This is a genomic window from Streptomyces sp. NPDC041970, from assembly GCF_055588985.1.
Window position 1 is genome coordinate 55,981 of record NZ_JBVJCD010000008.1, and the last position, 54,957, is coordinate 110,937.

Below are 54,957 nucleotides of genomic sequence, written 5' to 3' on the forward strand. Positions count from 1 at the left end.
GGGGCGATCCGGCCCCGCCGCAGCAGCGAGCGGACCGCCCCGAGCGCCGCGTACACCTTCATCGTCTCGAAGCGGGCGAGGACGACGTCGCCGCTCAGCCGGATCAGGTCCGGGGTCTTCACGGCGTCCGTGATGTGCTCGTGGACCGTCGCGGCGGCGCGGCGCGCCCCGGCGTCCGCCCCGGCCCTCACGCGCGCCGCCCTCGGACGATGAGCCGGTCCGAGTGCTGGTCGTAGCCGGACCCGTCGAACCCGCCGAAGCACTCCACGTCGGTGAAGCCCGCGCTCTCGAACAGCGCGTGCAGCTCGGCCGCCGAGTAGAGCCAGGAGGTGATGGACGCCGTACGGGCCGACGTGCCGCGCACCAGGGTCCAGTCCGTGCGCAGCCGCCGCCAACTGTCGAGGACGGTGTCGCGCTGGAGGACGTACGAGCCGTCCGGCAGGTCCACCGCCTTGGGCCGTCCGATCCACCCCGCCAGCACCTCCTTGCCCATCACGTCCACCAGCAGGCGGCCGCCCGGCGCGAGGCTGTCGTGGGCGTTGCGGAGCACCTGGAGGTTGTCCTGCGCGTCGTCGAAGTAGCCGAACGACGTGAACACGTTCAGCACCGCGTCGTACGCCTTCGGCTCGGTGTACGTGAGCATGTCCGCCCGCTCCAGCCGCACGTCCGCGCCCGCCGCCGCGCAGGCGGCACGGGCCGCGTCGAGCATGGTGGGTGACAGGTCGACGCCCGTCACCTCGTACCCCCGCGCGGCCAGCGGCACCAGGAACAGGCCCGGCCCGCAGCACAGGTCGAGCACCCGTGACCCCGGTGGGAAGTCCAGCAGGGGCGATGAGGCGACCAGGGCGGCGGCGGACTCGACCCGTGCCTGCGGGAACATCGTCGGGGCGAAATCGGACCAGAGCGCGTCGTCCTCGTACCAGTTCATGCCTCGCGGCCTCCTCCCGGCCCGGCGGTACCGGGGCCTCGCGTGCGGATCGGCCGGGACGTGCCTGTCGACCCGGCGCCGCTCCAGTAGTCGGCCGGCCGAGCCGGGAAGTTCCCGCGCGCCTCACCGGCTCCGGCGGGACGCTGTGCAGCCGACGTAACCGGCCCCGTCCGCCCGGTGACATCGCCGGGTAACCGGGCCTTCCTACATTCGGGAGCGCCGGCCCCGCCCCCGCCTTCCGCGAGGGGCGCGGACGACCGCCCCGGGCGGCTTCCCGGCGCCGCCCGCCCCGCGAAAGGCCCCGCCCATGACCGTGCCGACACCGCCGCCGGACGCTCCCGCCGCCGACCGGGTGCGCACCGTCTGCTCGTACTGCGGCGTCGGCTGCGGGATCGTCCTGGACGTCGCCACCGACCGCACCGGCCGCCGCAGCGTGGTGAAGGCATCCGGCGACAAGCGGCACCCGGCCAACGCCGGCCGGCTGTGCACCAAGGGCGCGACCGGCGCGGACCTCCTCGCCGCGCCGGGACGGCTGGAGACCGCCCTGGTCCGGGCGGCGCGCGGCGAGCGGCCCGCCCCGACCGGCAGGGACGCGGCCATCGCCGAGACCGCCCGCCGGCTGCGGGCCGTGATCGACGCCCACGGGCCGGACGCGGTGGCGTTCTACGTCTCCGGGCAGATGACGCTGGAGGCCCAGTACCTCGCCAACAAGCTGGCCAAGGGATTCATCCGCACCACCGCCGTCGAGTCCAACTCCCGCCTCTGCATGGCGAGCGCGGCCGACGGCTACAAGCTGTCCCTCGGCGCGGACGGCCCGCCCGGCTCCTACGAGGACTTCGCCCACGCCGACGTCTTCCTCGTCACCGGCGCCAACATGGCCGACTGCCACCCGATCCTCTTCCTGCGCATGATGGAGCGGGTGAAGGCCGGCGCCAAGCTGATCGTCGTCGACCCCCGCCGCAACGCCACCGCCGCCAAGGCCGACCTCCACCTCCGCATCCGGCCCGGCACCGACCTCGCCCTCCTCAACGGGCTGCTCCACCTCCTCGTCGAGAACGGGCACACCGACCCGGAGTTCATCGCCGAGCACACCGAGGGGTGGGAGCGGATGCCCGCCTTCCTCCGCGACTACCCGCCCGCCGCCGTCGCGGAGACCACCGGCATCCCCGAGGACGACATCCGGCGGGCGGCCCGCTGGATCGGCGAGGCCGGCGCGTGGATGAGCTGCTGGACGATGGGCCTCAACCAGAGCACCCACGGCACCTGGAACACCAACGCCGTCGTCAACCTGCACCTGGCGACCGGCGCCCTGTGCCGACCCGGCGCCGGACCGTTCTCGCTCACCGGCCAGCCCAACGCCATGGGCGGGCGCGAGATGGGCTACATGGGACCGGGCCTGCCCGGCCAGCGGTCGGCGCTAGTCGAGGAGGACCGCGCCTTCGTCGAGGACCTGTGGGGGCTGCCGCGCGGGACGCTGCGCGCGGACGCGGCGGGCGGCGGCACCGTCGACATGTTCCGGCGGATGGCACGGGGGGAGATCAAGGCCTGCTGGATCATCTGCACCAACCCGGTCGCCTCCGTCGCCAACCGCGACACCGTCGTCGAGGCCCTGGAGACCGCCGAACTCGTCATCACCCAGGACGTGTTCGCGCGGACCGAGACCAACGCCCACGCCGACATCGTGCTGCCCGCGGCGCTCTGGGCCGAGTCCGAGGGCGTGATGGTCAACTCGGAGCGCACCCTCACCCTCTCCCGCCGCGCCATCGACCCGCCGGGCGAGGCGTGGCCGGACTGGCGGATCATCGCCGCCGTCGCCCGCGCTCTGGGGTACGAGGACGCCTTCGCCTACACGAGCGCCGAGGAGGTCTTCGAGGAGATCACCCGCGCGTGGAACCCCCGCACCGGCTACGACCTGCGCGGCGTGACGTACGAGCGGCTGCGCGGGACGCCCGTGCAGTGGCCCAGCGCCGCCGCCGACGGCCCCGCCCGCAACCCCGTGCGCTACGTCAACGACGGCGTCAGCCAGCACCTGGCCGTACGGCCCGACGGCACCGTGCCCAAGCTCGCCTTCCCCACGCCCGGCGGCCGCGCCGTCTTCCACGCCCGCCCGCACCTGCCGCCCGCCGAGATGCCCGACGCCGACCACCCGTTCGTCCTCAACACCGGGCGGCTCCAGCACCAGTGGCACACCCTGACCAAGACCGCCAAGGTCGACCGGTTGAACCGCCTGGACCCCGGCCCGTTCGTCGAGATCCACCCGGAGGACGCCGCCGCCCTGGCGCTCGCGGAGGGGGACGGCGTGGAGATCGCCTCCCGGCGCGGCCGCGCCGTGCTCCCGGCCCGGATCACCGACCGGGTGCGCCAGGGGGAGTGCTTCGCCCCGTTCCACTGGAACGACCTCTTCGGCGCAGACCTGAGCGTGAACGCCGTCACCAACGACGCGGTCGACCCGATCTCCTTCCAGCCGGAGCTGAAGGTGTGCGCGGTGCGGCTGACGAAGACGGCCGCACCGGTGCTCGCCCCCGCCCTCCCGGCGGCCGGTGGCCAGGAGGCGAGGCGGTCCGCGCTCAGCGCCGCCTTCGGGCTCGCGGACGCCGCCGCGCCCGTCGGTGGAGGCCAGGAGGCGAGGCGGTCCGCGCTCAGCGCCGCCTTCGGGCTCGGGGACACCGCCGCGCCCGTCGGTGGAGGCCAGGAGGCGAGGCGGTCCGCGCTCAGCGCCGCCTTCGGGCTCGGGGACACCGCCGCGCCCGTCCTCACCGGACCGGAACGCCGCTACCTGGCCGGATTCCTCGCCGCCCTCGACGCCCGCCCGGTCGGCACGCCGGTCCTGCCGGACCACGCCCCCTTCGCCCCGGACCACGCCCTGTGGGTCAACGGGGTGCTCGCGGGCGCCTACTCCCGGCTCCCCGCAGACCGGACCCCGCCACCGCCGGCCCCCGCACCCTCGCCCGGCCAGGGGGCGGACGCGCCGGACCGCCCGGTCGTGGTGCTGTGGGCCTCGCAGACCGGCAACGCCGAGGAGGCCGCCGCCTCGGCCGCGCGCACGCTGACCGCCGAGGGCCACCGCGCCACCCTCCTCGCCATGGACGAGACGTCACCGGAGGCGCTGCCGCGCCCGGCCGACCTGCTCGTGGTCACCAGCACGTTCGGCGACGGCGACGCCCCCGACAACGGCGCCGCCTTCTGGGAGGCGCTGAACGCCCCCGAAGCCCCCCGCCTGGACGGCGTCCGCCACGCCGTCCTCGCGCTCGGCGACTCCTCGTACGACGACTTCTGCGGCCACGGCCGCCGCCTGGACGAGCGCCTCGCCGAACTGGGCGCGCGGCGGCTCGTCCCGCGTACCGACTGCGAACCGGAGTACGAGCAGAGCGCCGAACAGTGGCTCAAGGAGGTCCGCGCCGCACGCGAGACGCCGACGGACCAGGAGCGGGGCGACGGGGCGCGAGCCCTCGCCACCCCCTTCCGCACCAACGCCCCCACGCCCCCCGCTCCCCCCACCGCCCCGGCCCCCGTCACCGCGCTGCTCACCGGGAACCGGCTGCTGAGCCTGGGCGGCGCGACGAAGGAGGTCCGCGCGCTCACCCTCGACACCCGGCACGCGGAGAGGCCCCTCGTGTACGCGGCGGGCGACGCCCTCGCGGTGCAGCCGCGCAACTGCCCCGACCTGGTGGCCGAATGGCTCGCCGTCACCGGTCTCGACCCCGCCGAGGAGGTGGACGTCCCCGGCCACGGCCCGGTCGCGCTCGGCGAGGCCCTGCACCGCCACCTCGACATCGCCCGCATCACCCCGGACCTGATGCGGCTGGTCGCCGAGCGCACGGGGGACCGGACCCTGAGGAAGCTGCTGCGCCCGGACAACCGGGGCGAGCGGGACCGGTGGGCCTGGGGCAGGCAGGCCGTCGACCTCCTCGCCGAACACCCTGTCCGCGCCGCCGCCACGACCTGGGCGGACGCCCTCGCGCCCCTGCGCCCCCGGCTGTACTCCCTGTCCTCCAGCCCCCTCGTGGACCCGCACCGGTTGCGCCTGACCGTCTCCGTGATCCGCTACGAGAGCCGCCGCGGCCGGGCCCGCAAGGGCGTCGCCTCCGCGTTCCTCGCCGACGCCGCGCCGGACAGCCCGGTGCCGGTCTCCGTCCGGCGCAACGACCGCTTCCGCCCGCCCGCCGACCCCGCCACCGCGATGGTCATGGTCGGGCCCGGCACCGGCGTCGCCCCGTTCCTGGGCTTCCTGGAGGAGCGCCGGGCGCGGGGCGACTCGGGCGGCAACTGGCTCTTCTTCGGCGAGCAGCACCGCGCCACCGACTTCTACTACCGCGACGAACTCGACGCCCTGCGCCGCTCGGGCACGCTCACCCGGCTGGACACCGCGTTCTCCCGCGACCAACGGGCCAAGGTCTACGTCCAGGACCGGATGCGCGAACACGGCGCCCAACTCTGGTCCTGGCTGAACGAGGGCGCCCACCTCTACGTGTGCGGCGACGCCTCCCGCATGGCCAAGGACGTCGACCGCGCCCTGCGCGAGATCGCCATGGCGCACGGGAACCTGGACGCCGAGACCGCCGCCGCCCGCGTCAAACAGCTCGCGTCGGAGGGCAGATACGCGCGCGACGTGTACTGACCGGCGAGGGCGGCCGCACAGGCGTCCGGCCCGGCCCCACCGCACGGGGCGGTGGGGCCGGGCCGGACGGGACGCTCCACCGGGCGGACGCGCGTGGCCCCGGACGACGAGCGGCCGGGGCGAGCCCGCGACCGCCCCTTTTCCCCGAGGCCGTCGTCAGCCCGCCGACTCGCCCGCGTGAGGACTCAGCACACCCGCGCTGATCAGCACGAACAGGACGATGCCGAGAATGATCCGGTAGATGACGAACGGCATGAAGCTCTTGGTGGTGATGAACTTCATGAACCACGCGATCACGGCGTAACCGACGACGAACGCCACCACCGTCGCGAAGATCGTCGGCCCCCAGGACACGTGCCCCTCGTTCGCGTCCTTGAGCTCGTACGCGCCCGAGGCGAGCACGGCGGGGATCGCGAGCAGGAAGGAGTAGCGCGCGGCCGCCTCGCGGGTGTAGCCCATCAGCAGGCCGCCGCTGATCGTCGCGCCCGACCGGGAGACGCCGGGGACCAGCGCCATCGCCTGGCAGAAGCCGAAGATCAGGCCGTCCCGGACCCCCAGGTCCCGCAGCGTCTTGCGCTCCTTGACCACGCGGTGCCGGCCGCCCGCCTCGTCGCGCGCGGCCAGCCGGTCGGCGATGCCCAGCACGATGCCCATGACGATCAGCGTCGTCGCGATCAGCCGCAGGTCGCGGAAGGGTCCCTCGATCTGGTCCTTGAGCGTGATGCCCAGCACCCCGATCGGGATCGAGCCCACGATGACCAGCCAGCCCATCTGGGCGTCGTGGTCCCCGCGCATCGAGCGGTCCTTCAACGAGCGGAACCAGGCCGACAGAATCCGCGCGATGTCCTTGCGGAAGTAGATGAGCACCGCCGCCTCCGTGCCGATCTGGGAGATCGCGGTGAACGCCGCCCCCGGATCGTGCCAGCCGGCGAACGCGGCCGTCAGCCGCAGATGGGCGCTGGAGGAGATCGGCAGGAACTCGGTCAGTCCCTGAACGAGTCCCAGGACGAATGATTCGAACCAGCTCATGGGGCTTTGGCCATCCCGAAAGGTGATCGTGCGTCAGCCGCGGACCCGTGGGTCCGCCGGCGGCGTGCGTGCGGTCAGGGACATCGGAAGGAGGGGCCGCGCCCCGAGATCCGCTGTCGGTCGCGGGCAGCGTATCGCCTGGAAGTGAACGCCCGGCAGTCCGCCCCCCGGCGCCGCCCGCTCAGGCGGCCGACGCGTCGCGGCCCAGCCGGTGGCGCTTGCGCCAGGCGACCAGCGCGCCGCCGAGGGCGGAGACCACGATGAAGCCCGCGGCCGCCAGGAACACCGGCGAGGTCGGCGACGCGGCCTGGCTGCCCGCGATCACGTACGCCGCCGTGTTGGGGATCGAACCGAGCCCGGTGGCCAGGAGGAAGGGCGGACAGCCCATGCGGGAGGTCGCCGCGCAGTAGTTGGCCGCGGCGAAGGGCACGCCGGGGAAGAGCCGCAGCGCCAGCACGGACCGGAAGCCGTGCCGGCTCAGCACCCCGTCCGCGGCGGTGAGCAGCCGGCCGCGCAGCAGCGTGCGCAGCGCGTCCTGGCCCAGCACCCGCCCCAGCATGAACGAGACGCCCGCGCCCAGCACCGTGCCCGCCAGCGCCGCCGCCAGACCCGCCTGGGCCCCGAACAGCGCGCCCGCGGCGATGTTGAGCAGCGGGCGCGGTACGAACGCCACCGTCAGCGCCCCGTACGCGAGCCCGAAGAGCGCCGCCGCCGCGCCGCCCGTCAGATGGGGCGGCCATCCCGACGCCAGCAGGCGCTGCGGTTCGAACAAGAGCATCGTCGACGCGGCCCCCAGCAGGACCGCCACGAGCAGCGAGAACCGGGACCACGGCGAGAGGAGCGCCCGAGAACAGCGCAGGGCCGGACCGCCGGTGGGCCGGGCCGCGGGGGCGGGGTCGAACATGCGGGGAGCGTAACCGAATCGGCGGGGGAGCGCCGTGACGCGCGTCGCGCACCCCGTCCCCGCGCCCGGCGCGAGGACGGCGCGGGGAGAAAAACCGCTCGACGCGGAGGGCCGCGGCGGGACAGGATCACCGGCATGTTCCGGTACGCCTTCCTCGCAGCGCACTCCGCGGTCGCGGACGCGCCGAAGGCTGCCGTGAACGCCGTCCTCCCCGCGGAAGCCGGCTGCGCGGCCGCCCCGGCGGCGGCCCTCGCCGCGCCCGCGGCGCTCCTCGGCGGCGCCCGAAGCTGACCCTCCCCCGACAGTCCGGCGGACCCCGCAGGGGGAGGGTCGGCAGGGCCCTGGGGTCTTCTCCCTCAGCTTCGATCCCCGAAGGAACGAGCCATGTCCAAGACGGCCTACGTCCGTACCAAGCCGCACCTCAACATCGGCACCATGGGCCACGTCGACCACGGCAAGACCACCCTCACCGCCGCCATCACCAAGGTGCTCAGCGAGCGCGGCGGAAGCGGCACCTCCTACGTGGCGTTCGACCGGATCGACCGGACCCCCGAGGAGGCCCGGCGCGGCATCACCATCGACCTCGCGCACGTCGAGTACGAGACCGACACCCGCCACTACGCGCACGTCGACATGCCCGGCCACGCCGACTACGTCAAGAACATGGTCACCGGAGCGGCGCAGCTCGACGGGGCGATCCTCGTCGTCTCCGCGCTCGACGGGATCATGCCGCAGACCGCGGAGCACGTCCTGCTCGCCCGTCAGGTCGGCGTCGACCACATCGTCGTCGCCCTCAACAAGGCCGACGCGGGCGACCCGGAGCTGACCGACCTGGTCGAGCTGGAGGTCCGCGACCTGCTGTCCTCGCACGGCTACGGCGGCGACACCCTGCCCGTGGTCCGCGTCTCCGGGCTCAGGGCGCTGGAGGGCGACCCGCGCTGGACGGCCGCGATCGAGGGGTTGCTGGACGCCGTCGACACGTACGTGCCGACGCCGGTGCGCTACACCGACGCGCCGTTCCTGCTGTCCGTCGAGAACGTCCTGACCATCACGGGCCGGGGCACCGTCGCCACCGGCGCGGTGGAGCGCGGCACGGTCCGCGTCGGCGACCGGGTCGCGGTGCTGGGCGCGGACGTCGAGACCGTCGTCACCGGCCTGGAGACCTTCGGCAAGCCGATGGAGTCCGCCGAGGCCGGGGACAACGTGGCGCTGCTGCTGCGCGGGGTGGAGCGCGACCGGGTCCGCCGCGGCCACGTGGTGGCGGCCCCCGGCAGCATCGCGCCCAGCCGCCGGTTCACCGCGCGGGTGTACGTGCTGTCCGCGAAGGAGGGCGGCCGGACCACCCCGGTCGCCACCGGCTACCGGCCTCAGTTCTACATCCGCACGGCGGACGTCGTCGGGGACGTCGACCTCGGCGGGGCGGCCGTCGCGCGCCCCGGCGAGACGGTCGAGATGACCGTGGAGCTGGGCCGCGACGTCCCGCTGGAGGCCGGACTCGGCTTCGCGATCCGCGAGGGCGGCCGCACCGTCGGCGCGGGCACCGTCACCGCCCTGCTCTGACGGGCCCCTCCCGCCGCCCGCCGCCCCCGGCCTCGGGGGCGGCGGGCGGCACCGGCGACAATGGAGGGGTGAACGAGCCGATACCCGTCATCCGCGACGTCGACGGCGGCGCCGCCCGGCTGCTGCCCGACGTGGACCGCGACCGGGCCTGGCTGCTCACGGTCGACGGCGCGCCCCAGTCCTACGTCGACCTCGACGACCCGCGCCACCTGGAGTTCGAGTACGTACGGCGGCTCGCCCACGTGCTGGACGGCGCGGCCGCGCCCGGCGCGCCGCTGGACGTCCTGCACCTGGGCGGCGGGGCGCTCACCCTGCCGCGCTACGTGGCCGCGACCCGGCCCGGTTCCCGCCAGGACGTCGTGGAGGCCGACCGGGGCCTGCTGCGGCTGGTCCACGAACACCTGCCGCTGCCCGAGGGCGGCGGCATCACCGTGCACGCGGCCGACGCCCGGAGCCGGCTGGAGGAGACGGGCCCCGCCTCCGCCGACGTCCTCGTGGCGGACGTCTTCGGCGGCTCCCGCGTGCCCGCCCACCTCACCTCGGTGGAGTACGCGCGCGCCGCCGGGCGGGTGCTGCGCACCGGCGGCATCTACGCCGCCAACCTCGCGGACGGTGCGCCGTTCGCCTTCCTCCGCTCCCAACTGGCCACCTTCGCGGCGGTCTTCGCCGAGGTCGCGCTGATCGGGGAGCCGTCGGTGCTGCGCGGCCGGCGCTTCGGCAACGTGGTGCTGCTCGCCTCGCACACCGCGATCGACCCGGCGCCCCTCACCCGCCGCTGCGCCGCCGACGCCTTCCCCGCCCGCGTCACCCACGGCGAGGCGCTGACCCGCTTCGTCGGCCGGGCCCGCCCGGTGCGGGACGCCGACGCCGTCGCCTCGCCCGAGCCGCCCGCCGGGGCCTTCAGCGTCGGCTGAGCCCCTGCGGGCGGCGGGGCGGACCTCAGCCGGTGGGCTGCCCCGCGAGCCGGACCGTGCTCAGAATCTGCTGGATCGTCGTCTCCGGCAGCTCGTCCTTCACGCCCGCGTTGGCGTAGAGCACCCAGGTCGAGAACTCGTTCTTGCCGTTCTTGAAGCTGAAGGCGATCGACTTCCCGTCCGTGTCGCACTTCTCCTTCTTGCTCAGCCCCAGGGCGGTGGCCTGCACGACGCTGCCGGAGAGGCCCGACTTCGTGGTGTAGGGCTTGGGTTGGCCGATCTTGACCTTCTCCTTGGGGTCCTTCTGGGCGTAGCCGGCCCACACCCAGTTGGCGGCCTCGCTCTTCGCGGCCTCGTCGGCGCTCCTCGCGCCGCGCGCGCCCTTGGTCCCGACGCCGGCGAGCCCGGTGCTCTCCTCGCTGCCGTCCCCGTCGGTGTCGTCGACGCACCACTTGCTCTTGTAGTAGGCCGGTGCGGAGAACCCGGCGGCCGGCGGGCCCGTGGGGTCCTTGGCGTCCTGGAAGCCGGAGATCATGCCCGAACTCGCCACCTCCCAGTCGCCGGGGACGTCGAACTGGGTGCCCCACTTGGGGTTGGTGACGACCTTCCAGCCCGGAATGAGCGGCTTCGGGTCACTGTCGGCGCCCCGCGGGTTCTCCGCCGGCGGCGCGGAGCCGGCGGCCCCTCCGCCGGGCTGCGCGCTGGGCGAGGCCGACTTCTTGCCGCCGGCGACGGCCCTGCCGCCGTCGTCGTCCTTCTGCAGCACGATGAAGCCGGTGACGGCGGCGGTCACGACGACCGCGGTCGCCGCGACGATCGCGACGACGGCCGTCTTCTTCTTGTCGTCGCCGGACCCCGGACCGCCGGGCGGGCCCGTGACCGCGTACTGCGGCACGGTCGCCTGCTGGTAGGGATGGGGCTGCGGGTACCCCGGCTGCGTGCCGGGCTGACCCTGCGGATATCCGTAGCCCGGCCCCGTGGGCGGGGTCTGCGGCGGATATCCCGGTTGCTGGTAGGGATTCGGCTGCTGGTACCCCGGCTGCTGGTACGGATTCTGGTCCTGCGGGTTCTGCTCGCCCCCGGGCGGCTGCTGTCCTGGCCACATGGCCAGTAACCATAGAGGGGCTGAGCGCCCGCTGCTACGGCCGCCCCGGTTCCGCCGGCGTCGCGGGGATGGCCAAAGGGGACTACCGGTGAGTAACCTTCGGTCCATGAGCGCTGACCAGATGTCCGTCGGAGAAATGCTCCTCGCGACGGTCCCGATGACCCGGACCCTCAAACTCGACTTCCTGGAGACGACCGCGGAGCGCGCGGTCGTCTCCCTCCCCGACCAGGCGGACTACCACAACCACGTCGGCGGCCCGCACGCCGGCGCGATGTTCACGCTCGCCGAGTCCGCCAGCGGCGCCATCGTCCTCGCCGCCTTCGGCGACCAACTGCACCGCGCCGTGCCGCTCGCCGTGAAGGCCGAGATCGGTTACAAGAAGCTCGCCAAGGGCGACGTCACCGCCACCGCGACCCTCGGCCGCCCCGTCGCCGACGTCGTCGCCGAGCTGGACGCGGGCGGCCGCCCCGAGTTCTCCGTCGCCGTCGAGATCACCCGCGCGGACGGCGCGGTCACCGGCGAGATGACCGTCGTGTGGACCCTGCGCCCCAACAGCTGACACCGGGGGAGCGGCCCCGGACCACGGGCCCCCGCCACCCCGCGTGGACGGGCCCGCGGTCCGGGGCCGCTCCCGTACGGCCTCAGCCCGCGTGCGCCGCGCGGTGGGCCCTGGCCAGCTCCACGTAACCGGCCGCGTTGAAGCGGATGCCCTCCGCCTCCTCCGCCGTCAGCGGCCGCTTGACCCGGGCGGGCACCCCCGCGACGAGCGACCCCGGCGGGACCCGCATCCCCTGCGGCACCAGGGCCTGCGCCGCGACCAGCGAACCCGCGCCGATGTGCGCGCCGTTGAGCACCGTCGCGCCCATCCCCACCAGCACGTCGTCCTCGATCACACAGCCGTGCAGCACCGCGTTGTGGCCGACCGAGACCCGCGCGCCCACCGTGAGCGGGAAGCCGGGGTCGGTGTGCACACTGCAGTTGTCCTGGATATTGCTGTCCGGGCCGATCGCTATCGGGCCGCAGTCCGCGCGCAGCACGGCCTGGTACCAGACGCTGGAGCCGGGCGCGAGCGCCACCTCGCCGATCACCACGGACGTGGGGGCCACGAACGCGTCCACGTCGATGTCCGGCTCCTTGCCGCCCATGCCCGTGATCAACGCCTGCTCCGCCATCGCCTGCTCCTTCGCGCCGGTGTGGTGCTCCGTGGGCCTGTCCACTGCGTCGGGCCGATCCACACGGTAGGCGACGGCCGCCCGCGCCCGGCGAGGGGTGGGGTGAACATCACAGGTCACCGCGCGGGCCGCCGCCCACCGCGCCGACTACCGTGAGCGCGTGCCGAAGAACCGCAACACGTTCTCCTTCTCCTCCCTCGCCGGCCTCCCGCGCCGAGCCGCCTCCCGCGCGGTCCACCGGGGCTGGGCGTGGATGCGGGAGGCGGGCGCGGTCACCGCCGAGCACCCCGGCCCGCTGCGGTTCGGCGCGATCGGCGCGGGCACCCGGCTCGCCTTCCCGCAGGGGACGGTGTTCGGGGAACCCTGGATCGAACTGGGCGCGCACTGCGTCATCGGCGAGCAGGTCACGCTGACGGCCGGGATGATGCCCGACCTCGACCTGGGCCCCCGCCCCATCCTCACGCTCGGCGACGGGGTGGTGCTGGGGCGCGGCAGCCACGTCATCGCGGACACGACCGTCTCGATCGGCTCGGACACGTACTGCGGCCCGTACGTCTACATCACCTCGACCAACCACAGCTACGACGACCCGGACGTGCCCGTGGGCAAGCAGTGGCCCCGGACCGAGCCCGTCGCGATCGGCCCCGGCTGCTGGATCGGCACCGGCGCGGTGGTCCTGCCCGGAGCCCGCCTCGGCCGGAACGTGGTCGTCGCGGCGGGGTCGGTGGTACGGGGGGAGGTCGCCGACCACGCGGTGGTCGCCGGGGCCCCGGCCCGCGTCGTACGCGCCTGGGACCCGGAGAAGGGCTGGCAGCCGCCCCTGCGCACGCCCGCGCCCGTGCCCATCCCGGAAGGCGTCACGCCCGAGCAGCTCCTGGCGCTCGACGGCCTGGAGGAGACCCCGGACGGGCCCGAGAGCACGCTCCGCCTGCCCTGACGCCGACGGCGTCCCGCCGTTCCGCTCGCTGAGACGTCGGGCCGCCGGGGCTGCGGCCGCTGCTAGCGTGATCGCCATGCGCGCACCCATCGGGACCTTCCAGGACGCCGCTCCCGCCGGGGAACGGCTCGACCTGCTCCCGCCCCCCGTCGCGGCGGCCGTGGCCGAGGGCTGGGGCGGGTTCACCGCCGACCAGCTCGTCCACGTCGACACCGACCCGGCCGTCGCCGACACCGCGGTCTTCGCCGAGCACCACGGCCGGGAACTGCTGGACGCCTCGGCCAACTGCGTCGTCGTGGCGGGCAAGCGCGGTCAGGAGGTCACGTACGCCGCCTGCGTGGTCCTCTCCCGCGCCAGGGTCGACGTCAACGGGGCGGTGCGCAGGCGCCTCGCTGCGCGCAAGGCGTCCTTCGCGCCGATGGAGACGGCGGTCGGGGCGAGCGGCATGGAGTACGGCGGGATCACCCCGATCGGCCTGCCCGCCGGCTGGCCCCTGCTGCTGGACCCCGCCGTCGTGGACCTGGACTGGGTGCTGATCGGCAGCGGCCGCCGGCGGGGCAAGCTCATCGTCCCCGGCAAGGCGCTCGCCGCGCTGCCGGGCGCGGACCTCGTCGCCGGGCTCGGGGTCTGAGGGAGGCCCGGCCCGCCGCTCAGACGCCGCCGCGCAGCTTCGGGATCTCGATCGCCGGGCACCGGTCCATCACCATGTCCAGCCCCGCCGCCCGCGTCCGCTCGTACGCGGCCCGGTCCACCACCCCGAGCTGGAACCACACCGCCTTCGCGCCCGCCGCCACCGCCTCGTCGGCGACCGGGCCCGCCAGCCCGCTGTTGACGAACACGTCCACCACGTCGACGGGGAAGGGGATCTCGGCGAGCGAGGCGTACCCCCGCTCCCCGTGCACGGTCTCCGCCCTCGGGTGCACCGGCACCACCCGCTTCCCGTATTGCTGAAGGACCCGCGCCACCCCGAAGGCCGCTCGGGACGGGTTGCCGGACAGGCCGACCACCGCCCAGGTGTCGCCCGTGTCCTGAAGAATCCGCCGGATCGTCTCCGCTTCTGCGTCCATGCCCGGACAACGGACGGCCCCCGCCCGCCATTCCCGCCCGCGCGCACCCGCATAGGGTGGACGGATGCAGGAGCAGTACCGCACCGTCGCCCGCGCGGGTGTGCACGAGAGCGAGATCAACCGATCGCGCTTCCTGTGCTCCCTCGCCCCCGCCGCCACCGAGCAGGAGGCGCGGGACTTCGTCGCCCGCGTCCGCGAGGAACACCCGACCGCCACCCACAACTGCTTCGCGTACGTGATCGGCGCCGACGCCTCCGTGCAGAAGGCCAGTGACGACGGCGAGCCCGGCGGCACCGCGGGCGTCCCGATGCTCCAGATGCTCCTGCGGCGCGAGGTGCGCTACGCCGCGGCGGTCGTCACCCGCTACTACGGCGGGGTCAAGCTCGGGGCGGGCGGGCTGATCCGGGCGTACGGGGGAGTGGTCGGCGAAGCGCTCGACGCGCTCGGCACCCTCACCCGGCAGCGCTTCCGCCTCGCCACCGTCCACGTCGACCACCACCGGGCGGGCAGGTTGGAGAACGACCTGCGGGCCACCGGGCGGGACGTCCGCGCGGTGCGGTACGGGGAGCGGGTCGCCATCGAGATCGGCCTGCCGGACGCCGACGTCGAGGCGTTCACCGCCTGGCTCGCCTCCGCGACGGCCGGCTCCGCCGCCCTGGAGCTGGGCGGCGAGGCGTACGGCGACGCCTGAGCACCCAGGCCCGGCACGTGCCGCGCGGACGATGAGGGCAATCCCACGCGCAGGACATGCATGATCGATGCGGTCCCGGCGGCCCGACGGCGATAGCGTGGGCGGCGCCGCCGGCGGATCACGGGCAGCCGGGGCGTGACCCACGGGGTGGAGGACGACGATGCGGGCCGCAACCGGTGGAGTGATGGCGTGAGGATCCTGCACACCTCGGACTGGCACCTGGGCCGGTCCTTCCACCGCGTCCCCCTGCTCGACGCGCAGGCCGCCTACCTGGACCACCTGGTGGCGACGGTCGGGGAGCGGGAGGTCGACGCGGTCCTCGTCGCCGGCGACGTCTACGACCGGGCCGTCCCGCCGCTCGGGGCCGTCGAGCTGTTCGACCGCGCGCTGCACCGGCTCGCCGCCGCCGGCGTCCCCACCGTCATGATCTCCGGCAACCACGACTCGGCCCGCCGGCTCGGCGTCGGCGCGGGGCTCCTGCAACGGGCCGGCATCCACCTGCGGACCGACCCCGCGGGCTGCGCCACCCCCGTCGTGCTCGCCGACGCCCACGGGGACGTCGCCTTCTACGGGCTGCCCTACCTGGAGCCCGCCCTGGTCAGGGAGGGCCTGCGGGCCTCCGGAGCCGGCCACGAGGCGGTCCTCACCGCCGCCATGCACCGGGTCCGCGCCGACCTCGCCACCCGCCCGCCGGGCACCCGCTCCGTCGTCCTCGCCCACGCCTTCGTCGCGGGCGGGCTGCCCAGCGACAGCGAGCGCGACATCACCGTCGGCGGGGTCGCCGCCGTCCCGGCCGGGGTCTTCGACGGCGTCGACTACGTGGCGCTGGGCCATCTCCACGGCTGCCAGCGGGTCACCGAGCGCGTCCGCTACTCCGGCTCCCCGCTCGCCTACTCCTTCTCCGAGGCCGACCACCGCAAGACCATGTGGCTCGTCGACCTCGACGGCGGCGGCCGCATCACCGCCGAGGAGCGGATCGACTGCCCCGTCCCACGCCCCCTCGCCCGGCTCCGGGGGCGCCTCGACGCCCTCCTGGCGGACCCGGCCCTGGTCCGCCACGAGCACGCCTGGGTGGAGGCCACCCTGACCGACCCGGTCCGCCCCGCCGAACCCATGGCCCGCCTCGCCGGCCGCTTCCCGCACACCCTCAGCCTCGTCTTCGACCCCGAGCGCCCCCCGGAGGACCCGCTGGCCTCCTACGCCCAGCGGCTCCGGGGCCGCGACGACCACCAGATCGCGGAGGACTTCGTCGCCCACGTCCGCGGCGGCAGCGGCCCCAGCGACCTCGAACGCACCGTCCTGCGCTCCGCGTTCGACGACGTACGGGTCGACGAGAGCGTGCGCGAGGTGTCCCGGTGAGACTGCACCGCCTCACGCTCACCGCCTTCGGCCCGTTCGGCGCCACCCAGGAAGTCGACTTCGACGCCCTCTCCTCCGGCGGGCTCTTCCTCCTCCACGGACCCACCGGCGCCGGGAAGACCTCGGTCCTGGACGCCGTCTGCTACGCCCTGTACGGGGCCGTCCCCGGCGCCCGGCAGAGCCCCGGCGCGTCCCTGCGCAGCGACCACGCCCCGGCCGGGCTGCCGACCGAGGTCCAGTTGGAGCTGACCGTCGGCGGCCGCCGCCTGGAGGTCACCCGCAACCCCGCCCAGCCCCGCCCCAAGAAGCGCGGCGACGGCTTCACCCTGGAGAAGGCCCAGAGCCGGCTGCGCGTCCACGACCCCGAGCACGGCTGGCGGGCCCTGAGCAAGTCCCACCAGGAGATCGGCGAGGAGCTGACCCAGCTCATCGGCATGAGCCGCGACCAGTTCTGCCAGGTCGTGCTGTTGCCGCAGGGCGACTTCGCCCGCTTCCTGCGCGCCGACGCGGAGGCCCGCGGCAAGCTGCTCGGCCGCCTCTTCGACACCCGCCGCTTCGCCGCCGTCGAGGAGCGGCTCGCCGAACTGCGGCGCGAGGCCGAGGCACGGGTGAAGTCCGGCGACGAGGCGATCCTCGCCCTCACCCAGCGCCTCGTCCAGGCGGCCGGGCCCGCCGGGGCCGAAACCGCGCCGCCGACCGCCCGGCCCGGCGAACCCGGACTCGCCGAAGCGGCCCTGCGGTGGGCCGCCGTCGCCCGCAGCACGGCCCGCGAACGGCTCGCCGTCGCCGGATGCGCCCTCGCCGGAGCCGAGGAGCGGCAGGCCGCCGCCCGCCGGGCGCTGGACGCCGAACGCGAACTGGCCCGCCTCCAGGAGCGGTACGAGGAGACCCGGCGGCGCTCCGCGGCGCTGGAGGAGCGCCGCCCCGAACACGACCGCTGCCAGGAGCGGTTGGAGCGCTCCCGCAAGGCGGAACGGGTCGCGCCCGCCCTGGACCTGCGCGAGGAGGCCGAGCGCGCGCACCGCACGGCGAGCGGCGCACTCGACCGGGTCCGGGCCCAACTGCCCCCCGATCTCGCCGAGGCGAGCGCCGACCGGCTCACCGAGCTGGAGCGCCGGTACCGGCAGGAGTTGGGCGGCCTGGAGTCGGCGCGCCGCGCCGAGCAGCGCAGCGCCCGGATCGACGAGGAACGCGAGCGGCTGGAGCAGGAGTCCCGCTCCGACGACGCGGTCGTCCGCGACGCGCACGGCTGGCTGGCCGGCTGGGACGCCGTCCACGCGCGGCTCCGGCAGGACATCGCGACCGCGCAGGAGGCCGCCACCCGCGCCGAGCAGCTCGCCGGCCGCCTCGCCCCGGCCCGCCGCCGACTGGAGGCGGCCCGCCGCCGCGACGCGCTGGCCGACCGGGCGGAGGCGGCCCGGCGCACGCTGGACGAGGCCCGCGCCCGCGCCCTCGACGCCCACGAGACCTGGCTCGGGCTGCGGGAGCGGCGACTGCGGGACATCGCGGCGGAGCTGGCCGCGGGGCTCGTCGACGGCGAGCCCTGCACCGTCTGCGGGTCCGCCGAGCACCCGGCCCCCGCCGCGGCGGGCGACGGCCACGTGGACCGCGCCACGGAGGAGGCCGCCCTCGCCGCCCACCGGCGTGCCGAGGAGGCACGCGCCTGCGCCGAACAGGCCCTCGGGCTCGTCCTCGAGCGCCACGCGGCGGCGCACGCCGAGGCCCGCGACGGCATACCGGACGGGGAGGCGGCGGACCCGGCCGCCGGACCGAGCGTCGCCGAACTCCAGATCGCCGTCGACCGGTTGGCCCAGGAGCACGCCGAGGCGCACCGCCTCGCCGCCGGGACGCACGCCGCCCACGAAGCCCTCGCCGCGGCCGAGCGCGAACACCGCGAGCGCCTCGAACTCCGGCAGGAGGCCGAGCGCCGCGCCGCCGCCCGCACCTCCCGGAGGGAGGCGCTCGACCGCGAACAGGCCGAGCTGGAGGGCGCACTGGCCGCGTTCCGGGGGGAGTCCGACTCCGTCGCCGCGTACGCGGAACGGCTCTCCCGCCGCATCGCGCTGCTGGACACCGCCGCCGACGCCGTGCGCGCCGAGCAGGAGGCCGCCCAGCGCCGCAAGGAGGCCGACGGCCGGCTGTCGGACGCGGCGTTCCGGGCCGGCTTCGACACCCCGCAGGCCGCCGCGGCGGCCCTCCTCGACGCCTCGGCCCACCGCGAACTCCAGCACCGCGTCGACGTCTGGCAGGCCGAGGCCGCGGCGGTCGCCGACCGCCGCGCCGAGCAGGACGCCCGCGACGCCGCCGAGCGCCCTCCCGCCCGGCCGGCCGCCGCGCAGAGCGCGTACGAGGAGTCGGAACGGCGCCTGCGGGCCGCCGCCTCCGGGCTCGCCGCCGCCCGCGAACGCTGCGCCGAGCTGTCCCGCCTCTCCGGGCGGACCGCCGATGAGGTGCGGCGGCTGGGCCCGGTGCGCCAGGAGTACGAGCGCGTCGCCCGGCTCGCGGGCCTGGCGGCCGGCACCTCCGCCGACAACGAGCGCCGGATGCGCCTGGAGGCGTACGTCCTGGCCGCCCGGCTCGAACAGGTGGCGGCCGCGGCGACCGTGCGGCTCCAGCGGATGTCCTCGGGCCGCTACACGCTCGTCCACTCCGACGCCCGCACCGGCGGGCGCAGAGCCGGACTCGGGCTGCACGTGGTCGACGCCTGGACCGGGAGCGAGCGGGACACCGCGACCCTGTCGGGCGGGGAGACGTTCTTCGCCTCGCTGGCCCTGGCGCTGGGCCTCGCCGACGTCGTCACCGAGGAGGCGGGCGGCGTGCGCCTGGACACCCTTTTCATCGACGAGGGGTTCGGCAGCCTCGACGACCAGACCCTGGACGACGTGCTCGACGTGCTGGACTCCCTGCGGGAGCAGGACCGCAGCGTCGGCATCGTCAGCCACGTGCCGGACCTGCGCCGCCGCATCCCGGTCCGCCTCGAAGTGGTCAAGGAGCGGCAGGGCTCCTCGGTGCGCCACCGCCTGTGACCCGCCCGGCCGCCGGACGCCCCGCCGCTTCGGCGGGCGATCGCCCACCGCCCTGGTCCCCGAGCGGACGGCGCCACCGCTGGACCCGGCCGCCCCGGTGGTCGCGTGCTGCCGGGGGCCTGGCCGAACGGCTCGGCCCGCGCCGCCCGGCCCCCGCCCCACTGGGCCACCAGGTCGGGGAGATGGTCAGCGAGCGCGGGCGCGGGGCGTGAAGACGTGCCGACGAGGCCGGGGAGGGCCGTTCACCGCGCGCCACCGGCCCGCTCACCGCTCCGGCAGCCGTCCGCGACCGCCGGCACGGCGGCTCGGGAGCGGGTCAGCGGGGCGCGGCCGCGGCCAGCGCGGCGAACAGGGCCCCGGTCCGCGCCCCGGCGGGCGCCCCGCTGACCTGGCCGTCGCCGACCTCCACCACCCGCCACGCCCCGTCCTCGCGCAGCGCCAGGTCGGTGGTGACCCAGCGCTCTCCCAGGCGGCCCACCGCCTCCCGTACGGGGCCGAGTTCGGGGACGGGTGTGCGGTCCGGGGTGTCGGGGTGGGCGGTGACGAGGACCGCCTCCCCGTCCACCCACCACACCCGCGCCTCGCCGCCCGCGGCGAACGGCTCGAAGGCCCGCAGCACCAGGCCCCCGGCGAGGCAGGGGCCCTGCGACTCCACGAACCGGCCGACCACGGCGGCCAGATGCTCGCGGTCCGCCAGGTCCGGCACGTAACAGGCCTCGTGCCACTCGTGCTTGCGGGACTTCACGAAGTCCTTCACGATGCCCGGCCCCGCCCCCAGCGGCGCCGCGAGCGCGGCCAGCTCGCCGGGGCCGGGCGGGCCCGCCCCCGGAGCCGCGGCGCGCCAGACACTGCGCGGCGTGAGCGCGGCGAACGCCTCGTACCAGCCGGGGAGTTCATGGGCGCGGCGGTATCCGGCGGCGCGGGTGAGCAGGGCGCAGCCCCGTACGGCGAGCGCCGCCTCCAACTCGGCGTACCGGGCGGAGGGGATCATCCACCCCCGGTACCAGTACGGTCCCGAGCCCCGTTCCACCCGTGCGACCGCCCCGGCCGCGTCGCCGGCGAGCAGCGCGTCATGGTCGAGCAGCGCGACCCGTCCGCCCGCCGTCCGCGCGGCCGCGACCTCGCCGGCGAAGTGCGGATCGGGCCGGGCCGGGCGCAACGGATCGGCGCAGAACAGGAATCCGTTCCGCTCGCTCATGGCACGCTGCCTCACTTCCTCGGGCGGGACGCGGGGCGCCGGCGTCCCAGGGGGCGGTATCAGAGCCGGGACAACTCGTCCACCAGGTCGTCCAGGCCCAGCGACCCCTGGGAGAGCGCCGCCATGTGCCAGGCCTTCAGGTCGAACGCGTCGCCGTGCGCCGCGCGCGCCTTCTCCCGGCCGAGCAGCCAGGCGCGCTCGCCCAGCTTGTAGCCGATGGCCTGCCCCGGCATGGACAGGTAGCGGGTGATCTCGCTCTCCACGAAGTCGGCGGGCCTGCCGCTGTGGGAGCCGAAGAACTCCTGCGCCAGGGCGGGCGTCCACCGCTCGCCCGGATGGAAGGGGGAGTCCGCGGGGATCTCCAGCTCCAGGTGCATACCGATGTCCACGATCACCCGGCAGGCCCGCATCATCTGGGCGTCGAGATAGCCGAGCCGCCGCTCGGCGTCGGGCAGGAAGCCCAACTCGTCCATCAACCGCTCCGCGTACAGCGCCCATCCCTCGGCGTTGGCGCTGACCTGGCCGATCGAGGCCTGGTAGCGCGAGAGGCTGTCGGCGACGTGCGTCCACTGCGCGATCTGCAGATGGTGGCCGGGAACGCCCTCGTGGTACCAGGTGGAGACCAGGTCGTACACCGGGAAGCGCGTCTCGCCCATGGTGGGCAGCCAGGTGCGCCCCGGACGCGAGAAGTCCTCGGAGGGGCCGGTGTAGTAGGGGGCGGCGGCCCCGCCGGGCGGAGCGATGCGGGACTCCACCTTCCGCACCCGCTCGGCGAGGTCGAAGTGCGTGCCGTCCAGGGCCTCGATCGCCTCGTCCATCAGGCTCTGGAGCCAGTCGCGGACCTCGTCCACGCCCTCGATGTGCCGGCCGTGCACGTCGAGGTGGGCGAGCGCCTCCCAGGGGCCCGCGCCCGGCAGGATCTTCTCGGCCTCCACGCGCATCTCGGCGAGCAGCCGGTGGTATTCGGACCAGCCGTACGCGTACGCCTCGTCGAGGTCCAGGTCGGCGCCGTTGTACTGCCGCGACCAACGGGCGTAGCGCTCCCGGCCGACGGTGTCCGGGGCCCCCTCGATCGCCGGGGCGTACACATCGCGCACCCAGTCCCGCAGCGAGAGCACCGAGGCCGTCGCGAGCCGGGCGGCCTCCTCCAGCTCCGCCCGCAACGAGTCGGGCGCGCCGGCGACGAACTCCGTGAAGAACGCCGGGGTGCCGCTCTCGCCGCCCCGCTCCGCCAACTGCTCGATGAACGTGGCGGTCGCGCGGGGTCCGCCGTACAGCTTGCGCTCCAGGCCGAGCGCGAGCGAGGCGCGGTACCCCTCGTACGCGGCGGGCACGGCGCGCAGCCGGTCGGCGACCGCTGCCCACTCCTCCTCGGTGCCGGTCGGCGTGATCGTGAAGACCTCGATGACGCTGTGGGCGGGCGACTGGATGTTGGAGACGGTCCGCAGCCCCTCCTCGGCCTCGACGACGGCGAGTTCGGCCGTCAGGCGCTCCCGCAGCAGGCGTCCGCAGCGCCGTTCGGCATCGCTGTCCGCACCGGGGCGCCCCTCGGCGGCGTCCAGCTCGCGCAGCGTCGCGCGGATGAGGTCGGCGGTCGCGGCCTGGCCGGCCGGGGAGAAGTCGGGCAGTCGGCGCGAACTTTCGGGCACGCCCAGGTAGGTGCCCGTGATGGGGTCGAGTTCGATGAGTGCGTCGACGTAGGCGTCGGCGACCTGACGGGGGAGCGCGCTGCTCGCAGTGTCTGACATGCGGACATCCTCGTACGGCGGCGCACCTCCCGTCACCCCCGAAAATCTTCGACGGGCGCGGGCCGATCGCCCCCGGGGCCCCGCCGCGTCACCTCCCGGCGGGCGGCAGCAGCGGACCGCAGTCCCACTGCTGGAAGACCAGGCGCGTCTCCACGCGCGCCACCTCGCGGCGCGAGGTGAACTCGTCCAGGACCAGGCGCTGGAGATCGGCCGTGTCGGCCACCGCCACCTGCACGAGGTAGTCGTCGGGGCCGGTGAGGTGGAACAGCGCGCGGGACTCCGGCAGGGCCCTGACCCGCTCGACGAACGGTCCGATCAGCTCCCGGCGGTGCGGCCTGACCTGCACCAGGAGCAGCGCCTGGAGCCCCCGGCCGAGCTTCGCCGCGTCCAGCCGCAGTTGGTCGCCGAGGATCACCCCGCAGCGGCGCAGCCGGGCCACCCGGTCCAGGCACGTCGAAGCAGCCACCCCCACCTCGGCGGCGAGCTGACGGTACGTGGTCCGTGCGTCGTTCTGCAGCAGCCGCAGAATGTGCAGATCCACCGGGTCCAGTGCGACGGAATCAGCCATCTGCCGAACGTAGCACGGGTGTTCGCCACTATGAGGCGGCCACTGTTCAGAGTGGCCGCATGGACGACGATGTCTCGATGACGCCCCCTGCCGCCACCCCGCCCAGGGCGCTCGCCACCGAAGCCGTGCACGCCGGACGCGACGACCTCGCCCCCCTCGGCCTGCACGCCCCGCCGATCGACCTGTCCACCACCTACCCCTGTGCCGACTCGCGCGGCGAGGCCGAACGGATCGACGCCTTCGCCGCCACCGGCGCCCGCCCCGACGGACCGCCCGTCTACGCCCGGCTCGACAACCCGACCACCGCCCGGTTCGAGACGGCGCTCGCCCGTCTGGAGGGGACCGAGAGCGCGGTCGCCTTCGCCAGCGGCATGGCGGCGCTCACCGCGGTGCTGCTCGCCCGCGCGAGCGCGGGGCCGCGCCACGTCGTCGCGGTGCGCCCGCTCTACGGCTGCAGCGACCACCTGCTCGGCGCCGGGCTGCTGGGCACCGAGGTGACCTGGACCGATCCGGCGGGCATCGCCGACGCGATCCGCCCGGACACCGGGCTCGTGATGGTGGAGACGCCGGCCAACCCGACGCTGGCCGAGATCGACGTCCGGGCCGTCGCCCACTCCTGCGGTTCCGTGCCGCTGCTGGTCGACAACACCTTCGCCACCCCCGTCCTCCAGCGCCCCGTCGAACACGGCGCGCGGATCGTCCTGCACAGCGCCACCAAGTACCTGGGCGGACACGGCGACGTCATGGGCGGAGTGGTGGCCTGCGACGAGGAGTTCGCCGCCCGGCTGCGCCAGGTGCGGTTCGCCACCGGCGGCGTGCTGCACCCCCTCGCCGGCTACCTGCTGCTGCGCGGCCTGTCCACGCTTCCCGTACGTGTCCGGGCCGCCTCGGCGACCGCGTCCGACCTCGCCCGCAGGCTCTCCGCCGACCCGCGGATCGCCCGCGTGCACTACCCGCGGATCGGCGGCGCGATGATCGCCTTCGAGGTGTACGGGGACCCGCACCGGGTGATCTCGGCGGTGCGGCTGATCACGCCCGCGGTCAGCCTGGGCAGCGTGGACTCGCTGATCCAGCACCCGGCCTCCATCAGCCACCGCATCGTGGACGAGGGAGACCGGCGGGCGTCCGGCGTGGGCGACCGGCTGCTGCGGATGTCGGTCGGGCTGGAGGACGTCGAGGACCTGTGGGCGGACCTGTGCCAGGCGCTCAGCGGCGGGCCCGTTCCCCCGGCGCGGCGGGGCGGGCGGACCGCTTCGCCGTCGCCCCGCCCTCCGGCGCGCTCCACCCCGGTCCGTCCGTGAGGTGTGCCCGTGCCGGCTGCTCGCTCGCGGGCTGCGCCACCGGCCGCTCGGTCACCGGCCGTTCTGCCGTCAGGCGGGCGGTGATGACCAGCGTCCCCTCCTCTATCTGGTAGTCGAGGGGCAGGTTCAGCGCGCGCATCGCGGCCACCATGCCGGTGTTGCGGGACTGGGTCACGGCGTACACGCTGTCGCAGCCCGCCTCACCGGCCAGAGCCACCAGGCGCCGCAGCAGTTCGGAGCCGATGCCCCGACGCTGCCAGTCGTCCTCGACGAGGAGCGCGACCTCCGTCTCGTCGCCGTCCCACAGCAGGTGGCCGAGGGCCACCAGGTCGCCGGAGGCCGTCTGCGCGGCCAGGGTGCGGCCGAAGCGGGGGCTCAGCAGATGGTCGAGGTAGCGGTCCGCGTCCCCCACGGGACCGTGGTAGCGCAGGCCCAGGGTCCGCTGCGAGCACCGGTCGTGCAGGGCGCGGGCGGCGGCGGCGTCCCGCCGGTCGGCGCGGCGCACGGTGATCTCGCCGCCCTCGGGCAGCGACAGCACGTCCGTGCCGCGCGGCACCCGAGGTCCGAGGCGCGCGTCCAGCTCGACCAGGGCGCGCGCCCGCGCGAACTCCGTCGGCGTGAACGGCAGGTAGGGGCGTTCCACGGAGATGACCCCGCCGGACGGGTCGCGCAGCCGCATCACCGTCTCCTCCAGCACCCCTTCGACCGGGGCGCTCTCCCCGGTGGGGCGCCCGGTCACGGAGACGGCGGGCGTCGAGTGGATGGTGCACCGGCCGAGCAGTTGGCGCAGCGCGAGGGGCAGTTCGGCAGCGTCGAGCGCCGTCCGTGTGGCCAGGGACAGCATCCGGGTCGGGACGTCGACCAGGTCATGGGCGTCCGCCCGCTCGATCCAGGGGGAGCCGCCGCCCGCGGCCGCGATCTCACGGGTGAGTTCGCCCGCCTGGAGCGTGGCCGGCGACCGCAGCAGGAACTCGTCGACGGTCCCCCGAGCGAGCGGGTGGGTCTGCAGCGTGAGGATGTCGACCCGGAGCCGGGCGAGGGCCAGGCACAGTTCGGCCAGGCTCCCCGGCGCGTCGCGCACCGTCGTCCGCATCCGCCAGAGCACGGTCTCCTCCGCGGCCCCGTCCGCCGCCGGATCCGTCCCCGCGCGATCGGGCGGGTGCGCGTGGCTGTGCCGCCGGGCCCACCAGGTGTGGAACATCGCCGCGGCCCCGAGCGCCACGGCCGAGGCCATGAGCAGATGGGGACCGTCCGCTCCCCTTCCCAGCAGGTGGGCGACCGCGTCGGCCACGGCCACCGCGGTGCACAGGGCGGCCGACTCGATCAGTCCCCGCCGCCAGTGGTACGGGCGGCGGGCGCTCTTCGCGGATATCACATCAGTCATATCCTCACTGTGAACGACGGGTGTTGCCTGACCACGAACGCCCTGTGACCGATGGGTTAATCGGGGCGCTGGTCGCTCCTCGCCGCGTCCCGGCCGTACGAACCGCGGCTCCGACCGGGCGGCGGGGCCGTTGCGGCGGAGCCCCGCGCGCACGACGCCGGGCGCTCGACCACCGGGGGCCCGCGGGACCACGCGCCCCGTCCGACCGTGCGTACGGCCGACGCGTGCCGGCCGGGTCCGGACCGAGCCCCGACCGCTCGGCCGCTCCGACGAGGACCCCGATCGGCGGCCCCCGGACGGGAGGCACGGCCACCGGCCCCCGCGCCCGCCGCGCCGCCGCGCGGCTCGGCTCCCGACCGACGGGCCACCGCGGGGCTCAGCTCCCGACGGGCCCCGCACGGCGACCGTCAGGAGCCCGGTCGGCCGCGCGGGGCCCGTCCCGCGCTCACTGCCCGACGCGACCCGGCCGGAGCACCTTGCTGAACAGCACCGACCCGCCCTCCGCCCGCAGCCGGACGGTCAGATCGGCGCTGCCGCCGTCGATCTCGACCTCGCCGAAATACTGCGGGGACTCCATCGGCGACACGTTCGCCCGGTCCGGGGCCCGGACGAAGACCCGGTCGGGGCCGAAGGTGCCGTCCAGCGCGTTGGCCGGGAAACCGCCCGCCGCCAGCGGGCCCGAGACGAACTCCCAGAACGGGGCGAAGTCCTTGAACGCCGCCCGCTCCGGCGCGTAGTGCTGGGCCGAGGTGTAGTGCACGTCCGCCGTCAGCCAGACCGTGCCGGTGACCTTGCGGTGCTTGATGAACCGCAGCAGCTCGGCGACCTGGAGCTCCCGTCCGAGCGGAGCCCCCGGATCGCCCTGCGCCACCGCTTCGAAGTTCGTCGCCCCGTCGGGCACCACCAGGCCGAGCGGCATGTCGGCCGCGATGACCTTCCACACCGCCCGCGACGCGGCGAGCGAGCGCTTGAGCCAGCGCAGTTGCTCGGCGCCGAGGATGCCGGTCGTGTCGTCCGCCTGCCGGTTGGGGGAGTTGGCGTTGCGGTACGAGCGCATGTCGAGGACGAACACGTCCAGCAGCGGCCCGTGGTGGACGACGCGGTACATCCGGGACCGCCGCGCGGAGCCGTACGAGGGCGAGAGCGGGACGTACTCGTGGAAGGCCCGCGCGGAGCGCGCCGCGAGGATGTCGACGTTCTTCTCGGTGTACCGGGCGTCGTCGAGGATCTGCCCCGGATACCAGTTGTTGCGCACCTCGTGGTCGTCCCACTGCACGATGGAGGGCACCTGCGCGTTGAAGCGGCGGAAGTTCGCGTCGAGCAGGTTGTAGCGGAAGTTGCCCCGGTATTCCGCCAGCGTCTCGGCGACCTTCGCCTTCTCGTCGGTCATGATGTTGCGCCAGATCCGGCCGTCCGGCAGCGTCACGCTCGGCTGGAGCGGCCCGTCCGCGTAGATGCTGTCACCGCTGCACAGGAAGAAGTCGGGGTCCAGCCGGCGCATCTCCTCGTACGCCCGGTAGCCGCCGATGTCCGGGTTGATGCCCCACCCCTGCCCCGCGATGTCGCCGGACCACAGGAAGCGCACTCCGTCGCGTCGCCGGGCCGGGGCGGTGCGGAAGGTGCCGTACACCGGTCTGCCGGTGCGCCGGGGGTCGGCCGGGTCGGCGAGCGTGACGCGGTAGTGCACCTGCTCGCCCGCGGGCAGGCCGTACAGCGGCGTCGTGCCGGTGAAGTCCGTGCCCGGCCCGACCAGCGGCCCGTGCCACCTGCGGACCCGCCGGAACGTCTCGGTCGCCGAGGTCTCCACCAGCATCCGGGCCGGCCGGTCCGACCGCACCCACACCAGCGCCGAGGAGGCCGTCACGCTCCCCACCTGGACGCCCCAGGAGGCCTCGGGCCGACCCGCCAGCGTCAGCGCGGGCGCCGCGGAGGCGGCGGCGGGCGACAGGGCGACCGCCGCCGGGGCGATCAGGGACCCGCGCAGGACCGCTCGGCGGCCGGGCGAGGGGATACGAGGGCGGTACGGCATCGATGCGTCTCCAGGGTGCGGTGGCAGTGCGCCGGTCCGGGACGGACGCGGCCCGCCCCGGCCGACGCCGGTCTCCGCCCATGCCTAGTGCCCGGCGGCGGCCACCACCCCAACCGCGGGTGAACGGCGCCCGTCGGACGGGGTCGGACCGGGCCCCCTCAGCGGCTGGTGTCCAGGATGACGCGCGCCACCAGCGCCGGATCGTCGTTCATCGGCACGTGGCCGCAGCCGGGCAGCCGCACCAGCCGGGCCTCGGGGATGACCCGCTTGGCGCGCACTCCCTGCCTGCGCAGCAGTATGCGGTCGCGGGCGCCCCAGGCGACGGTGACGGGGATGCCCTTGACGTCGTCGCCGAAGAGGGTGCTCCGGCCCGACTCCAGCGTCTGGTGGAATCCCGTCGCCCCGCGCAGCGCGAGGGTCTCGGCGACGGCGGCCTCCGGCGAACGCCGCGCGGGCCGGGCGTAGATGGTGCTCGTCAGAGCCGTGCGGCCGGCCGCGCTGCGCGAGAGCCGCTCGATCATCGCGACGGGCATCGCCAGCGCGCCGCGGCGCATCGCCCGCAGCGTCGTGAAGGCGTAGCGCCGCTCCGCCTCGTTCCAGAACCCGGCCGGGGCCAGCGCCGTGACCGAGCGGACGAGTTCGGTGCGCCCCAGCTCCAGGGCGAGCAGGCCGCCCAGGGAGTTGCCGGCCACGTGCGGGCGGTCCAGGCCGAGTTCCTCGCAGAAGGCCGCGAGGACCCCGGCGACGGTGGGGAGGTCGTACCGGGTCCCGTCCGGCAGCGGGGCCGAGGCGCCGAAGCCGGGCAGGTCCACGGCGATCACCTCCCGCTCGGCGGCGAGGATCCGCGTCACCGGGTGCCAGGCCTGGAGGTGGTGGCCGATGCCGTGGAGCAGCAGCAACGGTTCGCCGGAGCCGGACCGTTCGTAGACGACCGACACCGGCCGGGGGCCGTCGGCCGTGGGGGCGGTGAAGGAGACCGTGGTGGTCATGCTGCTCCCTGCGGTGGCTGGACGTCTCGGGTGAGTAGACAACTCGTCAACAACAATTACCGTCGAGTAGCTTGCAGTTCAAGGGGTCCGGCGATTCCCGCTGGACACCGACCGGCGTGTCGGCTGGGATGGACGGGTGACAGTCGACACCGCGACCGACCTCTTCGAGGAACACCGACCCGTGCTGACGGGCGTCGCCTACCGGATGCTCGGCCGCGTCGCCGACGCCGAGGACGTCGTGCAGGAAGCCTGGCTGAGGTGGTCGGCCGCGGAGCGCGAGGACGTCCGCGAACCGCGGGCCTTCCTGGTGCGGATCACCACCCGGCTGGCCATCGACCGGCTCCGCCAAGTGCAGTCGCGCCGGGAGTCCTACGTGGGCCCCTGGCTGCCCGAGCCGGTGGTCACGGACTACGGCCCCGCCCTGCCCGACACGGCGGAGCGCGCCGTCCTCGCCGACTCCGTCTCGATCGCCGTGCTGGTCGTCCTGGAATCGCTCTCGCCGCTGGAGCGCGCGGTGTTCGTGCTCCGGGAGGCCTTCGGCTTCCCCTACGCCGAGATCGCCACCGCCCTGGACCGCACCGAGGCGGCCGTCCGGCAGCTCGCCGGCCGCGCCCGGCGGCATGTGGAGGAACGCAAGCCCCGCTACGAGGTCGATCCCGTCGAGCGCCGCGACCTGACCGAACGGTTCCTGGCCGCCGCCTCCGGGGGCGGCATCGAGCAACTGCTCGCCCTGCTGGCCCCGGACGTCCGGCTCGTCAGCGACAGCGGCGGCAAGGCCAAGGCGCCGCGGCGGGTCATCGAGACGGCCGACAAGGTCGGCCGGTTCCTCTTCGCGGTCATGGGGGAGCTGGGCCCGGACGGAGAGATCCGCATCGTGGAGCTCAACGGGGGGCCCGCCGTCGTGTACTACGTGGACGGACGACCGGACGCCGCGTTCCAGGTCGAAGTCGTCGAAGGCGCCATTCAATGCGCCTATATCATTCGTAATCCGGACAAGCTCTCCGGGCTGCCCGCCGTCTGACCGGCGCGACCGGCCCTCGCTGCCGCGGTACGAACGTCGCCAGGGGCTCGTTCCGGGCCTGGTCAGAGCCCCGCCATCGATCGGATGGCGGGGCTCTGTGTCCTGCGGGCGTCACAGTGCCGCGAACGTTTCGTGAACGCACGGCTGAGAAGTTCCGTTTCGTTCCGTTACGGGATAAGTATTGGTCTTGACCAAGGGGGTGCGCCGTCCTAGGGTCTCACTTAAGGTAAGAACCTTTAATAAATAACGTCGCGGAAAAGCCGCTGGGCGATTGCGGAGGACAGGGTGGGGACCACGCAGCTGGAATCGGTGCAGGAGCCGAAGTACTGGCACCTCAGGACCGTGCTCAGTGAGGCACTCGACTCGGACTTCGCGGTGGGGGAGATCCTGCCCAACGAGCGTGACCTCGCGGCCCGGTTCGGTGTCGCACGAGCCACGCTCCGGCAGGCGCTGGAGCAGCTCGAACTCGAAGGCAGGCTGCAGCGCCGCCGCGGCGTCGGGACGACCGTCGCCCCGCCGCGCGTGGGCGTCGCCGTCTCCACGGCCCAGCACGAATGGGCGGGCGGCGTCAGCGGCGAGGCCTGGCAGCCGGTCGACTGCACGTTGGACAAGGCCCCCTCGGCGGTGGCCGACATGCTCGGGACGGGCCGGTCCGAGCATGTCCACGTGGTGCGCCGCATCCGCGACACCCACGGCCAGGCGGTCGCGGCCGAGCTGCTCTACATCCCGTCCTCCTCCGTCCCCGACCTGTCCGCCATCGACGCCCCGTCCGGCACGGTCCGCGCCCGGAGCGTGCTGCGCGAGCTGCACCGCCTGGGCCTGGAGGGGCAGGACCGCTCCGTCGAGCTCGGATCGGCGCGGGCGGACGACGCCAAGGAGCTCGACCGGCTCCCCGGCGCGCCCGTCCTGGTGGTCACCACCCGCTACTTCGCCGCGGGCACGACGGCGGCCGTCTCCGTCGCCACCTACCGGGCCGACACCTGCCGCCTCACCTTCGGGGACTCGGGCGCGCTGGAGATCAGCCACGACGAGGGGCGCGAACGCCAGGCGTCCTGACGCCGCCGGCCTCGGCCGCCCACCGCTGCTCCCGGGGCACACCACCCCTCCGGGAGCAGCGGTTTTCCGTCTTTCCGCTCCTCCGCTTCCCTTCCTTCGCTCTTCGGGCCCGCGGACTCCCCCCGACGGGACCGCCCGCCCGGCTCCGCCCCGCTCGGGTCGCTCCTTGGGCGGCGCGAGCCGCCGGCCTGCCCGGCCCCGGCGGCCACTGGCCGGGGTGGCCGCAGGCCTTGGCTGCGGAGTCCGGGGTGACCACCGGGCGGAGCGGCCACCGCCATCGGCCACGGCGGCCGCCGCGTCCAGCCGTCCGCGCCTCGGCCGGGGTCAGCGGCGGGCCGTGACCGGCCCCTCCACGGTGAACAACTGCTCCTCGACATGGTCCAGCGCGATGCGGAGCGCCCCCGTGGCGACCGCGGCCTCACCGAGCAACGACAACGTCACCCGCGGCGGGCGCAGACAGTAGCGGGCCAGCTCCCGGCGCAGGGGGTCCAGCACCCCGTCCAGCCCGGCGGCCCAGCCCCCGACGACCACCAGCTCCGGATCGAGCGCCAGCACCAGGGCCGCCACGTCGTGCACGAGCCGCTGCAGGAACCGTTCGACCGCCGCCTGCGCGCCCGCGTCGCCCTGCCGGGCCTGGGCGAACACCGCGGCCACGGCGTGCTCGTCCAGTGGGTCCAGCGGCGTGTCCGTCGTGGACAGCAGACGCTCCGGGGTCACGCCCCGGCCCAGCAGATGCAGTGCGCCGATCTCCCCGGCGGCCCCGCCGAACCCTCGATGCAGACGCCCGCCGATCAGGGACCCCGCTCCCGGACTCAGCCCCGCCAGGACGAAGACGACGTCGTCGGACTGGGTGGCCGCCCCCTTCCAATGCTCGGCGACCGCGGCGGCGTTGGCGTCGTTCTCCACGAGGACGGGGCAGCGGAAGGAACGGCGCAGCCGCTCCCCGAGCGCGAGACCGGTCCACTCCGGCAACGCCGTCCCCAACCGCACCGTCCCGTCGGCCTCCACGATGCCGGGGCTGCCCACGCCGACCGCGCGCAGGCTGCTCCGGGCGACCCCGGTACTCCGCAGCACGTCGGCTATGACGCCCCGGACCTGGTCGAGCCGGTCGTCCGCGCCGGCAGTCTCCGACACCGCACGGGATCCCGCTCCCATGACCCGGCCGTCCAGCCCCGAGATCAGGGCGGAAACCCGGTGCGGTCCGATCTCGACGCCCAGCAGATGACCCGCCTCGGCCCGGAAGCGGAACCGCCGTGCGGGCCGCCCCTGACGACGGGCCTCGCTCTCGTCGGGCAGCGCCTCGACCACCAACCCGGCCTCGAAGAGCCCCTCGACGACCCCCTCCACCGTCGGTCGGGACAGACCCGTGATCCGCGTCAGGTCCGTCAGCGTCAGCGCACCGGCCCCTCTCAGGGCGTGCAACACCACCGCGGAATTGATCCGCCGCAGCAGCGACGGGTCCCCACCGGTCAGCCTGCCCACGGTGTGTCCTCCCAGCTCTTGCGCAATGTCTGCCGGATCGTACTCGCTGGTCGTATGCCCTGCGACCAGCGAAGGAAGCTGGTATCGAGCCGCAATACGGCTCAACCCGGAGCCACGAAACCGGACTCGTAGGCGGCGATCACCGCCTGCGTGCGGTCACGCGCGCCCAGTTTCGCCAGAATCGCACTGACATGGGACTTCACCGTCTCCGTGCCGACGACCAGACTGGCCGCGATCTCTGCGTTGGACAGTCCTCGGGCCATCAGCCGCAGCACCGCCGCCTCCCGCTCCGTCAGCGCCGCCCGCTCCAGGGCGGCGCGCGCCTTGTCCGTGCCGTACTCGGCGGCGAGCCGGCGCACAGCCGCCGGGAACAGCAGCGACTCGCCCTCCGCCACCAGGCGCACGGCGTGCACGATCTCCGCCGGCCTGGCGCGCTTGAGCAGGAAGCCGTCCGCCCCGGCCCGCAACGCCTCGTACACGTACTCATCGTTTTCGAACGTCGTCACCACCAGGATCTTCGGAGGCTCCGGCACCGTGCGCAGCACCAGGCGGGTCGCCTCGATGCCGTCCATCAATGGCATCCGCACGTCCATGGCGACCACGTCGGGGCGCAGCCGCCGCACCAGGGGGAGCACGGCGGCGCCGTCCGCCGCCTCACCCGCCACCTCGATGTCGGGCTGGGCTTCCAGCACGGCACGCAGACCGGCGCGCACGAGAGGCTCGTCGTCTACCAGGAGAACGCTGAAGGACATCGCAGCAGCCTACGGGCTGTCCCGCGGCCCCGACCGGGAGCCCGAGGGCAACCACGGCGCCTCGCAGCGCTGCCAGGGCGCCCCGCGCGCCCTCGGCGCGCGCGCCCCGAGGACGGTCACAGCACCCCGCGCTCCCGCCGGCGCGGAGCCGCGGCCCTCCCACGCCCGCCCCGGTACGCGCACGCCGTCCGCCAGGCATCTCCCCGTACCCGTCGGGCGCCGGCCCACAGGGCTCACGGGACTGCCTCCAGGCGGGCCGCCGCGTCCGTCGGAAGGCACACCCGCACCCTCCACCCTCCCTTGTACGGGCCGGTCGTGGCCGTCCCCCCAAGCAGCGTCGCCCGCTCCCGTATGCCGCGGAGCCCGCTGCCGCCGCCGGACAGCTTCACCGAGCCCGAGACCGGGTTGGTCACCTCCAACTCCAGGGCCCCCGCCACCACCGCGATGCTCACCCGTACGGGGACAGGCCCGGCGTGACGCAGCACGTTGGTGAGGCATTCCTGAAGGATGCGGTACCCCTCTCTGGAAACCGGGGCGGGCACCCGGTCGAGCGCCCCTGACACCTCCGCGACCACCTTCGCCCCGGAGACACGCGCGGAGTCGAGCAACCGGTCGGCCTCCGCCAGGGTGAGCCTCCGGCTGAGGTGGGTCCCCGACTCCCGCAGGACCCGCAGCACGCGCTCCAGGTCCTCCAACGCCTCCCGTCCCGTCTCCTCGATGATCGCGAGCGCCCGCTCCGTGAAAGCCGGGTCGTTCGCCGCACGCGCCGCCCCCGCCTGCACGACCGCGACGGTGAGCGCGTGTCCGATGGAGTCGTGGAGTTCGCGTGCGATCCGATTGCGCTCCAACAACTCCTCGGTCAGCTCCTCCAACGCCGAGAGGCGATCCGCGGGGGACCGGCCCAGCAGCCACCGGGCCGCCGCGGTGACCACGCGGCCCTCCACCACGATGAGGACCACCAGCAACGCGATGGGCAGGGGGACGAGCAGCGCGTGCCACACCTGCGGGTCCCCGTGCGCTGCCAACCCCTCGTCGCGCTCCCGGCCCATCACCGAGAAGGCCAGATCGAGCGCCGTCACGGGCAACCAGACCAGGGCGAGCGTCACCACCGAGAGCAGGAGCCTCACTTCGAGCCAGAGCACTGTCCGCCACCGCTCGGCCCAACTCGTGGAGGGCGCGGCGGAGATCGAGGCGTCGGGGCGACCGCGCTCGTCGGGGGTGAGTAGCAACTGCGCCTGTATTCCCTCCTGCAGGCGCATCGAGGGCACCAGACCCGCGGGGACGGCAAGCACGAGCGGCACCCACGGGGTGTCGAGCGAGACGAAAAGCCACAGGCTGACCACGGCAGCCGGCATACACAGGTGCAGGCAGCGGCTGTAGGTGACCGTGCTGGCCAACGGAGCGAGAAAGCGGCGCATGTGCTCATCGTGGCAGCGGCCGCGACGAGGCGGCTCCCCCGAGCGGGGGAGACCGTACCCACGGGCGGGGGAGGGCAGGCGCCCGGCGCCCGGCCAGGCTTGAGGACATGACCAGCATCGACGTCCACGAGCTCACCAAGCTGTACGGCGCCACCCGCGCGGTGGACCGCCTCACCTTCCGCGTGCAAGCCGGTCGGGTCACCGGTTTCCTCGGTCCCAACGGCGCGGGCAAGTCCACGACCATGCGGCTCGTCCTCGGCCTGGACCGCCCCACGAGCGGCACCGCCACGGTGGGAGGCCGCCCCTACACGGCGCTCCCCGACCCGCTGCGTCGAGTCGGCGCGCTGCTCGACGCCCAAGCGGCTCACGGGGCGCGTACGGCGCGCGACCATCTGCTGGCGCTCGCCGCGAGCAACGGCATATCCGCCGGCAGGGTGGACGCGGTGCTGGAAGAGGCCGGTCTCGCTACGGTGGGCGGGCGCAGGGTCAAGACGTTCTCCCTCGGAATGCGCCAGCGCCTGGGCATCGCCGCCGCACTGCTCGGCGACCCGGCCGTGGTGATGCTGGACGAACCCTCGAACGGGCTGGACCCCGAAGGGATCGTGTGGATACGGGAGTTGATGAAGCGGCTCGCCCGTGAAGGCCGGACGGTGCTGGTGTCCAGCCACCTCATGAACGAGACCGCCTCCTTCGCCGATCACTTGATCGTGCTGGGCCGGGGGCGGCTGCTCGTGGACATGCCGATGAGGCGGTTCCTCGACTCCCGCGGCCGCCCCCGCGTGCGCTTGCGCACCGCGGAACCGGCCCGGTTCCACGACATCCTGTCCGGCGAGGGTCTGACCGTCGCGCAGGACGACGGAGGCTGGACGGTCGAGGGCGCCTCCGCCGAGGAGATCGGCGCGGTGGCCGCACGCGAGGGCGTCACCCTCATGGAACTCGTGGACGAGCGTATGACGTTGGAACGGGCCTACCTCGACCTCACCGCGGCTGAGACCCCCTTCGCGGCCGCCCCGCCCGAATCCGCGGCTCACCCCGGCAGGCGAGCATGAATCCGACAGCAGTACTGCATTCCGAGTGGATCAAGATCAGGTCGGTGCGCTCGGTCATGGGGTCCTTGATAGCCGTCTTCGCCGCCACGCTCGCCGTGGCCGCGCTCGCCTCGGCGACCTTCGGCCGGGCCGAGGCGGGCAACGCCGGAGCCGAACCGGTCCATGACGCCTTCTACGCCCTGAACTTCGGCCAGCTCGCCGCCATCGCCTTCGGTGCGACAGCGCTCTCCTCGGAGTTCGTCGGCGGGGCGCTGCGTGTATCGCTCGTCGCTGTACCCCGTCGCTCCCTCTTCTTCGCGGTCAAGACGGCGCTGCTGGGAGCACTCGCGCTCGTCGTCGGGATACTGAGCAGCTTCACCGCGTTCCTGGTAAGCCAACTCTTCCTGGGGGAGCACGCGATCGGGTTCGGGCACCCCGGAGCGTTGCGAGCGGCCTTCGGCGGAGGGATCTACCTCGCGTTGACGGCACTCCTCGCGGCGGGGTTGACCGCGGTCCTGCGCAGCGCGGTGGCCGTGCTCAGCCTCCTCGTACCGTTCACTCTGATCGTCCCCTTCGTGCTGACCGGGATATCCAGCGGCGTCGCGCAGTACCTGCCGGACCGGGCGGGGCAGCTCGTGCTGCACCAGAACCCGGAGGGCGGGTTGGGGCCGTGGGCGGGGCTCGCGGTGATGGCAGCGTGGGCGGGTGCGGCTCTGCTGGCCGGGTGGTGGGCGGTGCGCACCAGGGACGCCTGACGCGTGACAACGCGCGTGAAGCCCAATGTGGATGCCGAGGGGGCCAGGGAGGTCATTGTCAGTGCGAAGCGGTTTACTGACGTCATGACGACCGCACACCATCTCCGCCTCATCGACGGGATGTGCACCCGGACGTTTCCTCCGGAGCGCGTCTCGTCGGGTTCGGGAGTCAGCGGACCCGGCTACCACAGGGCCTTTCTGCGCATCGACGCAGAACCTTCGGGCGACGACGAACCCGTGCGCGCTGAGCAGCGCCCGCAGTGCCTGGCCGAGCACGACGCCTTGCTCGCCCTGCTGACGTCGCGCTGGGGCGAACCGCAGTTGATGAGTGTGTGGAGTGCGCAGGAGAGGATGCTGGCCGGCGAGGTCGTGGGTGAGCCCTGGGCGGACCTGGTGACCGGTTGCGACTACCTGCGGCTGTGGAGGACCGGCGGCCGTTGGGTGGCTCTGGGGCTGCTTCTGGAGAAGGACGGCCCAGGGGGCGAGTTGGGAGTCCTGGTCACCGTGGTCGACCCGCCCTGATGCGATGAGGGGCGGTCACGCCGGTGGGCGCCGTAGCACGGGCGTGCACGGGGTCCGCACACGAGCGGTCGATGGCGGACACGCGATCGCCCGAGGGGAGCGCGAGCGGGAGCCGAAACGGACCGTGCCACGCGGGAAGCCGTCTCCCACCCACGGTCCGGGTTCGGCTCGCGAGCCGCGTTCGACCCAGGGGCCGGGGTTCGGCTCAGCGGGGTGGCTCCGACGCCGACACCGCTGAGCGCAGGCGGGCGTACTCCTCGGCCATGGTCTGCACCGTCCAGTGGGCGTTGAGACCACTGGGGTTGGGCAGGGCCCAGACCTGGGCACCCCCGACGGTGCGGGTCTGGGGGCCGATGCGGGCGCGGGGCTCTCGGAAGGCCGTGCGGTATGCGGTGATGCCGACCACGGCGAGCCACGCGGGTGCGAGCCGTTCGACCTTCGCCGCCAGGATTTCCCCGCCCTCGCGGAACTCGTCCGCATCGAGTTCGTCGGCCCGGGCGGTCGCCCGCGCCACCACGTTGGTGATCCCCAGCCCGAGATCGATCAGTTGGGACTGCTCCGACGGCAGGAGTCGCCGGGGGGTGAAGCCCGAACGGTGGAGGACGGGCCAGAACCGGTTGCCGGGGTGCGCGAAGTGGTGCCCCGTCACCGCCGTCGTCAGACTCGGGTTGATGCCGCAGAAGAGCACACGCAGTCCGCCCGCGACCACATCGGGGACGGTGCGGTCGCGGGCGGCGAGGAGTTCTTCGGGCGTCATGCCGTGAGGGCGGCGGCGGTCAGAGGATCGAGCCGGGGGTGTAGACCGCGGCCCGGGGGTGCTGCTCGACGATCTCCTCGATCCGGGCGACCAACGACGACACCTGGTCGCCGGCGGCCCCCGTGAACGACAGCTTGTCCGCCATCAGGGCGTCCAACCGCGCGCGGTCCAGGGGGATGCGGTCGTCGGCGGCGAGCTTGTCGAGCAGCTCGTTGCGTTCGGCTCCCTGCTCCCGCATGGCGAGGGCCGAGGCGACCGCGTTCTCCTTGATCGCCTCGTGCGCGACCTCGCGGCCCACCCCGGCCCGCACGGCGGCCATGAGGACCTTCGTGGTGGCCAGGAACGGGAGGTAGCGGTCCAGCTCGCGCGCCACGACGGCGGGGAAGGCGCCGAACTCGTCCAGCACCGTCAGGAAGGTCTCCAGGAGTCCGTCGAACGCGAAGAAGGCGTCGGGGAGCGCCACCCGGCGGACCACGGAACAGGATACGTCGCCCTCGTTCCACTGGTCGCCCGCCAGCTCCCCGGTCATGGAGGCGTAACCGCGCAGGATCACCATCAGGCCGTTCACCCGCTCACAGGAGCGCGTGTTCATCTTGTGCGGCATGGCGGACGAGCCGACCTGACCGGGCTTGAACCCCTCGGTCACCAGCTCGTGCCCGGCCATCAGCCGGATGGTCTTCGCCACCGAGGACGGCGCCGCGGCGAGCTGCACCAGCGCGGTCACCACGTCGTAGTCCAGCGAACGGGGGTAGACCTGGCCGACCGAGGTGAAGGCGTGGGCGAAACCGAGGTGCCCCGCGATGCGCTGCTCCAGGTCCGCGAGCTTGTCCGCGTCCCCGCCGAGCAGGTCCAGCATGTCCTGGGCGGTGCCGACGGGACCCTTGATCCCGCGCAGCGGGTAACGGGAGAGGAGGTCTTCCAGGCGGCCGTAGGCGACCAGCAGCTCGTCGGCGGCGGTCGCGAAGCGCTTGCCGAGCGTCGTCGCCTGGGCGGCGACATTGTGGGAGCGTCCGGCGACGACGAGCTCGCGGTACTCCGCCGCGAGCTTGCCCAGGCGGGCCAGCACGGCCACGGTCCGGTCGCGCATCAGCTCCAGCGACAGCCGGATCTGGAGCTGCTCGACGTTCTCCGTCAGGTCCCGCGAGGTCATGCCCTTGTGGACCTGCTCGTGGCCGGCGAGCGCGTTGAACTCCTCGATCCGGGCCTTCACGTCATGCCGGGTGACCTTCTCGCGTTCCGCGATGGAGGCGAGGTCCACCTCGTCCAGCACACGCTCGTAGTCGGCCAGCGCCGCGTCGGGGACCTCGATCCCGAGGTCCTTCTGAGCGCGCAGCACCGCCAGCCAGAGCTGGCGCTCCAGCTTCACCTTCTGCTCGGGGGACCAGAGGACGGCCAGCTCCGCGGAGGCGTAGCGGCCGGCCAGGACATTGGGGATGCGAGGCTTCGCAGACACAGCAGTCACGTGGACAGATTCTACTGGCGGTTCGTGCAGGCCAGCGCCGCGGTCCCGTTGGTGGCTTGCTACGAAGCGGTGGGAAGGCCGCACGCCGGCCAGGGCCTCCCGTTTGGATCATGCCGGGCTCGCGGGCCCCGGCACGCACGCCCGCGGCGCTGTCGTCGCTCATCAAGGCCCCGCAGTGACTTGCTCCTCCCGCCTCGCGCCCGCACCACCGGACCCCGCTCCCCGACCCGGCGGGACGCGAACGGCAGACCTCAGCGGCGCGGGCCGCCGCCGTGGTCCGCCGTACCGGGAGCGCCGGCAGGGGCGTCGCCCGGTGTGCGGGCGGCGGTGGCCGCGGCGTCGCGGGAGGGGGAGGGGGAGGGCACGCGCCGCCACCCGGTGACCGGGCCGGGGGCCCGCGGGTCCGTGGGCGTGATCCAGAAGGCGGTGCCCGTCGCGTCGTCGAACTGCGCCCCCGTGCGTCCGTCGCCAGAGGAGCGGCCGGTGAGCCGCCGCCCGACCCAGGGGGCCAGGTGGCGGCGGGCGAAGCGGAGGTCGTCCGACCGCCGGACCGTCCAGCGCGGAGGCGCCGTCGCGGGGACCGGAGCCCGCCAGTCGAACGCGGCCGGCAGCCCCAGCGTCTGCCAGACGGCCTCGGCGACGCGCCGGTGGCCCTCGGCGGTGAGATGCAGCCGGTCCACGTCCCACATCCGGGGATCACCGAGCGAGGGCGCGCCGTAGAGGTCGACGACCGAGGCGCCGTACCGGTCGGCCAGCTCGCCGATCACGGCGAACAGCTCCTCCATCCGCGGGCGGAACCGCTCCATCACCGGTCCGTTGCGACCCGGGCTGCGCATCAGCACGAGGCGGCCGCACGACGGGGCCAGCCGCTCCACGGCCTCCTCCAGCCGCCCCCTGACCCTGCCCATGTCGCACGTGGGCCGCAACGCGTCGTTGAGCCCGCCCACGAGCGTGACGACATCGGCCCGGAGCGCCGCCGCCGCACCCACCTGCTCGTCCACGATCTGGCCGATGAGCTTGCCGCGTACGGCGAGATTGGCGTACCGGAATCCGGGGGACCGGTCCGCCAGCCGGGACGCGAGCACATCGGCCCACCCCCGGTAGCTGCCGTCGGGCAGCAGATCCGACATGCCCTCGGTGAACGAGTCACCGACCGCGACGAGACTGGTGTAGGAGGCATGAGATTCCATGGCCACACGATTCTACGTGAGGCCCCGGAGCCGGGCACGGCGACCGCCGCGCCCGGCTCCGGGGTGTGCTCCCGCAGGTCAGCGTGATTGCGGGCGGCCGACCAGCTCCCGCAGCACGTCCTCCATCGTGACCATGCCCGCCAGCCGGCCGTCCTCGTCGAGCACGGCCGCCAGATGGGTCCGGCTGCGCCGCAGAGCGGTGAGCACGTCGTCGAGCGGAGTCTCCGCCCGGACGCGGGCGATCGGCCGCAGCGCCGCCGCCGGGAAGGGGACGTCGCGGGGCGTGGCGTCCAGGGCGTCCTTCACATGGAGGTAGCCGAGGATGCGCTGCTCGCCGTCCATCACCGGGAAGCGGGAGAACCCGGACTCCGACGAGAGCCGTTCCAGTTCCTCCGGGGTGGTGCCGACCCTGGCGTACAGCACCCGGTCGACCGGCATGACCACATCCCGTACCGGACGGCGGCCCAGCTCCAGGGCGTGGTGCAGGCGTTGCGCGGAGCGGTCGTCGACCAGGCCGGCGTCCCCCGCGTCCTGGACCATCCGCGCCAGTTCGTCGTCCGAGAACGTCGCGGAGACCTCGTCCTTCGTCTCGACCCGCAGCAGCTTGAGGAGGGCGTTGGCGAAGGCGTTGATCGTGAAGATCACCGGACGCAGGGCGCGGGCCATCGCGACCAGCGGCGGGCCCAGGAGCAGAGCGCTGCGGGCCGGTTCCGCCAGCGCGATGTTCTTCGGCACCATCTCGCCGAGCAGCATGTGCAGATAGGTCGCCACGCCCAGCGCGATGACGAAAGAGAGCGGGTGGACCAGGCCGTGCGGCACGCCGACCGCGTCGAAGGCCGGCTCCAGCAGATGGGCGATGGCCGGCTCGGCCACGATGCCCAGCACCAGGGTGCAGAGCGTGATGCCGAGCTGGGCGGCGGCCAGCAGGGCCGACACGTGCTCCAGGCCCCAGATGACGCTGCGGGCCCGGCGGTCCCCGGCCTCGGCCTCCGGTTCGACCTGGCTGCGGCGCACGGAGATCAGGGCGAACTCGGCGCCGACGAAGAAGGCGTTGGCCACGAGGGTCAGCAGGCCGATGAAGAGCTGGAGGAAGATCACTGGCCGTCCTCCGTCCCGCTGTCCGCTTCCGGCGCGGGCGCGTGCAGCAGGGCCCGCGCGGCGCGGCGGCCCGAGGCGTCCACCACGTCGATCCGCCATCCCGCCAGCTCCACGGTGTCGTCCACCGTCGGAATGCGGCCGATCTCGGACGCGATCAGCCCGGCGAGGGTCTCGTAGGGCCCGTCCGGCACCCGCAACCCGATCGTCCTGAGCTGGTCGGTGCGGGCCGCTCCGTCCGCCGACCACAGCGCGCGGCCGTCGGCGTCCTCACCGACGGCCGCGAGGTCGGGCGTCTCGTGCGGATCGTGTTCGTCACGGACCTCGCCGACGACTTCCTCCACGATGTCCTCCAGCGTCGCGACGCCGGCCGTCCCGCCGTACTCGTCGATCACCACGGCCATGGCGAGCTTTCCGGACAGCCGGTCCAGCAACCGGTCCACGGTGAGCGTCTCCGGGACGAGCAGGGGTTCGCGCAGCAGCTCCGACACGCGGGTGCGCGGCCGTCGGTCGGCGGGGATCGCCAGTACGTCCTTGATGTGGGCCACGCCGACCACGGTGTCGAGGCTGCCCCGGTAGACGGGGAAGCGCGACAGGCCGGTCGCCCGCGTGGCGTTGGCGACGTCCTCGGCCGTCGCGTGCAGGTCCAGCGCGGTCACCTGGACCCGCGGTGTCATCACGTTCTCCGCGGTCAGCTCCGACAGGTTGAGGGTGCGGACGAAGAGTTCGGCGGTGTCCGCCTCCAGCGCCCCCGCCTTCGCGGAGTGGCGGGCCAGCGCGACCAGTTCCTGCGGGCCGCGGGCCGAGGCCAGCTCCTCGGTCGGTTCCAGGCCGAAGCGGCGCACGATCCGGTTCGCCGTGTTGTTGAGGTGGCTGATGAAGGGCCGGAACACCGCGGTGAACATCCGCTGCGGCGTGGCCACGGCCTTCGCCACGGCCAGCGGCGAGGAGATGGCCCAGTTCTTCGGGACCAGCTCCCCGACCACCATCAGGACCACCGTGGACAGCGCCGTGCCGACGACGAGGGCCAGCGTGGACGCGGCGGCGGGCGGCAGCCCCGCCGCCTCGACCGGCCCGCGGATGAGCTTCGCGATCGACGGTTCGGAGAGCATACCGATCACCAGGTTGGTGACGGTGATGCCGAGCTGGGCGCCCGAAAGCTGGAAGGTGAGGCTGCGGACGGCCTTCATGGCGCCGGCCGCGCCGCGGTCGCCCCGCTCGACGGCGCGTTCGAGTTCGCTCCGCTCCACCGTGGTCAGGGAGAACTCCGCCGCGACGAACGCGCCGCAGGCGACGCAGAGCAGCAGGGCGGCGAGCAGCAGAAGCACTTCGGTCATCGGTTCACCTCCGTCCCATGGTCGGGCAGGCGCGGCAGGACCGCGCGGCGTCGGCTGAATCGGAGGGCTCGGCTACTGGGGGCTCGCCCATGGGCGGACGCTCACACCTTTCGGCAGTGGATCGTGGGGGACAGGTCATCGTAGGGCGTTCGGGGGCGGGGGCGCGGGGTGCGCTCATGCCCCGCGGGTCGCGTGCGCCGCGCGGCGGGTCCGTGCGCGTCCCGTCGCCGCTCCGGCGCCTCAGTCCGGCAAGGGCTTCACCCAGCGGCTCCACCGCGGATCGGGCCGGTACCCCGCCGCGCGCCAGGCGTGCCGGGCCGACTCGTTGCGGTCGAGCACCATGGCGTCGGCGCGCCGCCCGCCCAGAGCGGTGAACCGTTCCTCCGCCGCTGCCAGCAGGGCGGTGCCGACGCCCTGGCGGCGCCGGTCGGGGCGGACGGCGAGCCGGTAGAGATGGCAGCGCCAACCGTCGAAGCCGGCGATCACGGTGCCCACCAGCGCCCCTTCCCGTTCCGCGAGGATCAGGGCGTCCGGGTCCCGTGCCACCAGGCGCGCGACCCCGTCGTGGTCGTCGGTGACGCTGACGCCCGTGGCGGACGTCCTCCAGAACGCCAGGACGCCGTCCAGGTCGGCCGCGGTCGCGGTCCGTATCGAGAGATCGTTCATGGCCGCCATCCCACCACTCGCCCCGTGCGTGCGTCGATCGTCTTCCACGACTCCCCCCGCCCCAACCCTCCCGCGCGCCCTCGTCTCGGGCCGCTCCCGCTCCTCCCGGCCCGCGGCGACGGCCCCCGGCCGAGGGGCCTCGCGCGGCCGGACCCCCTCTTGCCGGTGCTAGCGCCACCGCGCTAGCGTGGGGAGGTGCCCAAGACTCAGCTCAATGTTCGAGTGGACGAGGCCACCGCCGAGGCCGCGCGACAGCGCGCGCTCCAGAGGGGGATGAGCGTGAACCGCTACATAGAAGAGCTCGTCAAGCAGGACGCCGGCGAAGTGGGACACACCTTCGTCGAGGCCGCCGCCGATTTCATGAAGCAGTACGAAGCGGTGTTCGCCGAGGAGTTCGGCCCGGAGGGCGAAGGCGCCCGTTGAACCTTCGGATCGACCTTTCCTGGCTGCTCATGGTCGCCGAGCACAGGACGCCCGGAGATCCCCAGGTCGTCGACTGGGGCGCGCTCGTCGCCGCCGTCGCACGGCACGACGCGGAGATCTTCGGCAGTCCCGTCTACAGCGATCCCCACTCGAGGGCGGCCGCTCTGCTGCAACTGCTGCTGCACGTGCCCGCGCTGGAACGCTCCAACGCCATGTTCGCCTCGGCCGTCGCGTACGGCTACCTCGTCGCCTCCGGGCTCGACGTCACCACCTCGCCCGAGCGGGTCCGTGATCTCGCGCTGCTGGTCAAGCAGGGCAAGGCCGACGTACGGGCCATCGCGGACGAGCTGCGGCAGTGGAGCGTATGAGGGGAGCCGCGGGCCGTCGTGCGCCCTCCGCCCGGCCGCTGTGGAGCCCGGCGGTTCCGGCCCGCCGCCGTGAGGACCGCGGGGGCCCGAGGCGCAGCCCGTCGTGAAGACCGCGCGGGCGGGCCGCACCCGGCGGAGAGGGACGTCCCCACCGCCCGCGGCCCGCGTCGGCGCGTCCCCCGCTCAGCGCGGGGACCAGGTCCCCCCCAGCTCCGGAGCCAGCCACCCCGCCGCCCGCGCCGCGAAGTCCGCGCCCGGCAGCGCCCCCGCCCCGGCCGGTACGGCGCCCAGCAGCGGGGCCCCCGCCACCACCGGCAGGTCCTCGACGTTGCACCGGGCGGCCAGGTCCGGTTCGGCCGGCATACTGCCCACCACCACGCCCCGGCACCGCAGCCCCCGGCTCCGCAGCGCCTCGGCGGTCAGCGCGGTGGCGTTCAGCGCGCCCAGGCCCGCGGGCGTCACCACCAGCACCGGCGCGGACAGCAGCCGGGCCGCGTCGGCGAGGGTGCCGCCGTCGTCGTCGAACCGTACGAGGAGCCCGCCCGCGCCCTCCACCAGCACCAGGTCGTGCTCGGTGGCCAGCTTCTCCGCCGCGTCGGCCACCTCGTACGGGCGCACCGGTGGGAGCCCCGCGCGCCGGGCGGCCGTGGCCGGGGCCAGCGGCTCGGGGAACCGGGCCAGCTCCACCGCGGTCACCTGCCCGCCCGCCAGGCGCGCCACCTCGGCGGCGTCGCCCGGTTCGCCGGGCGCGAGGCCGGTCTGCGCGGGCTTGAGCACCGCGACCCGAAGGCCCCGCGCGGCAGCCGCCACGGCGGCGGTCACCACGGTCTTGCCGATCTCCGTGCCCGTGCCGGACACCACCAGGATCGTCGTCATCCCGTTCACCCCTCCCGTGCCGCGGCGCACACGGCCCGGCAGACGCGTCGTACGTCGTCGTCGCCGGTGACGTACGGCGGCATCGTGTAGACGAGGTCGCGGAACGGCCGCAGCCACACGCCCTCGCGCACGGCGGCGCGGGTCGCCGCCGCCATGTCCACCTCGTGGTCGAGCTGCACGACCCCGATCGCGCCCAGCACCCGGACGTCGAGCACCCCGGCGATCTCCGCGGCGGGGGCCAGCCCCGTGCGCAGCCCCGCGCCGATCCGCGCCACCTCGCCCTCCCAGTCCTGCCCGAGCAGCAGGTCCACCGAGGCCGAGGCCACCGCCGCGGCCAGCGGGTTCCCCATGAACGTGGGACCGTGCGCCAGCACCGGCACCTCGCCCCGCGAGATGCCCTCGGCCACCCGAGAGGTGCACAGGGTCGCCGCCAGGGTGAGATATCCGCCGGTCAGCGCCTTGCCGAGGCACATCACATCCGGTGACACCCCGGCGTGCCCGGCGGCGAACAGCTTGCCCGTACGCCCGAAACCGGTCGCGATCTCGTCGAGGACCAGCAGGACGTCCGACGCGTCGCACGCCTCCCGCAGCACCCGGAGATAGGCGGGGGAGTGGAACCGCATCCCCCCGGCCCCCTGCACCACCGGCTCCACGATGACGGCCGCCAACTCGTCGGCGTGCCGAGCGATCAGCTCCCGCAGATGCCGTGCGTACGCGGGGTCCGGCTCCGCGTCGAAGCCGTCCGGCGGGGCGTCGGCGAAGATCTGCCGGGGCAGCGCGCCCGACCACAGCCCGTGCATCCCGCCCTCCGGGTCGCACACCGACATGGGCTGCCAGGTGTCCCCGTGGTAGCCCCCGCGCCAGGTCAGCAGCCGCCGCTTGGCCGGACGCCCGGCCGACCGCCAGAACTGCAGGCACATCTTGACCGCGACCTCGACGGAGACGGACCCCGAGTCGGCCAGGAAGACGTGCTGGAGCGGCGCGGGGGTGATCTCCACCAGCCGGGTCGCCAGCCGGACGGCGGGCTCATGGGTGAGCCCGCCGAACATCACATGGCTCATCCGGTCCAACTGGCCGCGCGCGGCCTCGTTGAGGACCGGGTGGTTGTAGCCGTGCACCGCCGACCACCAGGACGACATGCCGTCGACCAACTCGCGCCGTCCCTCGACGGGTTCGGCGAGCCGGAGGCGCACACCGGCGGCGGACTCCACGATCAGCGGTTCCTGGCGGCCCGGCATCGGACCGTAGGGGTGCCACACATGGGCGCGGTCCAGCGCCCGCAGCTCGTCGGGGGCGTACGGCTTGGCGTCGGCGAGCGCGGGGAGCGGGGGCAGCGCGTCGAGCGCGGGGGCGCGCTGCTCAGGCATTGGGCGCGAGGTCCGTCCCGGCGCCGCGCCGGCGCACGGACACCAGGTCGGTACGCGCCCCCGTACCGCCGTCCGTACGCACGCCGCCGGCGTCGGCCGGCTCCGCGCCGCGGACCGCCGCCGCCGTCCCCGTCGCGGAGGGTTCGGCTCCCTGGCCGCCGCACGGCCCGCAACCGCCCGCGTGCGCGCCGCACTCGGCGGACTCCTGCGTTCCACAGCCGCTCCGGGCGTCCGCGCGGTGCCGGGGCAGGGTCGTGGTCCCCGCGCCCTCCACCTCGAAACCGGCGTCCGCGATCATGTCCAGGTCGGCCTGGCCCGCCTGGCCCTCGCTGGTCAGGTAGTCGCCCAGGAAGATCGAGTTCACCAGGTGCAGGGCCAGCGGCTGCAGGGAGCGCAGGTGCACCTCGCGCCCGCCCGCGAGCCGCACCTCGACGTCCGGGCAGACGAAGCGGACCATCGCCAGGATGCGCAGGCACCGCTGCGGGGTGAGGTTCCACTCCTCGGCGAGCGGGGTCCCCTCGAACGGGATCAGGAAGTTGACCGGCACGGAGTCCGGGTCCAGCTCCCGCAGCGCGAACACCACGTCGACCAGATCGGCGTCGCTCTCGCCCATCCCGGCGATCAGCCCGGAGCACGCCGAGAGCCCGGCGGCCTGCGCCTGCCGCACGGTCTCCACCCGGTCCGCGTAGGTGTGCGTGGTGGTGATCGCCCCGTACGTCCCCTCGGACGTGTTGAGGTTGTGGTTGTACGCGTCGGCGCCCGCCGAACGCAGCCGCTCGGCCTGTCCGTCGGAGAGCAGACCGAGGCAGGCGCAGACCTCGACGTCCTCGTGGCGCTCCTTGATGGTCTCGATCGTCTTCGAGACCCGGTCGACGTCCCGGTCCGTCGGGCCGCGCCCGCTCGCCACCAGGCAGACGCGCTTGGCGCCGCCCGCCACCCCGGCGGCCGCGGCCTCGGACGCCTCGTCCGGCTTGAGCCAGGTGTACTTGAGGATCCCGGCCGTCGAACCGAGCCGCTGCGAGCAGTAGGAGCAGTCCTCGGGGCACAGGCCCGACTTCAGGTTGACCAGGTAGTTGAGCTTGACGCGTCGTCCGAACCACTGACGGCGCACCTTCCCGGCGGCGGCCACCACGTCGAGCAGCTCGTCGTCGGAGGTCGCCAGCACGGCGAGCGCTTCTTCGCGGGTCGGCAGTTCGCGCCGCGACCCCTTGTCCACCAGCGTGTTCAGCAGGTCCATGGAAGACGATCCTTGCGCACCGCACCACCTCCAGCCAAGGAGGAACCGGACAGGAGCACCGGGGGAGGGTGTGTGCATCACCACACCCTGACCCGATGCGCGCCCGGCTAGGGTCTGTTGGCTGCCTACAAAGAGACCGCCCGCCCCTGGGGCCTCGGACCGAGGACCCGCCCGTACGGGGCCGCTGCCACGGGCCCGCCGCCGCGGGTCCCCGCTCCGCCCGCCCGCCCGGCGGACCGTGCGGGGACCGCCGCGCCCAGGGCCCGCCGACCCCGAGGACCGCCCCATGTCCTTCGCCCCGTTCGACTGGATCGACGACGAGGCCCGCCGCCGGGCCGACGCCGGACTCGTCCGCACCCTGCGCCCGCGCGGCGCCGGGCCCGGTCCGCTGGATCTCGCGAGCAACGACTACCTGGGCCTCGCCCGGCACCCGGAGACCACCGCCGCCGCGGCCGACGCCGCGCGCCGCTGGGGAGCGGGGGCGACGGGCTCCCGGCTCGTCACGGGCTCCACCGCCCTGCACGCCGAACTCGAGCGGGACCTCGCCGCGTTCTGCGGTTTCGAGGCGGCCCTCGTGCTCTCCTCCGGATACGCGGCCAACCTCGCCGCCCTGACCGCACTCACCGGGCGCGGCTCGCTCATCGTCTCGGACGCGGGCAACCACGCCTCGATCGTGGACGGTTGCCGGCTCTCGCGCGCCGGGACCGCCGTCGTCGCGCACGCCGACCCGGACGCCGTCGCCAAGGCGTTGTGCGGCCACGACGGCCGGGCGCTCGCCGTCACCGACTCGGTCTTCTCCGTCGACGGCGACGCCGCTCCGCTGACCCGGCTCGCCGAGGTGTGCCGCTCCGCCGGCGCGGCCCTGCTCGTGGACGACGCCCACGGCCTCGGCGTCCTCGGCGACGGAGGCCGCGGCGCGCTCGCCGCCTCCGGGCTGGCGGGCGGCGAGGGCGTCGTCGCCACCCTCACCCTCTCCAAGTCTTTGGGCAGCCAGGGCGGTGCGGTCCTGGGCCCGGCCCGCGTCATCGAGCACCTGGTCAACACCGCCCGTACGTTCATCTTCGACACGGGTCTCGCGCCGGCGGCGGCGGGCGGCGCGCTCGGCGCGCTCGGGGTGCTGCGGCGGGAGCCCGAACGGGCCGCCAGGGCACGGGAGGTGGCGGGCGCGCTGTACAGCGGGCTGACCGCCGCCGGGCTGACCGCCGTCCGCCCGGACGCGGCCGTCGTCTCCATCCGGGCGCCGTCGGCGGACGCGGCGGTCCGATGGGCCGCCGACTGCCGTGCGGCGGGGGTCGCGGTGGGGTGCTTCCGCCCGCCGTCGGTGCCGGACGGCGTCTCCCGGCTGCGGTTGACCGCGCGGGCGGACCTGACCGACGAGGAGGTCACGACCGCCGTGGCCGCCATCCGCGCCACCGCCCCGCAGCAGGCGGTCGCGCCGATCGGCTGAGGCCGCGCTCCTGGCGGGCCGGGCGGCGGCCGACCGGGGCCGCCTCCCGCGCGGGTCAGCCGGCCCCGCGGTCCGAGGCCGGGCGGTCCGCCTCCTCGTGCCGGCGGCCGATCGCGGCGATGAGGTCCAGCGAACGCCCGGGCGAGAGCGCCAGCGCCTGCAAGGTGCGGAAGGCCGCGCTGTAGGCCGCCAGGTCGTCCTTCCGCTCCAGATGGACGCTGTTCGTCAGATGGTCGATGACGACCACGTCCAGATCGGAGGTGTCGGGGAAGGAGAAGACGACGAAGGGGCTGGAGACCCCGACGTACCCGCCGAGGGAGAAGGGAAGCACCTGGATGCTCACATGAGGCAGGCGCGCCGCCTCGCGAAGATGGTGCAACTGGTCGCTCATCACCCGCGGCCCGCCCACCTCGCGGTGCAGAACCGCCTCGTCCAGTACGGCGGTGAACCGCGGGGGAGGGGTCGCGCGCAGCACCCGCTGCCGTGTCAGCCGCACCTCGACCAGGGCGTCCAGCCGTTCCTTTGGTAACTCCCCCAGCGAGGCCCGCGTCACGGCCCGTGCGTACCCGGCGGTCTGGAGCAGCCCCGGCACCACCGAGGTCTCCAGCGTCCGGACCGAACCGGCCTGCGACTCCAGGCTGATGAAGTCGCGGTACTGCGGCGGGAGCACCCCCCGGTAGGCGTGCCACCACCCCGGACCGCTGTCGCCCGCCGACCCGGCGAGCACGCCCAGCAGGGCGCGCAGCCGCGTGTCGCGCACCGCGTAGGCGTCCAGCAGCCGCGTCACGTCGGCGGGCGTCACCGCGCTCGCGCCGGTCTCGATACGGCTGACCTTCGACTGGTGCCAGCCGAGCAGTCGAGCCGTGTCCCGACTGGTCAGTCCGCGGGCGTGGCGCAGACTCCGCAGCTCCTCCCCGAGCTTCCGCCTCCGGACGACGGGGCCGTGCGGCATCGCGTTCTCCCTCCGCTGTGCGGGAGCCGCCCTCCCCTGGCGGAGGCGGCCCGCAGGGAGGACAGTGTGCCGCCCCTCCGCACGGGGCGGGTCGCGCGTTCACTGCTTCGAGCGACAGATATATGCATATCTTGGCCGAACACCGTTACAGGGAGCTGCATCAGTGGCAGTCTGGCGCGAAGCACAAGCCCCGCCGGCCATCGGTCGACCGGGGCGGGAAAGGGACGGCGTCGCCATGGCAGACCATCAGGAAGCAACCATCACTCTGCCGAGCGAGCCGGCCTCGGTCTCGGCGGCCCGCAGGCATGTCGCCAGGACCCTGGCGCAATGGGGGCTCCCCGACGACAGCGAGTTCGCCGACACCGTCCGGCTGATCGTCTCGGAGCTGACCACCAACGCCGTGCAGCACACGTTCGGCCAGTCGCCCGCCTTCACCGTGGACCTGCGGCTCGAACGCGACGAGGAACTGCACCTCGGGGTGACGGACAGTCACCCCCGGTGGCCCCAACGGCTCCCCGCCGCCGTACGGCAGGACAATGGCCGAGGGATGGTCATCGTCCGGGCGCTGGCCAAGGAGCGCGGAGGGCGGCTCCGGGTCGTCCCGACCGCCGAGGGCGGGAAGACGGTCTGGACCGTGCTGCCGTGGGCCCCCGCGCTCCAGGGCTGACCGGCCCCGGCTTCCCGCGACCACCGGCCCCCGGCGAGCTGCTTCCGTGGCGCGCCGCTCCCCGAGGACCGCGTCGGGTTCACCCCGCCTGAGCGCGGCCCGCGGGCGCTGCGCCGACGCCTCGGCCGAACCCGCCCCGCAACAGGGCGAGCAGGGTCGCCGCCGCGGCGCTCGCCCGTTCGCCGCGGTGCACGACGGAGATGGTGCGGCGGAACGACGCGGGCTCCAAGCGCCGGACGGACAGGGGCGCCGCCGACATCGCCGCCACCATCTCCGGCACCACCGCCACGCCCAGACCCGCACTGACGAGCGCGCACACCAGGGCGTAGCCGGGCGACTCGCAGACCACCGCCGGTGTCGCGCCCGCAGCGGCCAGCGCGTCCTCCACCCCGCGCCGGGGCGGGTGCGTCGGGGCGCTGCTGATCAGCGGCCGCCCCGCCAGCTCGGTGACCGCGAGTCGGCCGGCCCCCTCGGCGAGCCGGTGTCCCACCGCGGTGACCAGCACCAACTCCTCGACCAGCAGGGGGTCGACGACGACCCCCGCGGGCGGTGGTCCGGACGCCGCCGGCTCGTAGGCGTGGGTCAGCGCGAGGTCGACCTCGCCCGAGGCCACCGCGGCGAGCCCTCCTGGCGGCTCGTAGTCGGTGACGGCCAGCTCGACGTCCGGGTGGGCCCGCCGGAACGCGCTCAGGACCGGCGGCAGCAGATGCACACCGGCCGTCGTGAACGTCCCCACCCGCAGCCTGCCGCCGGAGAGGCCGGCCAGCCGTGCCAGTTCGTACCGGGCCTGGTCCAGCTCGTCCAGGACCCGCCGGGCCCGCACCGCGAGCAGCTCGCCCGCGGCCGTCAGCCGGGCCCCGCGGTGGTGGCGCACGAGCAGCGCCGCACCGGCCTCCCGCTCCAGCTTGGCCAACTGCTGGGAGAGCGCGGGCGCGGTGTAGCCCAGGCGGGCGGCTGCCCGCGTGATCGATCCGGCCTCCGCGACCGCCACGAGCGCCGTCAGCCGTGTCGGGTCGTACATGAAAGCGTTCCTTTAGGCAGACCCAGAAGATTGCAAGTACACGCTAAAGGCTCCGCAGGTCCAGAGTGGCCCCATGGACGCACAACTGCTCGCTTTCACGGGCGTCGCGGCGGGCATGGTCGCCCTGCCCGGCGCAGACTTCGCCGTCGTCGTACGCAACTCCCTCGCCTCGCGCGCCGCGGGCCTGGCCACCGCGCTCGGCGTCGCCGGGGGGCTGCTGGTGCACACCGCGCTCGCGGTCGCCGGGCTCGCCGCGGTGCTGGTGGCGCTGCCCGCGCTCTTCCGCGCCGTCCAACTGCTCGGCGGCGCGTACATCCTCTACCTCGGGCTCAGCGCGCTGTACGCGCTCCGCCGCCGACGGCAGGACGGCGGCGACGCCCCGGCGGGCGGGTCGGGCCGGGGCGCGCCCGAAGGGCTGGGGCGAGCGCTGCGCCAGGGGTTCCTGACCAACGCGCTCAACCCCAAGGCCCCCGTCCTCTTCCTCAGCCTGCTGCCGCAGTTCGTCCCGGCCGGGCGACCGCCGCTGCCCAGAACCCTGCTGCTGGCGGCCCTGGTGGTGGCGCTGGCCCTGGTCTGGTTCCCGGCCGTCGCCCTGCTGGTGGACCGGCTGGGGCGGTGGCTGCGCCGCCCGCGCGCCGCCCGCGTGATCGAGGGCGGCAGCGGAGCGGCGCTGACCGGCCTGGGGCTCCTGCTGGTGACCGGGCCGCTCCTGCGCTGAGGCCGTTCGGCCCCCGGCAGCCGCCGGGGGCGCTGAGGCCGCCGGCGGCCCCGTGGGCCTCGCGGGCGACTCCCGGACGAGACCGGGGCCGCCCGCGAACCCGCGCACGTCGGATGCGTCGGCCGACGGTCAGCGGACCCGGCCGTACCAGACGCTCTTGGACCAGATCTTCGCCAGCCGCACCACGTCCCCCGATTTGGGGGAGTGCCAGATCTTCCCGGCCCCGGCGTAGATGCCCACGTGGTAGACGCTGCGTCCGGAGTGGAAGAAGACCAGGTCGCCGCGCTTGCGCTGCGACTTCGGGATGTGGCGGGTCTTGTTGTACTGCTGCTGTGCCGTGCGGGGAAGCTTCTTGCCGGCCTTCTTGAACGAGTAGACCGTCAACCCCGAACAGTCGAAACGGCGGGGACCGGCCGCTCCGTACTTGTAGGGGGACCCCTTCTTCGACGCGGCCACCTTCAGGGCCTTCGTCGCGTGGGTGGCCGCCTCGGCGTCGTTCACCAGGCCGGGCGCCAGCATCGTCGAGGACACGGCCAGAGTGAGCATCGAGGCCGTACCGACCCGAACGAACAGAGACGGGACATGAACCTGCGCAGTCATGCGCAACCCTTCGTCAGCCGCCTATGAAGGATGACCTGTCGGGTTCGGGCCGGCGAAGTCGCCCGGCCGCGTTCTGGGTCCCTCGTCGTCCGCGCCGGGCCCGGCTGTGCCCCGGTGCGCGTCCGCGGCGCCACCGTCGGCCGCCGACGCTGAGCGTCGGCCGCCTTCCGTGCCGTGCGGTCGCACTACCGGACCTCACCGGGTGTTCCGGCCTGATCCGACGAAGGATCCAAGCGGCTTCACCCCGAGGGCTTTCCGGTCTCCCGGTCCGCCCGTTGTGCTCGGGTCCTCCACTCCTGCCGATCCACTTCTGTCGACCAGTCATCCGCGCGGCGGCAGGACTCGGCGTCCGCCCGGACCGCCCCGCCGCGGCGGCGGGGGCTTGTCGTCTCAGGGATCTTGACTCACTCCGCGCCGGATTTCCGAGCCGAAACGGGCATTTGTGAGACTCCTCACCACTGATCCAACCGGGTGGGGAGGGGCTGTTCGCGCCTTCCGGCGTGTGCGGCGACCGGTCCCGTACCAGCGACGAAAGGGTGCATTTCGAGTAGGGCTCAGGCGTTCGCCGCAAGTCGGGACCTCGCTCGGGAGGGTGATCTCCTACGCCGAAAGAGCGAGGCGATCGGCGCGCGCGCCGGGCGTGTCGCGCGGTGCGCCGAACGGCCGCCCCGGTGGGCGGCGCCGCTCAGTCCGCCGGCGGCGGCACGGCGACGCGGCCCGCCCGGCGCTCCCCGTCCAGGGCGCGCAGCGCCCGCGCCAGGGTGGCCGCGTGGATGTGCGCCTCACCCCGCTCGTGCATCAGGGCCAGGGCGTCGCGCAGCGCCGCCGCCTTGGACGCCAGGGCCTGGGCGGCCCGCAGCGCGCTGTAGGTGTCGCTGCCTCGGGCCGGGTTGATCCGGCCGACCTGGTCGAGCACGGCCAGGTAGCAGTCGACGAACTCGCCCTCGGCGCGCGTCAGCGCGGGCAGGGGCGGGAGAGGGGGCGGCTCCATCGGCGGGTCACCTCGCGTCGTACGGCGGCTGGGAGAGGGCGCGGTTCCCCACGACGTGGTCCACCAGCCCGTAGGCGCGGGCGGCCTGCGCGTCGAGGATGGTGTCGCGCTCGATGTCGTCGGTGATCCGCTCGGCGCTCCGGCCCGTGTGCCGGACCAGCATGGCCGCGAACATCTCGCGGGTGCGGACCAGTTCGCGGGCGTGGATCGCCAGGTCGGACGGCTGGCCCCGCATCGGCTCCTCCAGTGCGGGTTGCTGGACGACTACCCGCGCACCGGGCAGGGCATGTCGCCGCCCCGGAGCCCCGGCCGCCAGCAGGGCCGCCGCGTAGGAGCCGGCCTGCCCGAGGCAGAAGGTCTCCACCTCGCACGTCAGGTACTGCATCGTGTCGTAGACCGCCGCCATCGCCCCGAACGTGCCGCCGGGGGAGTTGATGTAGAGGGACAGCGGCCGGTCGGGCTCGGCGTGCTCCAGGTACATGAACTGGGCGATCAGATCGCTCGCCGCCGTGTCGTCGATCGGGCTGCCGAGGAAGACGATGCGCTCGGACAGCAGCTTGGAGTAGGGGTCCAGCGTCCGGGTCCCGGTCGCGGTGCGCTCGGTGAACTGGGGGAGTACGTATCGGGCGGCGGGGCGGATCATGGCGGTGCCTCTCTGGGTGCGATGGGCGGTGCGCGGTGGTGACGGGTGCGCGGGACGCGGTCGGCGGCGCTTCGGCATCGCCGCCGAGCACCGGGGCCACGGCGACCGCGACGCCCGACCCCGTACCGCCCCGCCCCGCCGGCTCGGCGTGGGAGGCGATCCGCCCCCCGCCGAGCCGTGTTCATCGGCCGCGCCGGTCGTGCTCCGCCAGCCAGGCGTCCTCGGCCGCGTAGTCGAAGAGGTGTGCGCCGTAGTTGCTCAGCATCTTCGGGAACGCCTCGCGCCAGTCCCGCCCCGCCAGCTCCCCGGCGAGCCACTCGACCGTCGCCGGCAGCGATTCCGCGTACCCCGTCACCGGCCGGTATCCGAGCTGCCGCTCGGCGGCGGTCATGTCGAACACCACGGGATGGGCGCCGCTCCAGGGCGTCTCGCCGACGTGCCCCTCGGGCGGCGCGCCGTCGAGCAGCACCGTCTCCGTCCGCCGCCCCATCACCCGGTCGACGGCGGAGGCGATCTCGGCCACCGTGGGAGCCTGCGGGTCCGCCGCGTTGAGCACGCGCGAGCCGGGCCGCCGGGCGG

At 74.4% G+C, this 54,957-nt stretch carries 52 protein-coding genes (2 of these 52 cut by a window edge); 21 read left to right on the forward strand and 31 right to left on the reverse strand.

The window, feature by feature from the left end:
• Both ACZ6EJ_RS06765 and ACZ6EJ_RS06770 read right to left on the reverse strand, forming a co-directional pair.
• Positions 1-191, reverse strand: partial view of a pyridoxal-phosphate dependent enzyme gene (locus ACZ6EJ_RS06765; RefSeq protein ID WP_469265058.1) — the 5' portion only. 913 nt of this gene lie to the left of the window's left edge; 191 of the gene's 1,104 nt are visible here — the first part of the coding sequence; the start codon lies at positions 189-191; its stop codon lies off the left edge, out of view.
• The gene (locus ACZ6EJ_RS06770) at positions 188-928 is read right to left on the reverse strand and encodes a class I SAM-dependent methyltransferase (RefSeq protein WP_469265059.1); all 741 of its coding nucleotides are present in this window, start codon (positions 926-928) and stop codon (positions 188-190) included. Before ACZ6EJ_RS06770 ends, ACZ6EJ_RS06765 begins: the two co-directional genes overlap by 4 nt.
• 307 nt (positions 929-1,235) lie before the next feature.
• Here ACZ6EJ_RS06770 and ACZ6EJ_RS06775 point away from each other — a divergent pair, with 307 nt between their 5' ends.
• On the forward strand, positions 1,236-5,546 hold the full coding sequence (locus ACZ6EJ_RS06775) for a molybdopterin-dependent oxidoreductase (protein WP_469265060.1): 4,311 nt from the start codon (positions 1,236-1,238) through the stop codon (positions 5,544-5,546).
• Between the two features lie 156 nt (positions 5,547-5,702).
• Here ACZ6EJ_RS06775 and ACZ6EJ_RS06780 read toward each other — a convergent pair whose 3' ends face one another.
• Positions 5,703-6,575: an undecaprenyl-diphosphate phosphatase gene (locus ACZ6EJ_RS06780; RefSeq protein ID WP_469265061.1), complete on the reverse strand. Its 873-nt coding sequence runs from the start codon at positions 6,573-6,575 to the stop codon at positions 5,703-5,705.
• 181 nt (positions 6,576-6,756) lie between these two features.
• Positions 6,757-7,479 (reverse strand): TVP38/TMEM64 family protein, encoded by a 723-nt coding sequence (locus ACZ6EJ_RS06785; RefSeq protein ID WP_469265062.1) that lies wholly within the window; start codon positions 7,477-7,479, stop codon positions 6,757-6,759.
• Positions 7,480-7,614: 135 nt separating this feature from the next.
• On the opposite strand from ACZ6EJ_RS06785, the gene ACZ6EJ_RS06790 reads away from it, so the two are divergent.
• The 3 genes from ACZ6EJ_RS06790 to ACZ6EJ_RS06800 all read left to right on the forward strand — a co-directional run bounded on the left by ACZ6EJ_RS06790 (position 7,615) and on the right by ACZ6EJ_RS06800 (position 9,953).
• Entirely contained in the window at positions 7,615-7,770 is a 156-nt protein-coding gene (locus tag ACZ6EJ_RS06790; RefSeq protein WP_469265063.1) for a hypothetical protein, read from the forward strand.
• A 93-nt stretch (positions 7,771-7,863) separates the two neighbouring features.
• Positions 7,864-9,039: an elongation factor Tu gene (gene tuf, locus ACZ6EJ_RS06795; RefSeq protein ID WP_469265064.1), complete on the forward strand. Its 1,176-nt coding sequence runs from the start codon at positions 7,864-7,866 to the stop codon at positions 9,037-9,039.
• Positions 9,040-9,107: 68 nt separating this feature from the next.
• Positions 9,108-9,953, forward strand: a complete 846-nt coding sequence (locus ACZ6EJ_RS06800; RefSeq protein WP_469265065.1) for a spermidine synthase — start codon at positions 9,108-9,110, stop codon at positions 9,951-9,953.
• Positions 9,954-9,978: 25 nt separating this feature from the next.
• Here the strand turns inward: ACZ6EJ_RS06800 and ACZ6EJ_RS06805 are convergent, their stop codons facing one another.
• Positions 9,979-11,058, reverse strand: coding sequence for a DUF8017 domain-containing protein (locus ACZ6EJ_RS06805; protein ID WP_469265066.1), 1,080 nt, complete (start codon positions 11,056-11,058; stop codon positions 9,979-9,981).
• A 121-nt stretch (positions 11,059-11,179) separates the two neighbouring features.
• On the opposite strand from ACZ6EJ_RS06805, the gene ACZ6EJ_RS06810 reads away from it, so the two are divergent.
• A complete protein-coding gene (locus ACZ6EJ_RS06810) occupies positions 11,180-11,617 on the forward strand; it encodes a YiiD C-terminal domain-containing protein (protein ID WP_469265135.1) in 438 nt (145 codons plus the stop codon).
• Positions 11,618-11,699: 82 nt separating this feature from the next.
• Here ACZ6EJ_RS06810 and ACZ6EJ_RS06815 read toward each other — a convergent pair whose 3' ends face one another.
• Positions 11,700-12,230 (reverse strand): gamma carbonic anhydrase family protein, encoded by a 531-nt coding sequence (locus ACZ6EJ_RS06815; RefSeq protein WP_469265136.1) that lies wholly within the window; start codon positions 12,228-12,230, stop codon positions 11,700-11,702.
• A 160-nt stretch (positions 12,231-12,390) separates the two neighbouring features.
• On the opposite strand from ACZ6EJ_RS06815, the gene ACZ6EJ_RS06820 reads away from it, so the two are divergent.
• Both ACZ6EJ_RS06820 and ACZ6EJ_RS06825 read left to right on the forward strand, forming a co-directional pair.
• Positions 12,391-13,167: an acyltransferase gene (locus ACZ6EJ_RS06820; RefSeq protein WP_469265067.1), complete on the forward strand. Its 777-nt coding sequence runs from the start codon at positions 12,391-12,393 to the stop codon at positions 13,165-13,167.
• A 76-nt stretch (positions 13,168-13,243) separates the two neighbouring features.
• The gene (locus ACZ6EJ_RS06825) at positions 13,244-13,798 is read left to right on the forward strand and encodes a YbaK/EbsC family protein (protein WP_469265068.1); all 555 of its coding nucleotides are present in this window, start codon (positions 13,244-13,246) and stop codon (positions 13,796-13,798) included.
• A gap of 19 nt (positions 13,799-13,817) precedes the next feature.
• Here ACZ6EJ_RS06825 and ACZ6EJ_RS06830 read toward each other — a convergent pair whose 3' ends face one another.
• On the reverse strand, positions 13,818-14,234 hold the full coding sequence (locus ACZ6EJ_RS06830; protein ID WP_469265069.1) for a CoA-binding protein: 417 nt from the start codon (positions 14,232-14,234) through the stop codon (positions 13,818-13,820).
• 64 nt (positions 14,235-14,298) lie between these two features.
• Here ACZ6EJ_RS06830 and ACZ6EJ_RS06835 point away from each other — a divergent pair, with 64 nt between their 5' ends.
• The 3 genes from ACZ6EJ_RS06835 to ACZ6EJ_RS06845 all read left to right on the forward strand — a co-directional run bounded on the left by ACZ6EJ_RS06835 (position 14,299) and on the right by ACZ6EJ_RS06845 (position 19,310).
• On the forward strand, positions 14,299-14,925 hold the full coding sequence (locus ACZ6EJ_RS06835) for a YigZ family protein (RefSeq protein ID WP_469265070.1): 627 nt from the start codon (positions 14,299-14,301) through the stop codon (positions 14,923-14,925).
• A 189-nt stretch (positions 14,926-15,114) separates the two neighbouring features.
• Positions 15,115-16,284: an exonuclease SbcCD subunit D gene (locus tag ACZ6EJ_RS06840; RefSeq protein ID WP_469265071.1), complete on the forward strand. Its 1,170-nt coding sequence runs from the start codon at positions 15,115-15,117 to the stop codon at positions 16,282-16,284.
• Positions 16,281-19,310: an AAA family ATPase gene (locus ACZ6EJ_RS06845; protein ID WP_469265072.1), complete on the forward strand. Its 3,030-nt coding sequence runs from the start codon at positions 16,281-16,283 to the stop codon at positions 19,308-19,310. Before ACZ6EJ_RS06840 ends, ACZ6EJ_RS06845 begins: the two co-directional genes overlap by 4 nt.
• 316 nt (positions 19,311-19,626) lie before the next feature.
• On the opposite strand, the gene ACZ6EJ_RS06850 is transcribed toward ACZ6EJ_RS06845, so the two are convergent.
• From ACZ6EJ_RS06850 to ACZ6EJ_RS06860, 3 genes are all read right to left on the reverse strand, one after another.
• Positions 19,627-20,508, reverse strand: coding sequence for an ATP-grasp domain-containing protein (locus ACZ6EJ_RS06850; protein ID WP_469265073.1), 882 nt, complete (start codon positions 20,506-20,508; stop codon positions 19,627-19,629).
• 59 nt (positions 20,509-20,567) lie between these two features.
• Positions 20,568-22,256 carry a DUF885 domain-containing protein gene (locus tag ACZ6EJ_RS06855; RefSeq protein WP_469265074.1) on the reverse strand — a complete coding sequence of 563 codons (1,689 nt, stop codon included), beginning with the start codon at positions 22,254-22,256 and terminating at the stop codon, positions 20,568-20,570.
• An 88-nt stretch (positions 22,257-22,344) separates the two neighbouring features.
• Complete coding sequence (locus ACZ6EJ_RS06860; protein ID WP_469265075.1) at positions 22,345-22,824, reverse strand: Lrp/AsnC family transcriptional regulator; 480 nt, start codon at positions 22,822-22,824, stop codon at positions 22,345-22,347.
• A gap of 59 nt (positions 22,825-22,883) precedes the next feature.
• Here ACZ6EJ_RS06860 and ACZ6EJ_RS06865 point away from each other — a divergent pair, with 59 nt between their 5' ends.
• Positions 22,884-24,125, forward strand: a complete 1,242-nt coding sequence (locus ACZ6EJ_RS06865; protein WP_469265076.1) for a trans-sulfuration enzyme family protein — start codon at positions 22,884-22,886, stop codon at positions 24,123-24,125.
• Here the strand turns inward: ACZ6EJ_RS06865 and ACZ6EJ_RS06870 are convergent.
• The 3 genes from ACZ6EJ_RS06870 to ACZ6EJ_RS06880 form a co-directional block, all read right to left on the reverse strand.
• Complete coding sequence (locus tag ACZ6EJ_RS06870; protein WP_469265077.1) at positions 24,031-25,509, reverse strand: GNAT family N-acetyltransferase; 1,479 nt, start codon at positions 25,507-25,509, stop codon at positions 24,031-24,033. The two genes, ACZ6EJ_RS06865 and ACZ6EJ_RS06870, sit on opposite strands and share 95 nt — an antisense overlap.
• Before the next feature lie 445 nt (positions 25,510-25,954).
• Positions 25,955-27,538, reverse strand: a complete 1,584-nt coding sequence (locus ACZ6EJ_RS06875) for an alkaline phosphatase D family protein (RefSeq protein ID WP_469265078.1) — start codon at positions 27,536-27,538, stop codon at positions 25,955-25,957.
• A 158-nt stretch (positions 27,539-27,696) separates the two neighbouring features.
• Entirely contained in the window at positions 27,697-28,527 is an 831-nt protein-coding gene (locus ACZ6EJ_RS06880; RefSeq protein WP_469265079.1) for an alpha/beta fold hydrolase, read from the reverse strand.
• 136 nt (positions 28,528-28,663) lie between these two features.
• Here ACZ6EJ_RS06880 and ACZ6EJ_RS06885 point away from each other — a divergent pair, with 136 nt between their 5' ends.
• Both ACZ6EJ_RS06885 and ACZ6EJ_RS06890 read left to right on the forward strand, forming a co-directional pair.
• The gene (locus ACZ6EJ_RS06885) at positions 28,664-29,548 is read left to right on the forward strand and encodes an RNA polymerase sigma-70 factor (RefSeq protein WP_469265080.1); all 885 of its coding nucleotides are present in this window, start codon (positions 28,664-28,666) and stop codon (positions 29,546-29,548) included.
• A 285-nt stretch (positions 29,549-29,833) separates the two neighbouring features.
• Positions 29,834-30,604: a GntR family transcriptional regulator gene (locus tag ACZ6EJ_RS06890; protein WP_469265081.1), complete on the forward strand. Its 771-nt coding sequence runs from the start codon at positions 29,834-29,836 to the stop codon at positions 30,602-30,604.
• A 324-nt stretch (positions 30,605-30,928) separates the two neighbouring features.
• On the opposite strand, the gene ACZ6EJ_RS06895 is transcribed toward ACZ6EJ_RS06890, so the two are convergent.
• From ACZ6EJ_RS06895 to ACZ6EJ_RS06905, 3 genes are all read right to left on the reverse strand, one after another.
• Positions 30,929-32,086 carry an ROK family transcriptional regulator gene (locus ACZ6EJ_RS06895; protein WP_469265082.1) on the reverse strand — a complete coding sequence of 386 codons (1,158 nt, stop codon included), beginning with the start codon at positions 32,084-32,086 and terminating at the stop codon, positions 30,929-30,931.
• Positions 32,087-32,187: 101 nt separating this feature from the next.
• Positions 32,188-32,838 carry a response regulator transcription factor gene (locus tag ACZ6EJ_RS06900; protein WP_469265083.1) on the reverse strand — a complete coding sequence of 217 codons (651 nt, stop codon included), beginning with the start codon at positions 32,836-32,838 and terminating at the stop codon, positions 32,188-32,190.
• A gap of 233 nt (positions 32,839-33,071) precedes the next feature.
• Positions 33,072-34,256: a sensor histidine kinase gene (locus ACZ6EJ_RS06905; RefSeq protein ID WP_469265084.1), complete on the reverse strand. Its 1,185-nt coding sequence runs from the start codon at positions 34,254-34,256 to the stop codon at positions 33,072-33,074.
• A 107-nt stretch (positions 34,257-34,363) separates the two neighbouring features.
• Between ACZ6EJ_RS06905 and ACZ6EJ_RS06910 the strand changes: the two genes are divergently transcribed.
• The 3 genes from ACZ6EJ_RS06910 (at position 34,364) to ACZ6EJ_RS06920 (ending at position 36,561) form a co-directional block, all read left to right on the forward strand.
• Positions 34,364-35,305 carry an ATP-binding cassette domain-containing protein gene (locus tag ACZ6EJ_RS06910; RefSeq protein ID WP_469265085.1) on the forward strand — a complete coding sequence of 314 codons (942 nt, stop codon included), beginning with the start codon at positions 34,364-34,366 and terminating at the stop codon, positions 35,303-35,305.
• Entirely contained in the window at positions 35,302-36,039 is a 738-nt protein-coding gene (locus ACZ6EJ_RS06915) for an ABC transporter permease (protein WP_469265086.1), read from the forward strand. Before ACZ6EJ_RS06910 ends, ACZ6EJ_RS06915 begins: the two co-directional genes overlap by 4 nt.
• An 84-nt stretch (positions 36,040-36,123) precedes the next feature.
• Complete coding sequence (locus ACZ6EJ_RS06920; RefSeq protein ID WP_469265087.1) at positions 36,124-36,561, forward strand: hypothetical protein; 438 nt, start codon at positions 36,124-36,126, stop codon at positions 36,559-36,561.
• 205 nt (positions 36,562-36,766) lie between these two features.
• Here ACZ6EJ_RS06920 and mug read toward each other — a convergent pair whose 3' ends face one another.
• From mug to ACZ6EJ_RS06950, 6 genes are all read right to left on the reverse strand, one after another.
• Positions 36,767-37,318, reverse strand: a complete 552-nt coding sequence (gene mug / locus ACZ6EJ_RS06925) for a G/U mismatch-specific DNA glycosylase (RefSeq protein ID WP_469265088.1) — start codon at positions 37,316-37,318, stop codon at positions 36,767-36,769.
• Positions 37,319-37,337: 19 nt separating this feature from the next.
• Positions 37,338-38,780: an adenylosuccinate lyase gene (gene purB / locus ACZ6EJ_RS06930; protein ID WP_469265089.1), complete on the reverse strand. Its 1,443-nt coding sequence runs from the start codon at positions 38,778-38,780 to the stop codon at positions 37,338-37,340.
• A 251-nt stretch (positions 38,781-39,031) separates the two neighbouring features.
• Positions 39,032-39,970, reverse strand: coding sequence for an SGNH/GDSL hydrolase family protein (locus ACZ6EJ_RS06935; RefSeq protein ID WP_469265090.1), 939 nt, complete (start codon positions 39,968-39,970; stop codon positions 39,032-39,034).
• Positions 39,971-40,048: 78 nt separating this feature from the next.
• Entirely contained in the window at positions 40,049-41,068 is a 1,020-nt protein-coding gene (locus tag ACZ6EJ_RS06940) for a hemolysin family protein (RefSeq protein WP_469265091.1), read from the reverse strand.
• Positions 41,065-42,402, reverse strand: a complete 1,338-nt coding sequence (locus tag ACZ6EJ_RS06945; RefSeq protein WP_469265092.1) for a hemolysin family protein — start codon at positions 42,400-42,402, stop codon at positions 41,065-41,067. The genes ACZ6EJ_RS06940 and ACZ6EJ_RS06945 overlap by 4 nt, the downstream gene beginning before the upstream one ends.
• A 240-nt stretch (positions 42,403-42,642) precedes the next feature.
• Positions 42,643-43,077 carry a GNAT family N-acetyltransferase gene (locus ACZ6EJ_RS06950; RefSeq protein ID WP_469265093.1) on the reverse strand — a complete coding sequence of 145 codons (435 nt, stop codon included), beginning with the start codon at positions 43,075-43,077 and terminating at the stop codon, positions 42,643-42,645.
• A 186-nt stretch (positions 43,078-43,263) separates the two neighbouring features.
• On the opposite strand from ACZ6EJ_RS06950, the gene ACZ6EJ_RS06955 reads away from it, so the two are divergent.
• The gene (locus ACZ6EJ_RS06955; RefSeq protein ID WP_469265094.1) at positions 43,264-43,491 is read left to right on the forward strand and encodes an antitoxin; all 228 of its coding nucleotides are present in this window, start codon (positions 43,264-43,266) and stop codon (positions 43,489-43,491) included.
• Positions 43,488-43,859, forward strand: a complete 372-nt coding sequence (locus ACZ6EJ_RS06960; protein ID WP_469265095.1) for a fic family toxin-antitoxin system, toxin component — start codon at positions 43,488-43,490, stop codon at positions 43,857-43,859. Before ACZ6EJ_RS06955 ends, ACZ6EJ_RS06960 begins: the two co-directional genes overlap by 4 nt.
• Before the next feature lie 183 nt (positions 43,860-44,042).
• Here the strand turns inward: ACZ6EJ_RS06960 and bioD are convergent, their stop codons facing one another.
• From bioD to bioB, 3 genes are read right to left on the reverse strand one after another with little or no spacing between them, the layout of a single operon-like run.
• The gene (gene bioD / locus ACZ6EJ_RS06965) at positions 44,043-44,735 is read right to left on the reverse strand and encodes a dethiobiotin synthase (protein WP_469265096.1); all 693 of its coding nucleotides are present in this window, start codon (positions 44,733-44,735) and stop codon (positions 44,043-44,045) included.
• Between the two features lie 5 nt (positions 44,736-44,740).
• Positions 44,741-46,102: an adenosylmethionine--8-amino-7-oxononanoate transaminase gene (locus ACZ6EJ_RS06970; RefSeq protein WP_469265097.1), complete on the reverse strand. Its 1,362-nt coding sequence runs from the start codon at positions 46,100-46,102 to the stop codon at positions 44,741-44,743.
• Entirely contained in the window at positions 46,095-47,339 is a 1,245-nt protein-coding gene (bioB, locus tag ACZ6EJ_RS06975; RefSeq protein ID WP_469265098.1) for a biotin synthase BioB, read from the reverse strand. The genes ACZ6EJ_RS06970 and bioB overlap by 8 nt, the downstream gene beginning before the upstream one ends.
• A 286-nt stretch (positions 47,340-47,625) precedes the next feature.
• Here bioB and ACZ6EJ_RS06980 point away from each other — a divergent pair, with 286 nt between their 5' ends.
• Complete coding sequence (locus ACZ6EJ_RS06980) at positions 47,626-48,786, forward strand: 8-amino-7-oxononanoate synthase (RefSeq protein ID WP_469265099.1); 1,161 nt, start codon at positions 47,626-47,628, stop codon at positions 48,784-48,786.
• Positions 48,787-48,841: 55 nt separating this feature from the next.
• On the opposite strand, the gene ACZ6EJ_RS06985 is transcribed toward ACZ6EJ_RS06980, so the two are convergent.
• Positions 48,842-49,738: a helix-turn-helix domain-containing protein gene (locus tag ACZ6EJ_RS06985; RefSeq protein WP_469265100.1), complete on the reverse strand. Its 897-nt coding sequence runs from the start codon at positions 49,736-49,738 to the stop codon at positions 48,842-48,844.
• A 235-nt stretch (positions 49,739-49,973) separates the two neighbouring features.
• On the opposite strand from ACZ6EJ_RS06985, the gene ACZ6EJ_RS06990 reads away from it, so the two are divergent.
• Positions 49,974-50,405, forward strand: a complete 432-nt coding sequence (locus ACZ6EJ_RS06990) for an ATP-binding protein (RefSeq protein ID WP_469265101.1) — start codon at positions 49,974-49,976, stop codon at positions 50,403-50,405.
• Between the two features lie 79 nt (positions 50,406-50,484).
• On the opposite strand, the gene ACZ6EJ_RS06995 is transcribed toward ACZ6EJ_RS06990, so the two are convergent.
• Positions 50,485-51,426: a LysR family transcriptional regulator gene (locus tag ACZ6EJ_RS06995; RefSeq protein ID WP_469265102.1), complete on the reverse strand. Its 942-nt coding sequence runs from the start codon at positions 51,424-51,426 to the stop codon at positions 50,485-50,487.
• Between the two features lie 73 nt (positions 51,427-51,499).
• Here ACZ6EJ_RS06995 and ACZ6EJ_RS07000 point away from each other — a divergent pair, with 73 nt between their 5' ends.
• Entirely contained in the window at positions 51,500-52,144 is a 645-nt protein-coding gene (locus ACZ6EJ_RS07000) for a LysE family translocator (protein WP_469265103.1), read from the forward strand.
• A gap of 129 nt (positions 52,145-52,273) precedes the next feature.
• On the opposite strand, the gene ACZ6EJ_RS07005 is transcribed toward ACZ6EJ_RS07000, so the two are convergent.
• The 4 genes from ACZ6EJ_RS07005 to ACZ6EJ_RS07020 all read right to left on the reverse strand — a co-directional run.
• Entirely contained in the window at positions 52,274-52,744 is a 471-nt protein-coding gene (locus ACZ6EJ_RS07005; protein WP_469265104.1) for a C40 family peptidase, read from the reverse strand.
• Between the two features lie 685 nt (positions 52,745-53,429).
• On the reverse strand, positions 53,430-53,735 hold the full coding sequence (locus ACZ6EJ_RS07010; RefSeq protein WP_469265105.1) for a hypothetical protein: 306 nt from the start codon (positions 53,733-53,735) through the stop codon (positions 53,430-53,432).
• Positions 53,736-53,742: 7 nt separating this feature from the next.
• Positions 53,743-54,378, reverse strand: a complete 636-nt coding sequence (locus ACZ6EJ_RS07015; RefSeq protein WP_469265106.1) for an ATP-dependent Clp protease proteolytic subunit — start codon at positions 54,376-54,378, stop codon at positions 53,743-53,745.
• A 181-nt stretch (positions 54,379-54,559) separates the two neighbouring features.
• Positions 54,560-54,957, reverse strand: partial view of an NAD-dependent epimerase/dehydratase family protein gene (locus tag ACZ6EJ_RS07020; protein WP_469265137.1) — the 3' end only. 634 nt of this gene lie beyond the right edge of the window; only the last 398 of its 1,032 coding nucleotides appear in the window; the start codon falls outside the window, past its right edge — the gene reads right to left on this strand; it ends in the stop codon at positions 54,560-54,562.

Excerpts from the sequence above, each read along its gene's own strand:
- ACZ6EJ_RS06770 (WP_469265059.1), bottom strand. The coding sequence starts at position 928 with ATGAACTGGTACGAGGACGACGCGCTCTGGTCCGATTTCGCCCCGACG.
- ACZ6EJ_RS06775 (WP_469265060.1), top strand. The coding sequence starts at position 1,236 with ATGACCGTGCCGACACCGCCGCCGGACGCTCCCGCCGCCGACCGGGTG.
- ACZ6EJ_RS06780 (WP_469265061.1), bottom strand. The coding sequence starts at position 6,575 with ATGAGCTGGTTCGAATCATTCGTCCTGGGACTCGTTCAGGGACTGACC.
- ACZ6EJ_RS06785 (WP_469265062.1), bottom strand. The coding sequence starts at position 7,479 with ATGTTCGACCCCGCCCCCGCGGCCCGGCCCACCGGCGGTCCGGCCCTG.
- ACZ6EJ_RS06790 (WP_469265063.1), top strand. The coding sequence starts at position 7,615 with ATGTTCCGGTACGCCTTCCTCGCAGCGCACTCCGCGGTCGCGGACGCG.
- tuf (WP_469265064.1), top strand. The coding sequence starts at position 7,864 with ATGTCCAAGACGGCCTACGTCCGTACCAAGCCGCACCTCAACATCGGC.
- ACZ6EJ_RS06805 (WP_469265066.1), bottom strand. The coding sequence starts at position 11,058 with ATGTGGCCAGGACAGCAGCCGCCCGGGGGCGAGCAGAACCCGCAGGAC.
- ACZ6EJ_RS06810 (WP_469265135.1), top strand. The coding sequence starts at position 11,180 with ATGTCCGTCGGAGAAATGCTCCTCGCGACGGTCCCGATGACCCGGACC.
- ACZ6EJ_RS06815 (WP_469265136.1), bottom strand. The coding sequence starts at position 12,230 with ATGGCGGAGCAGGCGTTGATCACGGGCATGGGCGGCAAGGAGCCGGAC.
- ACZ6EJ_RS06825 (WP_469265068.1), top strand. The coding sequence starts at position 13,244 with ATGCGCGCACCCATCGGGACCTTCCAGGACGCCGCTCCCGCCGGGGAA.
- ACZ6EJ_RS06830 (WP_469265069.1), bottom strand. The coding sequence starts at position 14,234 with ATGGACGCAGAAGCGGAGACGATCCGGCGGATTCTTCAGGACACGGGC.
- ACZ6EJ_RS06835 (WP_469265070.1), top strand. The coding sequence starts at position 14,299 with ATGCAGGAGCAGTACCGCACCGTCGCCCGCGCGGGTGTGCACGAGAGC.
- ACZ6EJ_RS06850 (WP_469265073.1), bottom strand. The coding sequence starts at position 20,508 with ATGAGCGAGCGGAACGGATTCCTGTTCTGCGCCGATCCGTTGCGCCCG.
- ACZ6EJ_RS06855 (WP_469265074.1), bottom strand. The coding sequence starts at position 22,256 with ATGTCAGACACTGCGAGCAGCGCGCTCCCCCGTCAGGTCGCCGACGCC.
- ACZ6EJ_RS06860 (WP_469265075.1), bottom strand. The coding sequence starts at position 22,824 with ATGGCTGATTCCGTCGCACTGGACCCGGTGGATCTGCACATTCTGCGG.
- ACZ6EJ_RS06865 (WP_469265076.1), top strand. The coding sequence starts at position 22,884 with ATGGACGACGATGTCTCGATGACGCCCCCTGCCGCCACCCCGCCCAGG.
- ACZ6EJ_RS06870 (WP_469265077.1), bottom strand. The coding sequence starts at position 25,509 with ATGACTGATGTGATATCCGCGAAGAGCGCCCGCCGCCCGTACCACTGG.
- ACZ6EJ_RS06875 (WP_469265078.1), bottom strand. The coding sequence starts at position 27,538 with ATGCCGTACCGCCCTCGTATCCCCTCGCCCGGCCGCCGAGCGGTCCTG.
- ACZ6EJ_RS06880 (WP_469265079.1), bottom strand. The coding sequence starts at position 28,527 with ATGACCACCACGGTCTCCTTCACCGCCCCCACGGCCGACGGCCCCCGG.
- ACZ6EJ_RS06900 (WP_469265083.1), bottom strand. The coding sequence starts at position 32,838 with ATGTCCTTCAGCGTTCTCCTGGTAGACGACGAGCCTCTCGTGCGCGCC.
- ACZ6EJ_RS06905 (WP_469265084.1), bottom strand. The coding sequence starts at position 34,256 with ATGCGCCGCTTTCTCGCTCCGTTGGCCAGCACGGTCACCTACAGCCGC.
- ACZ6EJ_RS06910 (WP_469265085.1), top strand. The coding sequence starts at position 34,364 with ATGACCAGCATCGACGTCCACGAGCTCACCAAGCTGTACGGCGCCACC.
- ACZ6EJ_RS06915 (WP_469265086.1), top strand. The coding sequence starts at position 35,302 with ATGAATCCGACAGCAGTACTGCATTCCGAGTGGATCAAGATCAGGTCG.
- ACZ6EJ_RS06920 (WP_469265087.1), top strand. The coding sequence starts at position 36,124 with ATGACGACCGCACACCATCTCCGCCTCATCGACGGGATGTGCACCCGG.
- mug (WP_469265088.1), bottom strand. The coding sequence starts at position 37,318 with ATGACGCCCGAAGAACTCCTCGCCGCCCGCGACCGCACCGTCCCCGAT.
- ACZ6EJ_RS06935 (WP_469265090.1), bottom strand. The coding sequence starts at position 39,970 with ATGGAATCTCATGCCTCCTACACCAGTCTCGTCGCGGTCGGTGACTCG.
- ACZ6EJ_RS06945 (WP_469265092.1), bottom strand. The coding sequence starts at position 42,402 with ATGACCGAAGTGCTTCTGCTGCTCGCCGCCCTGCTGCTCTGCGTCGCC.
- ACZ6EJ_RS06950 (WP_469265093.1), bottom strand. The coding sequence starts at position 43,077 with ATGGCGGCCATGAACGATCTCTCGATACGGACCGCGACCGCGGCCGAC.
- bioD (WP_469265096.1), bottom strand. The coding sequence starts at position 44,735 with ATGACGACGATCCTGGTGGTGTCCGGCACGGGCACGGAGATCGGCAAG.
- ACZ6EJ_RS06970 (WP_469265097.1), bottom strand. The coding sequence starts at position 46,102 with ATGCCTGAGCAGCGCGCCCCCGCGCTCGACGCGCTGCCCCCGCTCCCC.
- bioB (WP_469265098.1), bottom strand. The coding sequence starts at position 47,339 with ATGGACCTGCTGAACACGCTGGTGGACAAGGGGTCGCGGCGCGAACTG.
- ACZ6EJ_RS06980 (WP_469265099.1), top strand. The coding sequence starts at position 47,626 with ATGTCCTTCGCCCCGTTCGACTGGATCGACGACGAGGCCCGCCGCCGG.
- ACZ6EJ_RS06985 (WP_469265100.1), bottom strand. The coding sequence starts at position 49,738 with ATGCCGCACGGCCCCGTCGTCCGGAGGCGGAAGCTCGGGGAGGAGCTG.
- ACZ6EJ_RS06990 (WP_469265101.1), top strand. The coding sequence starts at position 49,974 with ATGGCAGACCATCAGGAAGCAACCATCACTCTGCCGAGCGAGCCGGCC.
- ACZ6EJ_RS06995 (WP_469265102.1), bottom strand. The coding sequence starts at position 51,426 with ATGTACGACCCGACACGGCTGACGGCGCTCGTGGCGGTCGCGGAGGCC.
- ACZ6EJ_RS07000 (WP_469265103.1), top strand. The coding sequence starts at position 51,500 with ATGGACGCACAACTGCTCGCTTTCACGGGCGTCGCGGCGGGCATGGTC.
- ACZ6EJ_RS07005 (WP_469265104.1), bottom strand. The coding sequence starts at position 52,744 with ATGACTGCGCAGGTTCATGTCCCGTCTCTGTTCGTTCGGGTCGGTACG.
- ACZ6EJ_RS07010 (WP_469265105.1), bottom strand. The coding sequence starts at position 53,735 with ATGGAGCCGCCCCCTCTCCCGCCCCTGCCCGCGCTGACGCGCGCCGAG.
- ACZ6EJ_RS07015 (WP_469265106.1), bottom strand. The coding sequence starts at position 54,378 with ATGATCCGCCCCGCCGCCCGATACGTACTCCCCCAGTTCACCGAGCGC.